The sequence below is a fragment of the Arthrobacter sp. Bi26 genome, from assembly GCF_918697925.1.
GTDB lineage: Bacteria > Actinomycetota > Actinomycetes > Actinomycetales > Micrococcaceae > Arthrobacter.
The window spans coordinates 1-57,671 of the sequence record NZ_CAKKMF010000013.1 but is presented as its reverse complement, the minus strand read 5'-3'; the positions used below and the strand labels follow the sequence as shown (position 1 = coordinate 57,671).

Sequence of the window (57,671 nt, the reverse complement as noted above, 5' to 3'; positions counted from 1 at the left end):
TTGGTTTCTCTTTTCGTTGGTAATGGGTGTGATGCGGGTGCGTCAGAGCTTTTCGCCCTTGGGGGCGGCGACGAAGAGGCTGACGAGGAAGGCAGCCGTCGTGATGGCCACCGAAATCCAGAGGGCGGTGGTGTAGCCGGCGGACGTGGCCTGGGCGGCGAACGGTGCCACGAGCACGACGCCGAGGCTCGCGCCGATGCCGAAGGAGGCGCCGTTGATGCCGGGCAGGGCGGCGGGTGCTTCCTTGGGCGAGAGCAGGACGGAGAGTCCGTTGATGGCGGTGAGGAAGAAGCCGTTGTAGAAGATGCCGAGGGCTGCGATGGCGATCAGGACGGCGATCTGGTTGTCGGAGAAGGCGGCCGCGGCGATGGCGCAGGCCAGGCTGAGCCCGGTTCCGGCACGGAGGGTCTTGATCCAGCCGCGGCGGTCGGCGAGCCAGCCGGCGAGGGGTGCGGCGAAGACACCGATCAGCGCGGCGGGGGTCAGGAACAGCAGCGCCGACAGGGAGGCGCTGAGTCCGAAGCCGTGGTGGGTGTCCTGGCTGAGCAGCACCACTGTGAAGTTGATGATGGCGAAGATGCCGGCGAGGGTCAGGACGGTGGTGGCGATGACGGGCCAGACCTGGCGGGAGCGCAGGTGGTGGACGGCGATGAGCGGGTGGTTCCGCTTTTTCTCGATCATCCAGAAGGCAGTGAAGGACGCGATGGTGCCGGCGAGCAGGGCCAGGGTGCTGGGCGCGGTCCAGCCGGCGGCTGAGCCGCCGGAGACGAAGTAGGTGATGAAGACCAGGAACACGGACAGCGAGCCGGCGCCCCACCAGTCCATGGCTCCGCGTACGCCCTGGGGGCGTCCGCTCGGGACGGTTTTGATGATGCAGGCGGCGGCGATGACTGTCAGGACGAGGACGACGACGAAGATGGACCGGAAGCCGAGGGTCTCGGCCATGAGGCCGCCGACGTAGCCGTCCGCGCCGCCGACGCCGCCGTTGATGGCGGCGATGATGCCCACGGAGGTGCCGAAGACGCGGGCCTGCAGGTTTTCGCTGAGGACGATGTAGGCGAGGGCGAAGACCGCGCTGGAAACGCCCTGGAGGAACCTGCCGGCGATGAGGAGCGGCAGGGTGGGTGCGGCGATGCAGAGGATGGTTCCCGCGCCCATGATCCCGAGGACCAGGAGCAAGGCGGCGCGGCGTCCGATGAAGTCGCTCCAGCGTCCGATGACGGGCCCGGCGATGGCGCCGGCGAGGAAGAACATGGACTGGACGGGGGCTGCGCTCTCAGGTCCTTGGCCGAAGGAGGCAGCGATCTGCGGCAGCGCCGGGGTGACCATGCTGGCGTTGAGCTGGAAGGACAGCACGCCGAGCAGCAGAGTGGAGATCAGGAGGGCGGCGCGGCGGCCGGCGACTTTTGGCTGCTCCTCAGCGGTATCTCGTGGCGCTGTGGTCACTGGGGTTGGGGTGTTCACATCAAACTCCTTTGTTCTGCAGGTGGGCCCTGCCTTTAGGATGTGAGTTGTTATACAACCATGTATGACACGCAAGTACAACCATCCCGTACACTATTTCCTAATCCAGCCCCTTGGACCGATAGGACTCCCCCATGAGCACTCGCCTTCCTGCCGTCACCGTCGTCGGCAGCATCAACCTCGACATCATTGCCACCACGGACCGGCTTCCCACCGCCGGCGAGACCATCGGCAGTGGTGTCCTTCAGCAGCAGCCAGGCGGCAAGGGCGCCAACCAGGCCGTTGCCGCCGCCCGGTTGGGTGGGAGCACCCGGATGGTCGGTGCCGTGGGCAGCGACGCCCAGGGCCGCCTGATGGTCGACTCCCTTTCCGGTGCGGGAGTGGACACCACTGATGTGGCAGTGCTCGACGGCGGCGCGACGGGCACGGCGCTCATCGTGGTGGACCACGACGGCGAGAACCAGATCGTGGTGTGCCCGGGCGCGATTTCTGGGTTCTCGCTCGAGGGTGTGGAGTTCTCGGCCGAGGAAACAGTGCTGTGCCAGCTGGAGGTGGGCCTGCCCGTGGTGCTGGAGGCGGCCCGGCGCTCGGTTGGTTTCTTTGTTCTGAATGCTGCACCGGCGATGGACCTGCCGGCGGAGCTGCTGGAGCGGTGCGACCTGGTGATCGTCAATGAGAGCGAGTACCGGCTGATTCCGGCCCTGGCTGACGCGAAGCTGGTTGCGGTGACGTACGGAAAGGAAGGATCGGCAATGTTGGCGCACGGGCGGAAGGTGGCAGAGGCTCCAGCCTCCTCGGTAACCGTGGCGAACACCATCGGTGCCGGCGACGCGTTTTGCGCGGCCCTGGTCCTGGCGATCCGGGCGGGGCTTGACTACGCTACGGCGCTGGCGGTGGCGAATGCTGTCGGCGCGGATGCAGTGGGTGATCCCTCGTCCCAGCCCGCGCTGGCTCCGCTGGAGGAGTACGTTGCCCGGGTCACTGGAGTCGGGATTGCATACCAGTGAAGCTGGATTTCAGGCGCGCAAGGCGTGCCGACTATTCAGCGATCCGGAGAATCACCCGGGACGCGTACCTCCGCGCCGGTCATTTCACCGCCGGGCACCCGTACATGAGCGTCCTTGAGAATGTTGAGCACCGGGCGGAGCATGCCGAGGCGTGGGTGGCAGAGGCCTCGGGCGCGGTGGTCGCGGCGGTGACACTGACGTTCGCAGGGCAGCCGTACAGCGAGATTGCTCGCGACAATGAGCTGGAGTTCCGGATGCTCGCTGTCGATCCAGCCGTCCAAGGCAATGGGGTGGGACGCGCCGTTGTCCGCCGGGTCATTGATCACGCGCAGTCCCTGCCGGCTATCAGAGCGATCAGCATCACGAGTGCGACGTTTATGGAACGGGCACATGGTCTCTACGAATCGCTGGGCTTCCAGAGGGTTCCGGACCGCGACTGGTACGTGCCCGGCGAGGACGTACTGCTCTGGGTGTTCCGGCTGGAAGTGTAGGGAAGGCTCCCCGGGAAGCTCCTGTACGCAGCGGCGCTGCGGGCATATCCTGCCAACAAATCCATCCCTGTCCCTTCGCTACGGGAGGAGAACCATGGAGACCGACGCGTCTGCCCACGTCGCAAGCGCACCCTTGAAGACGCCCAGGGCCACGGCCGCCAGGAAGTAGCCATGCCGTCTCCCGAAGCAGCCGCCCGACATGCGGCTCCGCAAAGCGTCGACACCCTGATCATCGGGGCCGGGCAGGCTGGCCTGGCCACGAGCTACTGGCTGAGCAGAGCCGGCGTCGGACATCAGTTGCTGGAACGGCGCGAAACGCTTGGCGGGGCGTGGCAGGACCGGTGGGACGCGTTTTGCCTGAACACGCCGAACTTCTCGCTCGCGCTGCCCGGCATGCCGTATGACGGTCCCGCCCCGGAAGCATTCATGCTGCGGGATGACCTGATCGGCCATTTCCGGCACTATGCGGAGAGCATCGACGCTCCTGTCCGGACGGGTGCGGAAGTCACGCGTATCGCGCCTGCGGAGGGCGGCGGCTTCACCGTGGCCACAACCCAGGGCAGCTGGCGGGCACGGAACGTGGTGCTCGCTACCGGCGGCTACCAGGAGCCGAAAATCCCCGCACTGTCGGCGCAACTGCCCAGCCACATCCTGCAACTTCACACCGACAGCTACCGCAACCCGGGCCAACTGCCCGACGGTGCGGTGCTCATCGTTGGCACCGGCCAGTCCGGCGGCCAGATCGCCGAGCAACTGCTCGCCGTCGGCCGCGAAATCCACCTGGCGGTGTCCACGTGCCCGGAAGCACCGCGCCGGTACCGCGGCCAGGACCTCCTCTATTGGATGATGCAGCTGGCACAATTCGGCCCCGACTACGGACTGAACGGCCTCACCGTGGGGCAGTTGCCCTCCCCCGCGGCGAGGTTCGCCTGCAACCCGCTGGTGTCCGGCGCCGACGGCGGCCACGACATCCACTTGCGGGACCTCGGCCGGTGCGGCGTCCGGCTGCACGGCCATTTGGAAGCAGCCGACGACGGCAACCTCGTCTTCAGTGATGACCTTCCGGAACGCCTGGGCGTGGTGGAGTCGGCGTTCTACGAGCGGATGAAGCCGATGTTCGACAGCTATATTGCCGCCACCGGCATGTCGGCACCGGAGCCGGAGCCGCCGCGCAAGGACGACTGGCTTCCTTCGGAGCCAGCGCGGCTGAACCTCGAAGCCGCCAACATCACGTCAGTCCTCTGGGCCACGGGCTACCGGCTGGACTTCAGCATCCTGGACATTCCGGTGCTGGACAAATGGAACTACCCCCGGCACCACCGCGGCGTCACCGAACACCCGGGCTTGTACGCCGTCGGGCTGCCGTGGCTGACCGGGCACGGCTCGTCCATCGTGGCGGGCGTGGGCCGCGATGCCGAATACATTGCGCAGCACATCGCCGGGAACATCGCCGCCCGGTGAAGGCGACGTTCCAGAGGAGTGGCTACCCCGCGCAAGGCCCGTCGAAGTCCACGGGTGCGGCGAGGCCGGCCGAGCTGAACCATTCCCTGGCCCAGGCCTGGACCGAGGGTATCGCGAGTTGCTCGGCAACAAGCTCCGGCGGCCCGTCGAACACGGACTTCCCCTCCTCCAGAAGGTCCCCGGTGCCGCTGCCGGCGAGGAGCCCGAAGAGGGCAGGCTGGTCGAGGAAGGGAAACGTCCCGCCGTTGCCATCGGTCAGCACGCCCCAGCGCGAGGTGAACAGCGAAAACTCCTCCGGACGGTCCCCGCGGTCCACCACGAGCGGGCAGGCTTCGCCGTCGAGCTGGATCCGCCGGTAGTTGGGCTCCGTTTCGTCGAGGGCCATCAGCTGAACATCGTCCAGCCACGAAAGCCAGACCGCTGTGCACTCTCCCAGCAGCGGATACGGGGCGGCGGCGACGTAGCCGGCCTTGCTCACGTGGGCGGAGTGGCCAACGGCGATGTTGTGGAGCTGCCCCCGGACCAGCGGCAGGACCGTGCTGACAGGCCGGTGGTAGTTGGCGAATTTCCGCCGCATCACGACGGCTGCCCTGACGCGGCTGACCGAAGAGGAGTCGGTGCTGTACCAGGCTTTGGGGAATGGCACCTTTGGCCCGGCTGTCCGGCTGGAGCAGGAGCTGATCCGGTGGGACTGGGCGGAGCAGAGACTTGCGGTTGGAGCGAGCGGGTGGTGGAGGCATGGCAGCGAGCCGCGCGAGCGGTTGGGGTGCCAAAGGGACCGGCCCCAGGCACCGGAGATTGAGGACGTCTCCATGTACGAGCGGGACGACTACGCCGCGTCGCGCCGACGCGTCACGCAGGGCTAGGTGGACGCCAACGTCCGCAACGCCGTGGTCCTCCTTTCGGGTTTAGGAGACCCTATTCGAGTTGCAGTTGAGGTTGGCGTGCACCACTGCCTTGGCTCTCTTCTGCATCCAGTGGGCCCTCTGCAGGATCTTCGATCAGATCCGGCTCAAGGCCATTGTCGGACAAATACTTCATCGCCCTTTCGATGGTCTCAAGTTTCTTCTTCAGCTCCTTCAGGCCTTGGGCTGACTCGTCGGAGAACTCATCCAGTCGTTCGTATTCCCGGCGGAACGTAATCTCGTTCGCAACCAGGATGCTCCACAATGTGTAGTCGGGTTCAATTTTCTGCCGCTGCCGCAAAATGGCCGCGGCCAAGAGCCGCTGTACTACTGCTTCGACGGTTTCGGCCGAAGTACCAGGGCTGGCAAGGCTGAAGGCGATGCCACCGCCGCCTGCCCCAACGAGTGCGCCGGCAGTCAACAGTCCACCGATCATTCCGCCCGGGCCGAATCCGGCCAGGGCGCTTGTGATGACTGCTGCTCCGACCAATCCGGGTGCCGCAGCCAAGGCAAGGCCGCCGGTGGCCACTACCAGTGCAACGGCGCCGGCGCCCAACGCTCCCCATTTCTTCCAATTGACCACAAGCGCACCACTGAGAACGTCTTGGGCCTTTTTTGCAGCCTCAAAGACGTGGGTACCGTATTGGAATCCAAGTCCCATTTCCGCGGTGAGCTCCTGCATGGCGCCGAGCCATTTGTCGCGGTCCACGTTAATTTCAAATGGCCGGATGACGTTTTCGGAGGCAAGAACGGTGAGCAGCGTTACCGCATCTTCTTTGGTCAGATGGCGGCTGGGCAGCGGCTCAGGTACTTGGGCCTCCGGGTCCGATAGGTCGAAAGTCAATCTGGCAACTTGCGATGGCAGCGGCCTTCCCACTTCCCTATTCCGTTGGCGGATTTCATCTACCGCGGAAGCTTGCACCTGCCGCAAGGCTCCGGCGAACCGGACTCCTTGTTCGCCATCGAGCCGCGACCTCAGCAAGTAGGCGTAGCGCAGTGCCACCAAGGCTGTGAGCTCAGACGCGTCCAATTGGATGTCCACGCCACGGTCCACGCTGACGATTTCGGTGGACCTCGATCCGAACAACGCGAAACCAACGGCTTCGGCGACGGCGTCGTGGGAGAGGTAGGCCTCCGCGTCATGTACGTGGTGGTTGAATCCAGTTCCGATGCGGAAGTCAAGCATCCAGTTGAATACCGACGACAGTCCCCTGTGCGCAGCCACCGGATCCAGCACGTTCCAGAAGTTGGCCCACCAGGCCAAGTTGGTGGGAGGCTCCTGCATGCTCCCGCGCAGCTTATCGACGTCGAACCGTCCGCTGGCGAGTGGACTGCCGATGGTAACCATGCCAACCACCTCGAGCTCTGCTGGCATCCGCTGGAGGAGGTCCGCGGCGATCACGGACCCCAGGCTGTGCCCGATAATCACGATCGGGCCGGATGCGGGCAGTTTTTTCAGGATTAGATGCAGAACTTGCGCCCTGACATCCGCGTTGCCGAGGTACTTACGAACTTGCCCGAAGCCGGGGAGGCTGGCAGACCCGTTGACAATTAACTCAGCGCCGCCCCAGCCTCTCCCTTGGTTATGCCTTCCCAGCCGGAATTCGAGTGCCGCCGTGCGTCGCTCAAAGTCCCGCCGATTCTGGCGGACTTTGTCCCTAGCTGGCTGCTTGACGGTTATTCGTGGAAGCGAAAGTGATTCGTCACTGTCTCTCAGTGCATGCGCGTACCTTGGTGCAATTACGCGATCGGGGTCCACATCTGGATATCCCAAGCGGGACAACGCTCCCCTGAGGCCGCTCAGCCACGCGCCGTCCTTGTTTCCGTCGCCGACGCCGTGCAGAAAGAGAAGCGTTGGTTCTTGGGACATGGGAGCTCCGATCGAAAGAGAACTTAGAAATGGTGAGGTGTGCCATGGTTTGCAGCATCCAGCAGTGCAGTTAGCCGTTGTGTGACGACGCAGGCACTACGCATCCTGAAATTAGTTGGCGCTGGCATCCAGGAAAGTGACCTGCATCCCGAGGGAGTTGAACAGTCCTGTAAGCGTGGAGCGTGCATTCTTGGATGCACGCTCACGGAGCTCGGACTTTTCAGCCACAGCAGATATTTCCGTCTCAGCCCGGAGGTAAATCGCCGACTGGTCAGGGGACGCGAAGACGTCAGCGACGATGTCAAGCACTCCACGGTCACTGCGATATTCCTGAAAAGCCTTATGGTCCAGCCTGGGTTTTTCCAGTTGGGTCTCAGGTAACCGAAGCGTGGCTGATTTTCCGTCGGGGGACACCTCCAGGTCGCCCCCGTTGATTCCCGAGAGATCGACGTGAGCGTCTACCGTACCCACAGCCAGGACAACTGTTCGCCGCCCGGAAATGACGTCCGGTAGTGCTGCATTGTCGTCGCCGGTGTCGACAATCAGTTCGAAGGTCCCGATGGCGCTCTGCAGCTGTGAAACATTTTTGATGGACTGCAGGATCACTGTTCGATCAATGGATTTCTGGCTCCAGGGATACTCGTTGAACCCAAGCAGGCTGGCTCCGCCGAATATCCCCAGCACAGCGCCGGCCAAAATAGCGACGCCCTTCAATGCCTTCAAGACTGCATTCCCCCCAGTTATGTGAGACGGCGGCGCCGCCTCCCGCAAATGAGACTTCGTCCAAGACATATCTCGCCCGAAGAACTCCAGAGTTAGTGTAACCGGGCCCACCGAGGGGGTCGGGCGAATTGCCGGAGAGGTGGTCACTCTTGCCAGCCGGGCTTTTGCGTGCGCCTAAGAACAAATCGGAGGGTCGGATTCCCTTCAGGGGCTGGCGCCGCGCAGACGCTTGCGACAGACGACGGCGCCGTCCCGGGTCAGGCGCGGAGGTTCCGGGACGCGGGGCTTAGGTCGAGGCGGCGGCGGTGGCCACAACGGAGGCAGTCGATCAAGCGGCCTGCGTCAATGGACGGTACCGCCACAAATTAGCCGCCTCTGTCCTCGCCACAGGCGACGCCGTCGTGGCTACAGGAAGTCCCCGGTGCGTTCGCGGGCGATTTCCAGCAGCATGGAATGGAAGGCGACCTCGGCCGGGGCGTAGACCTTGTCCTGGCGCTGGGCCAGGAGCACGCGCCGCAGGGGAGCGGCGGAGCCGAGGCTGAGCATCCGGACGTCCGGGTGCTGCAGCCCTAGGGCCGTGTTCGGCACCATGGCAGAGCAGGTCATGTCGGCAAACCGCACAGAGGGCACGCGGTCCTCACCACTTTTACTGCGGGCAGGAGCACCATCAGGCCAGCGATAGCTGCTCTCTATCGATCGGAAAACCGGCGCTGCTGGTCCGTCGGTGACCTGTCGACCGATAAGATCGTGTCCCATGAACTTCGTGCAATCGGACCCACCTCCTTCTCACGCTCAAATGGTGGATCTCTTCGCCGGTCCTGGTGGATTGGATGTAGCCGCACACTGGCTGGGATTGTCCGTAGCCGGTATCGAGTGGGACGAGAATGCCTGTGCAACCAGGCGTGCCGCCGGCCTGGAAACCGTGCAAGGTGACGTTCGGGAGCATGGTCCGTCCGAGTTCCCCCGCGCGACGGTCCTCACCGGAGGACCTCCGTGTCAGACGTACACCGTGGCCGGGGCAGGCGCGGGCCGCAAGGCCCTGAACCAAGTCCTGTCCTTTATTGCGCGCATGGTCGACGGGGACGACATCACCGCTGAGCTAGCCGCTTTAGAAGATGAACGAACCGGGCTGGTGCTGCAGCCGCTGCGGTGGGCGCTGGAGGCCCATCGGGCGGGGAACCCCTACGAAGTGATCGTCTTAGAGCAGGTGCCAGCGGTCCTGCCGGTATGGGAGGCCATGGCGACGGTCCTGGAGACACTCGGTTACAAGACTGTGACCGGGGTACTGCGCGCGGAGGAGTACGGAGTCCCGCAAACCCGCCGCCGCGCGATCCTTATCGCGAACCAATTCCTCACACCTGCCCTCCCCGTCCCTACGCACCAGCGGTTCAGGAGAACGCAGGTCCAAGCATCCGCCGAGCAATCTGCCTTGCTACCATGCCAGAGCATCGGCCAGACCCTTGACCGACTCGAGCCTTTCGAGCTGGTCTCCAATTATGGAACCGGGGGTGATCCGAAAGCCCGTGGTCGGCGTACTTCGAAGGAACCAGCTTTCACCGTTACCGGGAAAGTCTCTCGAAATCGCTTGTTCTCAAACGCGGGTGAACTTGATCGACTCAACGTTTCAGAAGCTGGCCTTCTCCAGACGTTCCCCGCTAACTACCCATGGTCAGGCAAGGATGTGTCCCAGCAGATCGGCAACGCCATTCCACCGCGTCTCGCCGCACACGTCCTGGCAGCAGCCCTCGGCCAAGAACTCGAACCGGGTTTCTTCGACACTATGACGAGAACCCACTGGACCGCAATCGACAGCGAGACCAGAAAGGCAGCGGCCTCCAAGGCTGTCCACGGCTTCCCGGCGCCCGGGGAGGAAAGGGACTTCGATTCGGCCCTAGATCGGAGCCCCAGTGCGAGGGATAAGCGGGGACTTGATGGGGGTCGCAACGAACATCTCCCGGTGCCTCTTGCCTCCACATCTTCCGGCGTCCTTTGAGGCTGAGCCTCCCTCGACGGACTGTAGTCAGACCTCGCGAATAATGGACTTCGGGGGCCGAGGACGAGTGCTGCCGACCCGTCGTGGGTCGGGTCAAAAACGGCCATCGCCAAGCAAATCGGCAACGCGGTTCCGACGGCTCTGGGAAGAGCCATAGCAGCCCAACTGGTGAAACATTTGTAGAACACTTCGTTTCGCAGACCGAGCTTCACAGAAATGTCGCCTCTCAATGGTAAATATTGTCGTGAAGACTTCGGCGGGGGCCGAGAGCACTAATCTCGATTTGGGGGACGGAACCGATGATGGTTCAGAAATCATGGGCGGGGACGGCTTCGCCGCTGAGCCAGTTCGTTGCAGCAGAAACTGAGAGTGCACTCAACGCGTATCGGGCCCGCCCGGACCTCATTCGCGAACACAGCAACATCGAGGCTGCCATCTCGCAGGGTGGGTACGGTCGCAAACAGCTGAACGAGCTGATTCAGAACGCGGCCGACGCTATCAACGAGCCAGGGGGCCGAATCCGAGCCGTCCTGACGAAGGACGCGCTGTACTGCGCGAATGAAGGCGAGCCCTTCACCGAGGCTGGGTTCCGCACCCTAATGCTCTCCCACTCCTCGGAGAAAAGGGATGAAGAGATCGGCCGCTTCGGGTTGGGATTCAAGTCAGTTATCCAGGTAACTGACAGCCCCCAGATCTTCAGCAAGAGCGGATCCGTCTCATGGAGTCAGGAAAATAGCCGCGAAGCGCTCCAGAATCTTTACCCTGGGCTGGAGACCTACCCCATACTGCGCCTGGCGAGACCCGTCGACCCCTATGTGGAGGCGGCAAGCGACGACGTCCTCCAGGAGCTTTTTCAATGGGCCTCAACTGTCGTCAAGCTTCCACTGATGGGTAGCGTCAGCTGGCTGTCAGATGAAATGAAGAAATTCCCTGAAGAGTTCCTCCTCTTCTCCGACAAAATTGGCTCGTTGGAATTCGAGGATAGGGTCCAAAACCACTCAGTCACCTGGACAGCCAACCGGGATGAAAACCGTGTCAGCCTCGACAACGGTGTCTCAAACAGCGACTGGCTCATTTTCCGACACAAGCACGAAGTCAGCACACAGGCTGCAGTCGAGGCCGGAAGTATCGTTGCACGCCAGCATGTTGATGTAACTTGGGCTGTTCCGTTGACAGGCAACCAACGGCGCAAGATGGGCCGATTCTGGAACTACTTCCCGACTCAGCACGAGACTTCGCTTCGCGGCATCGTGAACGCGGCCTTCAAAATGAACGAAGACCGCCACAGCATGCTGGAGACCCTCTATAACCGGGAGATTCTCACGCGGACGCTTCCTCGTATGGTGGCAAGCGCCCTGAAAGACCTCAGGACACCCGAAGATCCGGCGCTGTTTCTGGATATCCTGCCGTCCCGTGACAAGGAGTCAAGTTCGTGGGCCGACTCCGTGATCAACAGACCCATCTTTGAGATCTTGCCGTTCGCACCGTGCCTGCCGGACAGAGCGGGCGTACTCAGGCTGCCCAGCGAGATCAAAGTGCAACCTGCACTGGAAGAAGCCACACGACTCATCGCTCTGTGGGAGTCATGGGTGCCAGTGGACCGGCACTGGCTACACCCGTCAGCCTTGCGACGGGAATCCCAGGTCGTACGCATTCTGAAGGAAGCGAACCTGAAACGCGCCTCCATAGAGGAATGGCTGGAAGAAGTTGTCGCAGGAGGAGAACTTCAGGATTACGAGAATGCTCTGCAGCTCGCCGCCATGATCGACAAGTCCTACACCGATTACCAGCCCGCAATGCGACGAAGCCGAATCGTGCTGATGTCGGACGGCAGCGTCGAACCGCCAATTACTTCAAGGGTTTTCCTCCCCATGAAGGCCGACGACGAGTCGGCCAACGTTGTGTCCTACGACCTGATGCATCATGGGAATGCGAACACTTATCTTCGAGCCCTCGACCTACAAGCACAGGACGGCCGGGGAATCGTCAGCCGCGTGGCCAGCGACGTCGCTCGCGACTGCTCGGACCAAGAGCTGGCGCAATCGCTCTGGAAGCTCACTCGCTCGCTCGCTGTTCCGGAAAGTCTCTCCATAATCAATGAGCGGACGGAGCCCGCCAAAATATTGGTTCGATGCCGGGATCGAAAATGGCGCCAGCTGGGTAATGTGTGGCTGGCTGGCACTTTGATTCCCCAGACGAATATCGGGGACGAGCATCTTCTTGTGGATGATCAGTTTCATGCCCATGACGTCGCCTTGCTGAGAAACCTCGGCGCTAGGACGACTCTCGCGGATGCCCAGATGACCCGTGGTGGTGAAACCTATGACATATGGAAGGCCCACCAAACCAACCGCATCTCCGGGTCAGTTGGGTTGTCAGGTGGGGGAATTCGATTCAATCAGGCATTAGCCACAGAGGGGCTCCATCTCTTGACGGAAGCTTCAGCGCCGACGCGGGCCAGGGTCACTCGGATGCTGCTTAGCCGGACCCATTATCCGACAAAGATCGATTTCACCAGTGGATTCCGTGCCTCGGAGAGCATCGAGGGGCCCGACTTGTGGTGGGTTAGGAACTATGGCGCCTTCGAAACTTCGCTTGGGCTAGTGGATACCAAACACTGCGTGGGAAAAATCGACGGGATACCGACCGACTATTTGCCGTTTCCTGGAGAGGAAGCCGCGGAATCCTTGGGTTTGGCCACGGACGCCCAGAAGACTGAATGGAGTCTTACTCTTTCGCTTGCTGAGCAGCGCCTGCCGATGCTGCAGCTCCATGAACTATACGGGGCGCTTGCTGCCCAAGGCGTGCGGGCACCCAGAGAGCTCTTGACCCCGCTTAGTGGAGGACGAAACTCACGGTATCGAACCAGCGATTTGATACTCGCAGGCGACATCAAGTCCCGAGACTATCTCGTTGATACGGCAGACGTGCCCGTCATATACACCGGTCATCCAGATCTCGATGAGGCCTTGACCGAGAATTGGGGACTTAAACCCGTTACCGTCGAGTTCTTCACCTCAGCCCGCGCCGTACCAGTGGAAGGCGAAGCCCCCGAAAGTATCAAATCGCGCTTTCCGTTCCTCAAGCGCGCAGCTAGTGAAGTCACGGTTCAGATCTTGTGTGTTCCTTGCGCCTCCGTAGATGAAGTCCGCACGAATAGCTTCGACTCACGTTCCGAAGCCACGCCAAAGGCGTCTTATCTCCAAGACGGGGTGCTGTATTACCGTGCGCCCCAGGGCGAACAGGCATTGCTGACAACCATTCTCGGCGCCTTTGGAAGCAAGAAGGCCGCCTCGCAAGTCATGCAGACGATGCGCCAGCTTAAGAAGGATGATGCGGCAAACACACGCATCATCAATGCAAACAAGCAAAAGACAGACGCAGGTAAGATCGCTGAATTGGTCGGTCGCGACACCCTTCGGACGCTAATTCCGGACGCAGTTATGAAGATGTTGGACGCACGAGACCTGGAGCTGACAGACGAGCGTATGTTCGAAATCGTCAGTAGATTGCACGGCAGTAGCCTTCTCAAGGTCCTTAAGCCTGCGCTTTCCGAGGCAGGCATCGAAGCACCCGACCAGTTCCGTGGCGGCCGTACAGCCCAGGAGTTCGTGAAGGAGCTCGGGTTCTCCCCGGCCATGGCTGGCGAATCAATCAAGAAGAAGCCGGAACGCGAGGAGTTTGTTGGACCAGTGGGTTTGAACCCACTTCATAAATATCAGGAGACAACCAGCAAGAAGATCGGCGACCTCCTCGCGGGGCATACCAAGCACAGCCGCGGCTTGGTGCAGTTGCCCACAGGCGCCGGCAAGACACGCGTAGCCGTGGAATCCGTGATCCGAGATATCAAAGCCACGCCGAAGGATGACCACCGCCTGGTCATCTGGATCGCCCAATCTGAAGAACTCTGCGAGCAGGCCATCGAAACTTGGACGTACGTCTGGCAGGCGGCGGGAGCACCCGGCGAACGAATGGCGGTGAGCCGGCTTTGGGGTGGGAACAGCGCCATCCGAGAAGAAACCAAACTCCACCTCGTCGTCGCAACCATTCAGACGCTGGCCAGCATCCAACAGAACCGTCGCTCGATGTACGAATGGATGTCTGATCCCGACCTGGTCATCATCGATGAAGCCCACGGGGCGACCGCCACTTCATATACCCCGGTTCTTTCCTGGTTCGGCCGCTCATTCACCGAAAAATCTCGGTCACTGCTTGGTCTTTCGGCCACTCCGTACCGGGGTACAAACGAGAAGGAGACTGAGCGACTGGTTGCCAGATTCGGACGCAATCTCATCGAGCCAGATGAGTTCAGCGCGGAGAACGCCCACGAGTACCTCCAAGGCATGGGCGTTCTAGCCAAGGTGAACCACGAAGAGCTGAAAGGTATCGAGCTCAAGCTGAAAGACATGCGCTCGGCCACGGACGAGGATTCCCAAAGCGCCATGCTTGAGGCCCGGATCGACCTGCAGCAGGTAGCGGACAGCACCCAACGAAACGAAGCCATTCTGGACCACATCAAGGCGTCGGAAACGAAGGGGCCGACTCTGGTCTTCGCCGCTTCGGTTGAGCATGCCGAGGCTCTCGCAGCTGTCCTGTCAGTTGAAGGCATTCCAGCAGCCGCCATCTCCGGCAAGACCGATCTGGGCCACCGGCGTTCAATCATCGAGGACTTCCGCAACGGAAAGATCCGCGTGCTGACCAACTTCGATGTGCTTACCCAAGGCTTCGACGCACCCAAGGTCGACGCCGTGTACGTTTGCCGCCCGACGTTTTCTCCCAACAAATACATCCAGATGATCGGTCGAGGTCTCCGCGGACCACTTAACGGAGGAAGCGAAGAAGTCCTGATCGTCAACGTTAAGGACAATTTGGATCAGTACGGTCAGAAGCTGGCGTTTACCCAGTTGGACTACTTGTGGAAGAACGAGGCGATAAGTGTTCGCTGAGATTCAACTAGACGAAAGTCAGCGAGCGGTCGCGGAAGCGGAGCCTGATGCGCGGATGTTCGTCACCGCTGCAGCCGGCCAAGGCAAGACCGAGGTCCTGCTGGCTCGGGTAAAGACATTGGTGGAAGACGGCCTCAACCCCGCCGACGAAATTTTGGTGCTGAGCTTTTCCCGGGCCGCCGTCGAGGCTGTCAGGAAGCGGGCACGAATCCATGATCTTGACGGGCTTCAAATCCGAACCTTCGACTCCTTTGCCGCGCAGATTCTGATCGACATGGAGGAAGAGACTCTGGGCGACAGCTTCGAGGCCCGGATCCGAAAAGCCACCAGATACATCGCCGGTGACGAGACGCCCGATAGGCTCACATACCTGAAGCACATCCTGGTCGACGAAGCTCAGGACCTCGTAGGAGACCGCGCGGAGCTCGTTTTGGCGTTGTTCTCCGCTCTCGGCGACGACCTTGGATTCACCGTGCTCGGCGACCCCTTGCAGGGCATTTACGACTTCCAGCTGGAAGAATCCGAGTCCAAACGCACCGCGGCGGAGCTCATCGATACTCTCGTCGAGGAATTTGACGCTGATCAACAGACGCTGGCAAAGCACTACAGGGCGGTGACCGACCGCACGAGGGAGCTCATCTCCGTCGGCAACGAGATCCGCAACCTGGGAGCACTCGACGACCCAGCCTGCGAGGCCGCACACAGCCTGCTCGACGATTTCCGCAGGGAAGTTTCCAGCACCTCCGTACTCAATGAGTCCGGGGCGCTCAGCCCGAATGACGGCGACACAACAGCCCTACTTTGTTCGACCAACTACGAAGTCCTCATCGCGAGTGAACTCTTGTGGGAGAACGGATATCCGCACCTGATCCGGCGGAAGGCTCAGGACATGAGTGTGGCGCCGTGGGTTCATCAGGTCTTCAAGGATCTGGAGGACAGGACGTACGACGCCGACGAGATCAAGTCCCGCCTGCACAAGCTCTTCGGCGAGGCAGCAGCCGACCGCTGGCTCGCGTTAAAAACAGCCGAGGGCAACTTCTCCGCGTATGACTCCCTGAATGTCCCCCAGCTCAGCCAACGACTGCGCAGCAGGTCGGTCCCTCTGACGCTCACCGTGGCCGACGTCGCTCCGCTGATCGTTTCGACGGTGCATCGGGCCAAGGGGCTCGAGTTCACCAATGTCCTCTATCTGCAGCCGGAGTTTGGATCTCCCGCCGCAGAGCAGAACGCAGCCACATTGAAGCAGAAATACGTAGCCCTTAGCCGCGCTCGAGAAGAGGTCGTCTCGACCAAGCTGCCGAAGAAGATCCTCAAGCACGCCGACGGGTCCAGGGGACGATGGCTGGAGAAGGCTTTCGGGAAGTACGGGCAGTACACGGCGCGGATGGAGTTCTTGAACTCGGACATCGACGACGTTTCGCCCTATTACCCCGCAGATGGAGACGCTCACGCCGTTCAGGACGGCCTTGTTCTCGATGACCTTCTGGGTGAAGTCGTGTCCGGCCGCATTGAGTCCCAGCCGGAGCCCGGTGAAATTCCCCGCTACGAGCTGACCACGAGCGACGGCCGCCGACTCGGCCGAACCAGCCACTCTTTTTCGTTCGCGCTAAAGAAGAATCTCGGCTTCAAGGGAAACCGCGGCGGCCAAGAGTGGCCTATGGCTTTTACCGGCGCCAGGGTCACATCCATCGAGTGCGCCACCGGCCATCCGGAGGAAACGAGACTCGCCGGGCTCGGTTCCTCTGGTATGTGGCTGGTACCGCGGCTTACCGGACTGATCAGCCGGATCAAGGATTAGGAGAATGACAGTGTCGACCCTAGACAGCAAATACGCCTTCCGCCGCGAAATGGTGGACCGCCTTGTCACGGACCTCTACGGGCCTGGCGCTTCCGACGAGCTCATCACCGAGCGCCCTCTTGAGCGCTATGTCACGGGAGTACTCTGGCCGGCGGCGGACGAGACCTATTCAGAGGCGCCCGATGAGCCTGAGTCCGTGGCGGCCGCTTCTGGCGAGGCCTCCGTGGACAGCCCGGTGGCCAACGCCCGGCTGACTTATCCCAGCAGTGTGGGCGTGACCGTTTCCGTTGACACAGCACTTTCTACAGTTCTGCTCGTCTCGCCCACTGCCGCCAGGTATGCCCCGGTGCCTACCGTCCGGGACAGCGGCAGCAAACGCCGCGATGCATATGACTGGCAGCGTACGCCAGCGGAACTACCCGAGATCGTGATCGACCTGGCTTCAGCTGGGCCCCAGCGGCATTTGCTGGAGGGCGGAGCCCTGGAGCTGTACGCCTTGGTACGCACTCCTGAAGAGGCCGTCGTCACCGTGACCGTGGTGCTGCGGAACACCCAGCCCAAACCTGACCCGACATCAGATAAAGACGTCGCGTGCTGGTTCCAGGCCGGACTCTCCGTTCACACCCCGAATCCCGCTCTTGTGGATCGTTCGAAGCTGCGTACCAACGTTCCTTCGGACCCCGACCTGGCGTCGTCCGAGCTCCTCTACCGAAACCACATGATCTTCGGTGCCGGGCACGGCTGCGCGGTCGAGGTGGAGGTGTCCGACGTTGACGGCCGGCTTTGTCAGCGTGTTACAACGACGTTCGTCCCCCGCCAGGATGTCCACCGGTCCATGGCTGGCGTCAGCGGCGCTAACCTATCGCTGTCGTTCATGGGTTCCGCGACGCGCGACGAAGTCGTCGCTCAGCTAAACCTGCTCGGGCAGGACTACTCATCATGGATCACGGCATCCAGTGACTCGATGACAGCAGACGGTCACTCCCATGTCCCGCAGCACTTGCGGGGTGTCGCGGCCGAGCATATGAAGCAAGCGGGGACGGCCCACGGCCGAATCAAGGCGGGCATCCAGCTGCTTCTCAACGACGAGAAAGCTTTTGAGGCGTTTCAGCTGGCGAATCAGGCCATGCACATGCAGCGTTCGCGTCAGGACTGGGTGCGAATGGGAGGCAAGGGCGAGTTCGTACTCGGCGCCCAGGCGTGGCGCCCCTTCCAAATTGCATTCATCCTCATCAACCTGCCGTCAGTGACCGACGATCAGCACCCGGAGCGCGACATTGCTGATCTCCTCTGGTTCCCCACGGGTGGAGGAAAGACAGAAGCCTACCTGGGGCTTGTCGCCTACCTCCTGCTGCTCCGACGGCTGCGGAACACAAGTGTCCGGGGCGTTGCCGTGATCATGCGCTATACTCTCCGGCTTCTGACAATCCAACAATTTGAGCGTGCTGCCATGCTCATTTGCTCCCTGGAATCTGTTCGACTGGCGAATGAGGACCGGGTCGGCGGTGCACCGTTCGGCATCGGACTCTGGGTGGGCGGAGGCGCAACGCCGAACGACATCGCAACTGCACGAACGAACCTGGGAAAGCTTCGGAACAACCAGGAAGTCGTCGAAGGAAACCCCAAGCAGATCGAAGCCTGCCCTTGGTGCGGCACTCGGCTCACGGTCGACGACTATCGGATCGTCAAAGTGCCCTCCGACCGGATGCTCGTCAGCTGCTCCAACAAGGCGTGCGAGTTTGCGGACGGCCTACCCGTACACATCATCGACACAGACGTCTATCGGGAACGTCCAGAACTCGTGATCGGGACCGTGGACAAGTTCGCCGGTATGTCATGGCGGGGAGAGATCGCAACCCTTTTCGGACGTCTCGCTTCCGCCGACCTCGGCCCGGACCTCATCATCCAGGACGAACTGCACCTCATTTCAGGTCCACTCGGTTCAACCGTTGGCCTCTTTGAAACAGCGGTCGACTTGGCGGCCAGCGGCATCGGACGTGAAGATGGCTCCGCTAGTCGAAAGCCTAAAATCATTGCCTCAACGGCAACGATCCGACGAGCCAAGGATCAGATCCGTTCCGTCTTCAACCGCGACTCCAGTCTGTTCCCGCCGCCGGGGCTTGACCCCGACGATTCCTTCTTCGCGAACAAGGCGCCGTCCGAACAGTTCGGAACGCGGCAATATGTCGGCGTTCTCGCATCAGGTACGAGCCACGCCACGCTCATGGTTCGCACCTACGCATCCTTACTTCACTCATCCAATGTCATCGAAGGGGCCGCAACCGAGGACCGCGACCCCTACTGGACGCTGGTCGGCTACTTCAACAGTCTGCGCGTGCTTGGCTCGGCATACCTTCAGGTATACGACGACGTCCGTGCCCGGCTTAACCTCCTAGCCAAACGGGAGGGCCGGCTGGGGGCGCGCGGCATCCAGTTGAGTGAGCTCACGAGCCGCGTAGAAAACCATAAGATCCCCGAAGCGCTAAAGTCCCTGGAGAAGAGCCTGATGAGCGGCCGCACGCCTGAGGACGTGGTGCTGGCCACCAACATGATCTCAGTCGGTCTGGATGTGGATCGTCTAGGACTGATGGCCGTCATGGGTCAGCCGCAGTCGAGCGCTGAGTACATCCAGGCGACCAGCCGGGTCGGGCGCCAGCACCCGGGTCTGGTCGTCACGATCTTCAATGCAGCGAGAACACGGGACCGGTCGCACTATGAATCGTTCAACGACTTCCACGGTGCGCTTTACCGTGCCGTGGAAGCCACGAGTGCCACTCCGTTCGCGGCTCGGTCCCGAGACCGCGGACTGCACGCCACGCTTGTCTCGGCGCTGCGGATGCTCGTCCCCGAATTGCGGGGCACTGCTGGCCATGTCAGGGACGAGTCCCCGGCAGTGGACGAAGTAATGTCCTGGATCGGCAACCGTGTAGCTGCAGTGGACCGGGAAGAGGCTCCCGCAACCCGCGAGGAGCTCGAGCGGCTACTGAACCTCTGGCGAAAGGCTGCGCTGGCGGACGCCGACCTGCCGTACGAAGGAAGGAAGAATTCGCCTCGCTCCCTTCTTATCGATTCCAGCAAAGCCCTCGAAGATCCCGACTTCGTCTACAGCACGAGCAGCATTCCCTGGCCGACACCTCGAAGCATGCGCGACGTTGATGCAGAGACCGCCCTTCGGCCGGCCCCTATGAGGAAGGACGCCTCCCTTGGCTAGAAAGACCTACGCTGCCCGACGCAGCCAGTTGATCTCCACGTTCGGGGTAGGGAGCCTCTTCCCAGCCGAAAACAACAGTTTCATGATCACCAGCATCGATCAGTGGGACACGAAACATCTGAAGCCGGTCAGTGAGCCACGCCTGGCCCGTAGTTTGAGGGTGGCCGAGCTTCTCCTGCCGCCGGCGGGCGCGCGCGGGAAGATTCCGGTTGTCCGTTTTCCGCAAATGCTCGTGTGCCCCAGTTGCAACCGACTAGGACGTATTCAGCAGCTGCAGGCCTCCTACGAAGACCCTAAGTGTGGCTTGTGCAAGTCCCTGGCACCGCTCACGCCGTCCCGCTTTGTCGTGGCATGCGAGGACGGACATATCGATGACTTCCCGTATTCCTACTGGGTGCACGGTTTCACGCCAAGCGGCGACTCTGACCATCTGCTATCGCTCGCTTCCGAGGGCCGCACTTCGTCGCTCGCCGACATGGTGGTTCGGTGCTCGTGCGGGAAATCTCGGACTATGGCAGACGCGTTCAACTCCGTCGCGCTAAAGGAAATGAAGTGCCAGGGAAACCGACCGTGGCTCGGTTATGGCTACCGGGAACGCGACTGCGGCAAAGCGCCCAAGACGGTTCAGCGTGGCGCCTCGAATGTTTGGTTCCCCGTGGTTCGGTCCGCGATTTCCATTCCGCCCTACTCCGAGTTTCTCGCCAAGGTGGTGACGTCAAAAGCCTCCCAGCTTAGTCAACCGCAGGCTCTGGAGCCCGGCTCCACCTGGGTTCTTGAGGGCGTGGTGCAGGAATTTGACGGCCGCTTCTCAGCTGACGAACTTCGCGCAGAAATTAAGCGCCAATTCCACGGCAATGAGGAAACTGAGCTCTCTGAAGAACAGCTCAGGGAGCAAGAATTCCTAGCGCTGATGAACGGGCGCCGGGACAGCCCGGACACCGACTTCGTCGCCGAGAAAGTGGCAGTGCCTGAGGCCCACCAGCACTGGATCAAGGCCGCGCGAAAGGTCACCCGGCTCAGGGAGGTCCGCGCACTGTACGGCTTTAGCCGGTTGCATCCAAGGAGTGAAGACAAGCCTGACGCCAAGCTGTCGCCGCTTTCACCTGACGACAACCGCCAGAACTGGCTGCCCGCAATTGAGACGCTGGGTGAGGGACTCTTTGTGGCTCTGGACCGATCACAGGTTGAGGCTTGGGCTGAAACGGACTTCGCAGCCGGCAGGGAGAAAACCCTCCGCCTAAACGCGAAACGTGCGGCTGAGCAGCGCGGTCAGGACCCGGTTCCCGTCAGCATCGTGGAGACCCTGATTCACACGTTGTCCCACATCATCATCGACCAGCTTTCGCTGGACGCCGGCTACCCTGCGTCATCGATTCGCGAACGGCTCTATGTGGGTCCGGATCAAGTCGGAGTGCTCTTGTATACGGCATCGTCCGACTCTGCAGGCAGCCTGGGCGGCATCGCTGCACAGGCGAGCCCCAGGCGCCTCGGGCCTGCTTTGGACGAAGGACTGTTCCGCACGTCGTGGTGTTCAGCGGATCCTGTCTGCATCGAATCCCGCGGTTCTGGTACCGATGCACGTAACCTGGCCGCCTGCCACTGCTGCGTCCTTGTGCCGGAAACAAGCTGTGAGCTGTTCAATTCCAATCTCGACCGGGGGTCACTTTTTGGCGTCCATGGTCAGATCGGGCTTGGTTTCAAGGATTGGGCAGCGCTCAACCCCATCGCCGTGGCTGGCGTTGAGAAACCGGGCGTTTCGGACGTACCCCTCAACGACAACATCCCTCTCAGCATTCGTCAGAGCCCGTGGCTGACGGTCTTCTCCGAATCCGGTCCCGAGCTCCAGGAACTCATTCCCGAGCTCGTGGAAGTCGATGTAGAGCTCGGGGATTGGGGTGCCGACATCGGCCCCGACAACCAGTGGCAAGTGGATCTCTCGTGGGCGACTGCGCGCGTGGCAGTGCTTGTCGAGCGGGATGACGAACGTGATGACTGGCTCGCGGAGCAGGGGTGGACTACCTACCACACGAACGATTTTGCACCTGCGGACCTCGCAGACAAGCTTGCCGACAAGGTTTACTGACATCTTGTTTGGGGGGTCGGACCTCCGACCCCCCAAACAGGTTGAGCTCCAGTCCATGTCGCCTTAAATCGGTTGCTTAGTCCAGGAAGTACTCGTAGCTCAGCGGCTTCAGGTTCTCTGGCGATGGCCGCCAATCGGGGTAGACGCTCATCGTCCCGTTATCGGTGGCGATAGAACCGTCGAGGTGGCGCTCCCACTGGATGTCCGCCACCACAACAAGATCCGTCGGGCCATAGTCATTGGCGTGCGTCACCTCATTGCGTGTCAGGATGACCTTCTGGACGTAACCCTGAGAGCCCTTGACTTCGATGTGACGCTCCTCGCCTCCGCGCTTGGCGAGCAAATCGTAGGAACGGTAGGCGCCGACGTCGTCGACGCTGTACCCGGCCGCCTCGTAATGAGCAGTCGCCTGCCGGACTGCCTGCATCTCAATGGCCTTCTTCAATATCGGGTCAGCACAGAAACCCGCGTAGCGCTGCTTGACGCCGTTCTGTCCCCCAACTGGCGGCGCAACGAGCGGAATATCGAATCCACCCCAGTCACTATCAGGCAGCAACCCGTAGACCGTTTTGATTACTTCCGCGGGTAGTTTGAAGAGATAGCCCTGATTTGGTTTGAGTCCGCTGGTCGGATGCTTCTGGAACGGAAAGTAGATCGTGAGGCCGGCCGTGTCCGTAAAGTCTCGTTCAAGTTCGCTTTTGACGCCAAGAATGTCTTCCTGGTGGTCCGCCCGAAGGTCTGTCAGCAGGTATGGCCGGGAAAGCGCGGTGTACTTGGTGAGGGGAATCGTGTTGGCCGGCTTGCCGAACCAGTCCCCCGCCCGGGGCTGCAACTCGCCCGCCACAATTGAGGCGCCGTACATCCCCGATTTGAATCCCATGGGATTATTTTTCCCCACCCAGTGAAGAACCACATCGCCAATTCGCACATCGTGCATCAGGTCATATCGGGATGTATCCGGAGCAATGAGCTCGCTCCCCCAGGTGTCCACGTTGACCAGTTCCATCCAGTAACGCTGCGAGGCGTCGCCGTCCCACCATCGTGCTTTTTTCCCAACCGCACTAACCGTCATTGCTCCCCCAAATGGTTGTCACTGATCTTCACAAGTATTGTGACTACTTTGTACCAAGCAGCTCCGACGGTTTGCCGCTCCACGACACGACCAAGCCGTCGCGTGCGCGTGTTGCCGCGACGTACAGCAGCGACCGTTCACGGAGAATGGCGTCGGTCTGCTCCGCCGGCGCCAAGTCCTTCACCTGGTAGGAAGCGGGCAGGGTTTGGTCCGAAATCCCAAAAAGAACCACCCGGGTGAACTCCATACCCTTCGACCGGTGCATTGTCATCACGGACGGCACACCAAGCACCGTCGCTGCACCAGCCGTCCTGGCTTCAAGATCGCGTTCGTTCAGCCCGTTGATGACTTTGCCGACCTGGAAATTCGAGCGGACCAGGATTCCGACGGTCTCCAGCGGCACCCCTTCGTCTTTCCACTTCCGCAGGTAGCCAGCAAGGTTGTCCAGTTCCTCGGCGATCGAAGCGGAGGCTATTTCTTCCGGCCGTGGCCCTACCCGCGAGGAGGTATAGCCATTAATTGACTCCTGCTCGCCTTCAATATCTGTCACCGGAGCTCCGCTAAGAAGCCCGACGGCGTAGGCCAGGTTCTGCTGGGTGGTGCGGTAATTGAGCGTCAATCTGCGTGAACGGCCGACGATGCCAATCCCGAAACGGGACAAAGGGACCTTCTGGCCGTAGATGCGCTGGTGCGAGTCCTCTGCGATGAAAAGGTCATCCGGTCCCTGCTGGACCAGCTCCCGGAGGAACAGCCAGTGGCCGGCGTGCAAGTCCTGCGCTTCATCGATCAGTACATGATCAACAAGACGGGCTTCGCTGGCCTCTGCACGCCGGCGAAGCACCAGGGCAGCGAGGTGCGCCAGCTCCACGAACGAGGCATGCATCTCGATGCGGTTGTAGTACCGGTAGGCTTCCACGACTTTCCAGACTGCAAGCCGTTTCGCCCGGTTCAAGGCCGTGCCGCGGCCGGCGCGGGGAACCTTTAGGTACTCGTCCTTGCCGCTGATGAAGTTGGGCAGGATCACGGTTTCGTATTCCTGCTGGAGGAACGTCGGGTTGGCGAGCTCGAGTTCCAGCTGATGATCGACGTCGGCCAGGGCTGACTCCCATTGCTGGCGGGCACTATCCGCGTCCACAATCTTCCCCGGCGCAGAGACCTCGAGCCCGAAGAGATCCTTCATGGCGCGGCGCTGCTCGGTTTCCTGGGCACCGCGAAACACCTTGCTGACGAGTGAATCCACACCGGAAATGTAGATGCCGGGTGCTCCTGGCTTTGCCGCCCGCGGAAGATCCGCATCCAGCTTCGACAATCCGTTTTCCAGCGAATCTGCCAGGGTTGTCGTGTAGGTCGTCAGAACAATCCGCGAGGCCGGTTCAGTGGCGGCCAGCATCCGGGCGCGGTGGAGAAGGACCACGGTTTTGCCTGTTCCGGCACCACCGGAGAGGCGGAAGGAGCCGTTGTAGCGGCGTTCCGAGTAGACACGCTGTTCCGGATGAAGGAACGTCCGCCAGGAATCGAAGTCCCCACCTTCGATGACCTTTTTGAGCTCGTCCGAGTTGTCGCCCACAAATGTGAATTGCATCTTCGTGGCGGGATGCTCCAGGGACTTCCGGATCTTCTCCTCTTCAGTCGCCTGCGGGTCGTCCACGTAGCGGCTCAGCGCCAGCTTGTCCTGGACTTCTTGCACGGAAGTGCCGGCAGCCAGCTCAAGGAGTGCAGTCGCCTGCCACTCCGGCGCCTCGTCCAAGACGTCCAGGAGTTCTTCGTCCGAGGACGCGGCGAAGGCCCGGCCCACAAGATCCGCGGCGAGGCCAAGTTCTGAAACCAATCCAGCTGGATCCATGCCGCACCCAAGAAGCGGGTTCGTCCAGGGCTCGGCCGTCTCGCCGTGCGGCGACTGCGGCACTTCTGGCTCGGTGTCAGGCTCCGGCGTCGGACCATCAGGAACAACTGGCGTAACAGAAGGAACCGGCGGGACAGAAGCCGCATCGCCGTCGGGCGTGGAGGCCCGGATGACCTCCAGGACACCGTTGACGGAGTTCACCTGAAGCACGCTGGAGCGGGCGATGTCGATTGCCTCGTCGTGCGGCCAGGCGCCGTAATAGAAGTAGTGCGGGATGGTGTCGAAGGCGACTTTGAAGAGTACGGCCCGGTAGTTGAGGTCTATCCGGCCTGTCCGGACGCGGGGGTCCGCGGGCGTATGCATGGGTTCGATGTGGAGCCCCGGCGCGGTGTCGTCCTTCTGGAGCTTCTCAAAGAAGGAGTACACCTTGTTTTTCATGGTGCCGTCGATCTTGTCCTTCTGCTTGATCCATGTCACCAGCGCCATATCAAGCTCCCTTCGTCTTCAGCAGTTCCCGAATATTGTCAACGTCTGTTCCCACGGTGGCCCAGCCGGCGGCCTGAAGTTCAGAGCGCCCGCCGTCGCCGTCCAGCACGACGGCGATCCGGTACTCCGGCCACGCGATCGAGACCGGCAGGCCGTCGACCTCGAACCCGAGTTCCGGCAAAGCACTGATATCCGCATTGGCAATCGCCAGCAGCAGAGTCTTCTCGAACTCGGTGGCCTGCTCCAGCAGCTCGTTCCAGGCAGGGCTGAGCCCGTCTGACATCTCCAGCCGCGCGGCCTCTTCCTCGACCGATCCGCCAGCGCTGACCGTAGACATCACCGATCCGATCGTCAGCCCGATTGGCTTGAACGCCAGGAGGTTGGAGAGCCGCAACCACTCGCGCCAGGACGCCTCGTGCGCGGGCGAACCGACCGCTTCTGCCCTGTCGTCCAGGCACAGTCCGACGGCGATCGTGGACAGACTCTTGGGCGACCCGGCCGCCGCGAACCCCAGGCTCCCCGAACTGTACGTCCAGGCCGTGACTGTGCCAGCAGGCAGAGCCGGCGTCGCGCCTTGCGAGAGCGCCGCCGCGTGCGCATACATCGCTTCCGCGTCGCCGGGCTCGGGCCGCTGCGCCATCAGCATGAGCGGCACAAGTTCCGAGAAGTTCGCCCAGGCCTCGGGATCCGGCCGGTTGACCCATTCCCAGAGCATCGTCATCGCGTCCCTGCCCAGCAGGTCCATGATCGCGGCATTCACGGGATAGTTGGCCATGAGCTGCGCGTTGAGCTTGGCATTGGCCCAGGAAGGCAGCACCACCGGCGCCGAAGGACCGGCTTCGAACGCTTCCACGTCCTGCCACGTCACCGCCCACGGCACCGCGGCCCCGGAGAGCTCAGAGCTGTGCCGGAGCTTGTCGCGCTTGGTAGCGTCGTCCGCGATTCTGTTGTGTTCCGGGGAAGCATGGAAGGTGAAGCCGTCCGTGTAGATCGCCAGCACGGGGAAGTTCGGGTCCGGCGGTCCCTTGAGCAGGAAGTCGGGGCGGGTTCCTGCAACATCCACCTGCGGGATGAGCTGCCATTGGAACTGCTGCCCTGGGATCCGGAAGGTGATGGTGTCCGCCAGCGCACCGGGCGTCACCTTCGTGTGTGCGCCCACCGCCTTGAGCCGGTCCATCCAGGCCTTCCGGAACCGCTTTTCCAGCAGCGATTCGATCGAGGTCTCGGCGTCGGGCGCCTCTTCCGTGACAGTCCAGTCGGTGAACGACGGCGGGACGACGGCGCCGTCGCTGGCGGCCTCACCGGAGCGCAGCAGCAGGCCGAGCAGACGTTCCGCACTGGCACGCGCCACCTTGTCCACCGTCCACGGATCGGCGAAGGGAAGCAGGCAGTGATGGCAGGCCAGCCGCTCCTCGAAGCGGCAGCTGCAGTCGCGCACGGTCTGCCACGCAGCGTGCAGCAGTTCCCACACACGCTCGGCATTCGCGAACTCGGCCAGGTAGCCCGTGCCGCCGGGGACTTTGTCGTGCAGCATGAGGGCAATCCGGCTTCCGCCATGCGCCGGATCGTTGATCCGAAGTACTCCGAGGTGGTCCGGGGCCCCGCCCAGAACCTTCTGAAGACCCAACAGCAGGGCTGCCTGGAGGCTGGGCACCGAGAAATCGTCGCCATAGGTCACGTCCAGGGGCAGGTGCAGGACCACGCCCTGGGTGTTGAGTTCCCGGGCCAGCACCACTTCCCTGACGCTTTCCTGGGCTGCCTTGCGGTATTTGCACCAGAACCGGTGCTCGGTGGGCAGATTCTCCTTGGCGGATTGGTCCAGCTGGCCGCAGTAGGAGCATAGCCGGAACATGGGCGTCCTGACGTCGTCGCCGGCGATGGTCCGCACACCGCCGTTGGAGGCGGTCCGGCCTGTGTTGAGCCACCGGATGTCCACCCGGTTGAAGTATTCAACGCCGAAGTCGTAGCCTTCCACGAACCAGCGTTTCTGCAGGTGCTGCGGGTCGATGTCCGCCGCGGCAACAATCGTGAAGCGTTCCCGGACGCGGTTGTCGCGGCGGTCATTGATCGCGGCCTCGTCCCGGCGGACCTCGGCAGAGACTTTCTTCATGACCACGACGTCCAGGACCTGGCCCATGTCCGCGATCGCCGAGGTGCCGCAGCGCAGACAGTTCTGCACGGCCGCGGCGGCGCCGAGATCGGTCTTGATCCAGCCGCATTGCGGGCAGACCTGCCATTTTTGGATATGGCTTTGCTGGGGGCCCAGGTCCACGGCGTCAATCAGGATTTCCATACCCTGCGCGTAAAACGTGGCGCCGGGGGCGTATTCGCTCAGCGCTACCGAGGCGCCACGGTTGTACGTCCTAGTCTCCGTAACGAATTCCTGGGTGTCCGCGTCTTTCCAGGACAGCCCCACATCCAGGCTGACCGAGTCGTCCAGGAGAGTGTAGTTCGGGAGCATGCCGTAGGCCTCCAGGACCGAAATCCAGTACTGGCCGCGGAGCTGTTTGAGCTGGTCCCGGATCATTTTTAGGGTGGCTCTGGCGGTCCGGACGGCCTGATGCGCGTCTGAGGTTTTGTCGTCCAGACGGTCCGCGAGGGCGGCGACCTCCTCCAGCTCAGGCAGGGCGTTGCCAATTTCCTTGCGGCGGGTGTCCAGTTCGTCGACGTCGGCCTTCCACTCCCCCGCCGCCCGGACCAGGTGACGGGCGAGGCCGCTGGGCTCGCCGTCGTCGTGCCGTGACGCCCACGCTGTCAGACGGGCGGCACTGTCTGCGGAAATCCTTGCGCCGAACTGGTCCAGGAACTCGGTGAGATACTGGGTAGCGTTCGCCGTGGCGTCCTCGATCAGGTCCCCGATGAACGATCCCGGTGCGACGCTCCCGAGGGCTTGGATTGCGTCAACCGGGTGCGGCCGGCCCGCCGCCCGGGCAAAGCGGTCCGCGACGTGGGCCACGTACTGGCGCCCCAGAATTTCTTCCGCATCCAAGTACGTGGCAGGCGGCCGGACCTCGCCGTTGATGACGGAGAGCGGTTCGTGGAGTTTAGGCAGGTGCTCGCCGCGGCCACGCACGAAGGCGAGGACAAGTGAGTTGCCCGTCAGGCGGCCGGCCCGGCCAATCCGTTGCAGGTAGGAGGCCACGGATGTCGGCAGCGAGGCCAGCATGACGCAGGAGAGGTCTCCGATGTCGATGCCCATCTCCAGCGTGGGGGTGGCGACCAGGACGTTGGGCGCCTGCGGATTGTCGGTGCCGGACTTGAACTGCGTTTCGTAGAGGATCCTCGTGGGGGCGTCGAGGAGAGAAGAGTGTTCCCGAGCCACCACTCGCTTGCTCTCGCGTGAGGAGTACAGGTCCCGGTAGAAGTTGCGGGCGTCGGCGGCGTGTCGCTGCAGGGTCCCGCTGCAGCGGACCAGGGTGCAGGGGCCCCCGACCAGCTGGTCGATGACAGTGAGGCTTCCGGGGGTGATGGCCTGGCAGACCTTGCACTGGACGGTGTGACGTCCTGCGGCCAAATCCTCGGCCTCGGGGACGGAGAGCACGATCTTCTCCGGGTCGAGCCAGTAGACGTCGGCTCCGGAGTTCGATTTCGAGCTGCCGAAGGTTCCGTCGTCGGCGAGTGCGGTGATGAGTGCTTTGGCCAGGTAGCCGCTGTCGGCGGGGGCGACGCCGAGGCAGCGGGCCGTCCATCGTGCGTACCAGGACGCCGAGGATGTGACGCCGTCCAGGTTGTCGGTGGCTGCGGCGGCGGATCCGATCCGGGGGAAGGCCGGCGCGGGCCGGCCGGAGGGGAACGCTGGCATGCCTTCGCCCTTGGGCCGCCCGCCCCAGATTTGCCAGCGTTTGCCGTCGGTCGCGATGTAGCCTTTGAGCCATTCGTGGTGGACGCCGCCCTGGAGGCGGACCCTTTCCACGGTGCCGCGGATCCACTGCAGGAGCTGCTGCTGCGTGGGCGTGGTCTCCCCGACCATGGTCTGGTGGAGGGCCGAGTCGTAGGCCTTCCGGGCCACGGAGAGCATGCGGGTGGGGTTGCCAGCGTCGGTTTCGACGGCCAGGGACCCGGTGAGTTCCAGTGTCCGGCCGGTCCGGGACTGGAGGCCGAGCTCCAGGAGGGCGTCGAACTGCAGCCGGCGTTTGGCGAAGCGCCGTGCCCGGACGCGTTCCGCCGGGGAGGCCTTCGGGTCCCAGAACGGCCGGAAGCTTTGCCGGTCCACGAATTCGGGGGCGATCAGCTGGTACCGCGTCCCCGGGGTGTCCGCGCGGCCAATCGCGGCGTCCACGAGTTCCGAGAGCGTGGCCGGTTGCTCACCGAGGGCGCGCCGCAGGGCGGTGCGGAGCGTCATGGTGTGGGAGCGGGACTGGACGTATCCGGCCCGGTGCGCGGCGTCCTGGACGCTGTCGGTGAAGACGAGGGCCTTCTTTTCCTCGTCGTTCAGGCCCTCGGCGCCGAACAGGTTGGAGATACTTACGGAGAGCATGGTGGCGATGGCGCTGCCCATGAAGGCGATGCCGTCCTTGGCCAGGCAGGACGGGCAGACGTCCTTCTTGGACTGGTCGTCCGCGTCCTGCCCTGTGAGCATCAGGACGGGAATGATCCGCCCCTCAGCGAGATCGGCACTGTCCGCTTTCGGCGGCATGGAGGAGAGGCCACGGTTGACGGTGTGGAGCCAGTGCAGGCCCTGCACCTGCTCCGAGCCGTCCTGGTGGAATTCAATGATGTCCGCCTCGGCCGCGGCCGAGATAAGGGTCCGGAAGCGCGGGTTGTTCGTTACGCGTGCCTCCCGGATCTTCGAATCGTCCAGCTCCAGGTCCATACCCGTGGGGGCCAGGACGGCACCCCATCCTGAGCGGCCACAGTGCCGGCAATAGAGCGCTGGCAGGAACATGTCGTGGGACTGGTCCACACCGTCGTCCGCCCAGCGGAAGCGCGGTGAGGTGTCCACGGCGGCGTCCACGCGGGACATCTCGCGGATCCACAGGTGCGTTTCCACGGTCAGGGCGCCCCTGCCGTGGCGGGCGCGAATGTGGCTGAGCAATGCGATGACATGGGAGATGAATTCTTCCGCGGCGTCCGGCCTCACCTCTGCAGACAGTGAATGGGACGGGAAGATGGCGTTGGTCAGGTCCGAGAGCGCGACGGCGGTGCTCGCATGCGTCAGCAGGGCGGCCGTCAGCGGGTGCGTGCGGATCGCGTCCAGAAGGTCAGCGGGGGGTTCGTCGAAGAGCGTCTTCAGGATGGGCCCTACGACGGCTTCCGGGCCGCCGCCGGCCTCGCGCAGTTCCGCGACGGCGCTATTGGTAGTGGTGATGTCCGCGGCGATGGCGTGCAGGTCCCGGCCCTGGACGGTTCTGTTGCCGAGCCCTGTCCATGCCTCCTCCGTGAGGCGGGATTCGGTAATGACGGACTCGGGTGGGAACACTTCGCCGAAGACAGTCTCGGCGAAGCGGAGCATGGCGTCCGGGTCGCCTTTGCTGCCCAGGGTTGCGGACGTGGCGACGGGTGTCGCCCGGCCGAGCGGCCGGGCCCGGTCTTCCTCGCCCAGACCGTGGGGACGGCCCGTCAGGTCGTCCGGCCAGTAGCTCTTGAGGGTCAGCCCGAGCCGGCGCAGCAGCATGGCGACGTCCGTGCCCTGTGCGCCGTCGTAGGTGTGGAATTCGTCCAGCACCACGTATTGCAGGCTGGTCGCGGATTTCTGCCAAAGTGGCGCGTCGGTGTGGCGGAGCAGGAGCATGTCCAGCATCTTGTAGTTCGTCAGCAGGATGTCTGGCGGGTCCTGGTGGAAGACATCGCGGTCATTGATGAGCCCGTCCGGCGCGACTCTAGTGCGGTTGGTGTCCTTTTGGCCGGTGTAGAGACCGGCGGTAACGCCGGACAGCTCAGCGTGGGTGGTCAGCAGCTCGGCCAGGCGCTTGGCCTGGTCGTTGGCAAGGGCGTTCATCGGGTAAAGGATGAGCGCCTTGATGCCGGTGATGCCGTCCCGCTTGGCGCGCAGCACGTGGTCCAGGATCGGGTAGAGGAACGCCTCCGTCTTACCGGAGCCAGTACCGGTGGTTACCAAGGTGGGTTCCGGGCGACGGGGTGCACCAGCCGAGCCTTTGCTGCTGAGCCGTTGGAAGGCCTTGGCCTGGTGGCCGTAGGGTCCGAAGCCCTCGTACCAGTCCAGGCAGTCGCGCCAGCCAGGTTCCGCCGTTTCGAAGGGAAGCCGCAACCGGACGTAGGCGCCCTTGAAAAGCCCCTGCTCCGGATCCGCCAGGAAGTCCTTGATAGCGGTCTGCGCGTTCCCGTCCGTCAGCGCGAACGTAGTGGCGAGGTAGTCGGAAAGTCCGCGGCGCAGTTCCCCGGCCTGGGTGGTGGGCAGAAGCTCTGACATCAGGACTTCGCCTCCAGCATGCTCGAGAAGTGAGCGTAGGCCTTCCGCATGTCTTCCTCGCGGTCAAAAGTCTGGAACGGGAACTCGAACACGTACTCGACGCCGCTCTGCGGGTGCGTCCAGGTGCGTTCTTCGAGCGTGAGACTCTGCCCGACTTTTGCATACTTAGCTTTTACGCTGCTACTGACTTTACGCCCGTTGGCATCGTATAGATTTGCTTTCTCATATTTCTGAGTCACCCCGAAGAATGTACGATATATCGTGACTAATTCTTCTTCTGATATACCAAACTCAATAGCAGATAGTGCATCTATTTCGACTAGTAACTGACGACGCTCAGCTGAGCTGAGGCATGGTTCCACCTCGCTCCAAGCGCCCAAATCGACCGCCTCAAAGAACGAATCATAGGCGGGAGAGAGGCCATTAAGCCGAACTGCGCGTTGTGCGAGTTCTCTCTTTATCCATCCGTCCCTGACGCGGGGAAGATTTGATGTCACCGCTTGCTGCATATGCTCGTATCCCGCGAACTTGACTAGAAAGTCAAGCGTAATCGATGACCATAAACCACAGAGCGACGCAAGCTCGTATTCGGATACTTGAGGTCCTCCATAGCTACACACCGTATACGTGTGAGTCGGGCCAGGCGGAAGCAACGCAGCCTGAAGAGTCCTTTCATTTGTCGGTTTGACCCACTCCCGCCAAGCCAAACGCGCAAATTGATCCTCACGCCGTCCTTCACCCCAATCGCGCAAGGAGCGGACATACTCACTCCGCGGCTTTGCCCGCTGAAATTGGGTCCGAGGAATATAATCCTGAGTCAGGGACTCCAAGTCAATTTCGTCCCAGTCACTGTTGCTATGAATGGTCTCCCGCGGCTGCTTAAAGAATGGATTTCCGACTGTCAGATGTGGACCCTGCAAAATTACGTCATCCCAAGTGTCGGGTTTGGCCGATCCGACCTCAAAATAGCCTTTGCGTCGGTCACTTGTCTCGTGCCATCCAGAAGAATATCGAAGCGGAAGTTCGCGTACTCGGGGGGCCGAGCTCAGTTTCTCTAGCACCCGGGAGGTGGCCCGATTCACGGGATAAACCATACGTGCGTGCAACGCGGGCGTACCCGGCTCGTCGAGCATGTCTGCCCAGACAGCAAGTAGAGCCTCATCTACGTCGATGAGCCGTTCGTTGTGAGGCCGCTGGTCCCAATTGCCATGCGAATCCTTCAGGCCGGGAACATCTCCGTCCCCGTTATGACCCAAAGAGCGAACCAGGGTGTCGGGATGATACAGGGAAGCCGCCATACGAAATGCCGGCGCTTCTCGACGCGCCCCATATACATGGACTCCGTAAGTAATCTTGGAGTCAATCTCGAATAGCGTTAGGGCGTTACTGAACTGCCAGTGCCGACGGAGACGTCTGTAGGCCTCTGCACGCAGGATCGCGGCCTTCTTTTCAGTGAAATGCGACTCCGGGTGCAATAAGGCAACTACCCCGTTCTCAGCCGACGACCTCCATGTGCGTTCCATGAAAACCCTGTAGAGATCGGGTTGGAGGCCCGATAGCAGGGAGTACATGGCACCTGAGCCTATGCACTCAGTTATCACAGGATTCGTGACGGCATTCTCTACAAAGAAATCGACCATACCTTCATACGAGAGCGTCTGTACTCGTTTGGCCTTAATTTCTATCTGCGTAGGTTTGTCATTTAGCTGCCACCATGCATCGCCCTCGGCCAAGAGTGCGTCTTCATCAGAACGAGGTCGAACCCAGGGGGGATTGCCGACCTGCAAGTCGAACCCTCCACGTCCGAACACTGAAGCGAAGTCGAGTTCCCAGTGGAAAAAGCCTTGGTCGGCGGCGATTCTTTCGCAAACTTGCAGCCAGCTATGTTGCTGCTTAACAGATTCCACATCGGAAGCCAGAGCAAACTCAAGATCAGTCCGTTCGGCGTCGTTCAACTCTTCCCACGTCAACGACGAGCTGACCGTCTGCTGCCCCACCATCTTCGAGTCCTTGCCCTGGAGGCCAAGGATCATTTCCAGAGCCGCCAGCCATTGTTCCAGCGAAGGGGGCTTTGCCCCGCCCGTCGCTCGCTCGGTCAGAGGCCAGAACCAGAGCGCGTTCCAGCTATCCATCACACGGCGAAGCCTCTGGTAGGCGCCGTTCGGGTCGTTGAGCGTCTGCTCGATTTGTTCGCGCGTGATCGCCTGGGCCTGAGTGTCAATACCGGCACTAGTCTCGACAGAATCGACCACCGAAGGGGTCCTACCGAAGAAATCGATGTCCCGTTTGGCCTCCGACTCAGCTACCTGGAGCCTGCGTAGGGAAAACCTCCATAATGATTCGACGCGGCGTCCGAGGTTGACGAGGCGTTCGACCTGCATCTTGCTCGGCTTCGACTTGAAACTATCGCGCCATACTTTTAGGTTCCTTTGCGCTTCGACCGCCAAGTCCTTGACCTCGTCGACGTCGACGGCGGCGCCCCAACCGGCGGCAGGAAGAAGGAAATGGTGGATTCGACCAACGACGTTAGGATCATCGCTATAGGCAGTCATGGCCTCGACGAGCCCGGTTAGGGGCGCGTCCTGCGGGGCGCTCTTGAGCCAAGACTTGTCATTCACTGACTGCCGGGAATAAGTTGCCCGGCGGGCGCCGATCAGCGAGTTGCCTGGGCGCAGCCGCAGCCCGAACCACGGCGCCTGCAGGTCCTTCACCATGGTGTCCAGCCAGAGCGAGACTTCGGCGAGTTCAACGGCGGTCGAGTTCAGGTCGACGCCGTGGACCTGGTGTAGCGCGATCTGGGCCTTGACCTTCTGGAGCTCCTGCGGGTATTCATCGGACGGAATCCGAACGTCCAACTCATCCTGTTTGCGCTTCAGGTACTCGTCGGCGAGCTGGCGGACAGCTTCCAGGGCGAACGCGCCGGAGCCCAGGGCAGGCTCGCAGACCGTCAGGTTCAGGATGTCGTCGGCTGCGGTCGTCTGGTCGTTTTGGTCCAGCAGCTCTTCGAGCGCCTGGGACACGACGAACTTGGTCAGCACCTCAGGCGTGTAATAGGAGGCGGACTGCTGTCGTTCGCGGCCGGCGAGCCGGAAGACGAACGAGCCTGCAGGGTGAAGCACCGGGCGGCGCTCCCCTGTCCGTTCGTCTTCTTCCACCACGAAGTGCTTGGCGTCAATGGACTCGGAACGGTCAACCGGGACAACCCAGGAACCTTTTACCGGGTTTCCGTCTTTGGCCACCTCGAATAGGGGCTCAGGGGCGATGAATCCCGTGTAGGACATCAGGCCCTCGTAGACAGCTCCGAGCTGGTTGATGCCAAGCTCCGCGTAGGAAATGAAGCCGCGGTCCTTGCCCGCGGCCTCCTTGCTCAGCAACAGGTGTTGAAGGACACGTTGCAGCTCGGCGTTGCTGAGCTTGGTGTCATTGATGAGGGACGTTGCGGCATCGTGGAAGAGGTCTGCCTTGAGCGGCTGGAAGACCAGGCCTTCGTTCTCGCCGGAGGCATCCGCAGAGGGGTTATTCCCGGCCGGAGCGTGACCGCTGTCCACCAGGTGGAACAGTTGCGCAAGGGATTCGTAGATGTGGGTGCCACGCCGGGACTCCCGGGACTGGATGTTGACCAGGGTCAGCTCCCGGAGCCGGTCCAGGCCGTACCCCTCGTTGTATTCGCCGGCTCCGACCGGGAGGACGCCCATCTCCGGGGAGGCCTCCGCGTAGAGTAGGAAGAGGATCCGGTAGAGGAACCGCAGCGACTGGCGGGCCAGGACCTCACCGTCCACGTCCTGGACGCCCAGACCTGCTGCGCGTCGGCGGTCCAGGACGTCGTTGGCGATGATTTCGATAGAGCGGCGGATGCCTTCGCGCAGGTCCTGGGAGACGCCCACGGTGTGTTTGACGGAGGCCTCGAGGACGCCGTCCCACCAGATGGAGCCGTCTGGTGTCGGCATGAGCGAGTCCCGGCCGAAGATGGCCAGGAACCGGTCCGTCTCTGCGTTCTTCTTGGTGTCGTTGCGGTCCGCGACCAAGAGCGCGTCTGCGGCGAGATAGCGGCCCTCGGCCCAGCGTTCCTGTTCGGTCAGCACCAGCCAGCGGCCGGCCATGATCACGACAAATTTCGGAGTCTTGTCCGAAAGGTAGGCCTCGGACACGGTCTTCGCCACCGTCAGCGCCGGGGACGGCTCTTTGCCGTCCACCAGAACCCCCCCGAGCGGAAGCACCGTGGCCAGCACGTCTTCCAGCGCGTCCGCCGGGGCGGCCTCGACGAACAGGACCTCGGAGTTCTCCGTGGCCCACACGCCGGGAACGAGCGTCTCAGTGCCGCCGCGTTTGAAGGTGACGGCCGCCGTCGTGCCCCGAAAACCAAGGGCACCTCGCAGCAGCGCGTAGGCCTCGGACGCACCCGCTGGGTCTTCCGAGAGCCCGGCGAGCAGGATCTGAAGGCGTCCGCGGACCTCGGCGAAGCGGGTCGGGGTTGTGGCGTGGCCTTGCTGGCCTTCCCCGTCCCAGTTCTTGCGGAGTTTGACGACCTCGGCCTGGAAGGATTCCTTGGTGGAGTCCGTGGTGAAGAAGTGTTCGCTAGTCCAGTCTTCGCCCACAACGATTGAATCAAAGGACGGCATTACTGGTCAGCACCTTCCGGGACAGCGATAGGGGTTGCGCGTGGAACGACGATCAGGAGGGGGCGGACCAGGCGTTGGGCCGGGGCGAGCGACTCCGCGATGCGCTGCTCCTCGCTGACACGCTCGCGTTGCTTTTTCACTTCCGCCCGCTGAGCGAAGTCGAAGGACAGCTGGGTCCAGCCCGTGGCCCGGTCCTTCCAGGCTTGCAGGCGCTGGTTGGCAGAGTTGGCGGCTGCTTCAAAAGTCAGCTGCATGGTCTGCCGGGCGCTCTCCACCGCCTGCGGCAGCAGGGCCTGCAGCCCGTTTACCGTGGCCGGTCCGGGGTTGGTCGCCTTGGCGTCGACGCCGATGCTGCTTAGGTGCTCGCCCAGATCCTCGAGGGGTTCGGAGAGACAGAACGCTGGATTGGCGGAGTCGGGGAAGTCCACCGCGATGAAGGCTTTCGAGACCACCTGCCCGCGGCGGTTCATCAACGTTCCCATGAGCAGGACCTGGGCGACGTCCACGTCGCCGCGGACCACGAGGACTTCGCTGCGGGACATTGAGGACAGGGCCCGGTCGCTGGCCCAGTCCAGAACGGGGTGGAGCGGGCCGAGGTAGTGGGCCTCGGGCCAGCTCATATCATCGGATTCGCGGGCGCGGTTCAGTTCCCGGGTGCCGGCGTCCACCGTGGTAGCGAGTTTGAGTCGTTCGGTGACGCGCCTCTCGGACAGGTAGTCCTGCGGGAGGTAGCCCAGGCGGTGCTGGAGGTCAGCGGGCGGGTTGAGCTCGACGAGGCCGTGGCCGGCGTGGACGGTCCAGCCGAGGACCTTGTGCGGATCGCCGAAGGCCTCGTTGAGGGCTTCGTCGAGAAAGTCCAGGTCCGTGGAGTAGAGCCCGAGCGGTTTCTCGACCGGGATGGTCGCGGTTTCCTCACTGTCCTTCAGGGCCTCGAAGTCAAGGAAGTCCCAGAGATCGCCTGAGTCCGGATCGGCATCCGGCTCGCTGACAACGTCCTCGAAGTCCTTCTTGCCGAGCAGGACGTCGCGGATGGCGTCTTCCTCCTGCTTGACGCTGTACTGCCCCATCAGGGAGGCGACGTCGTTGAGGACCGTGTGCGCCTCGTACTCACGTTCCATAAGACGCGTCAGGACCTTGATGTCGCCGGAAAACCGGGTGTTGTGCGGGTTCAGGAGCAGCGTGGTGATCTGCGGCTTCTGGCGCTGGCCGAACCGGTCGATGCGGCCGTTTCGCTGTTCGATCCGGATCAGGCTCCAGGGGATGTCGAAGTGGATCAGATGATGGCATTCGGCATGCAGGTTCACGCCTTCGGACGCGACGTCGCCGGTGACCAGGACACGCAGGGGGCTGTTGCCTCGCTTGAACTGGTCCACGATGCTTTGCTGCTCGACGTCGGTGAGTCCGCCGTGCAGGAGGCCGACGTTTTCCGGCTTGAGGCCGAGGGCATTGGGCAGCGTCTCCTGCAGCCATTTGAGCGTGGCGACTCGCTCGGCGAAAACCACTGCCCGCATCGCGGATCCCTTGCCGACGCCGATTTTCTTCAGGTAGCTGACGAGCTCAGTGTACTTGGCCGAGTCGCCGGTGTTGGCCGCCTCGGCGAAGTTGCTGAGCCGCTTTAGCGCTTCGGTTTCATTGGCCTCGGAAGGGGAATCGGCGTCGAGCTTTCTGAGTCGCTCGGTGACCGTTTCGAGAAGCGCGGCAGGGCTGGAGAGGAACGCCTTGGCCAGGAGCCAGGAGAACAGCGCGCCGTTCTGGCCCGAATACGGTGCCGGCTTGCCGTCGGGGTAGAGCCAGACGTCTGAGAGCTCTTCGGCAATAGCGTTCTCCGCCGCGGAGGCGGACACGAGCCGGTTGTCCGGTTCTTCCCGTTCGGCCCAGTCGGCGCCGACTTCCTGGGCGACCTCGGGGCTGTGCCGGTGCCGGCGGATGATGAGGTTTTCCACGTGCTTGGGGTCGAAGGTGCCGTCCGGGCGGACGGCGGTGGGGTCCAGCAGCCGCAGGATTTCCGCAAACGACTCGTTGCGTCCGTTGTGGGGGGTGGCCGAGGCCAGGATGAGCGCCTCAGTGTTCGGCGCGAGCACCCGCGCGAGCTCGTTGTTCATGGCCTGGGTGTTGGTGACGTTGTGGGCCTCGTCGATGACCACCGCGTCCCAGTGCAGCTTGCCGAGCTGGGCCCGGTAGCGGGGGCTTTTGAGCGTATCCATCGAGATGATGGCGCGCTTGTAGTAGGTGAAGGGGTTACGCGTGGCCGGGAGTTTCTGCCGGATCTTCTGGATGCCGGCGGAGTCGAGCCGAACGAACGGCAGAGCGAAGCGGCACCAGAGCTCGTGCTGCATCTGCTCCAGCACGTGGCGCGGGGTGACGATGAGGATGCGTTCGCCGCGGCCGCGCTTGACGAGTTCGCTGAGGATCATGCCGATCTCGAGGGTCTTGCCGAGTCCCACGGCGTCTGCGATTAGGATGCGCGGGCGGATGTTCTTGGTATCCAGCGCCTTCGCGACGGCGATCTGCTGGTACTTGAGGTTCCGCGACAGCATCCGGGTGGAGACAGTCAGGTATTCCGCCGACTGGGGTGTCGGCGTCTTGCGGAGGGTGGTCTCCAGGAACAGGCGCGCGCGGCGGTAGTTTGGCGTGTCATCGGCCACGACCTTGGACTTGGCGGGGTCGACAACTTCGATGGTGTCTAGCGCGGAGTAGAAGGCTGCTGTGGTGTCCCTTACAAGCTCGCTGAGGCCCTGGACCCTTACGAGGGTGCCGTCTACCGATTTCTCCACGCTGGTGACGAGCCAGTCCTCGTCCCGGACACGGACCACCGAACCGGGTGCGACGTTGAGTTCCCGGTGTGTGGCTGTAGCTGTCAAGACCTGCTCCTGTACTTCGTGGTTCCCCAGCGGGAGCCCGTGTGCACCATGCGGCAACGAGCTCCCAAGCCATTATCGCCTCCAACTGAAGGCAGTGCTGACACCACGGGGGCCTTTATCCCGTCTACGAACAGCTAGTGGAGTGCCACAACTTCGTGAAAACAGGAAAACCCGAGCTAAGGGGCGTCCACGAGTTCGCCTCCAACCGCCAGGGACTCAACAAACTCCTGCCGTACGTCGCTCATGGACTTGTCGCCCTCGGCATCGACGAGCCAGAACCACCAGCCAGCCTCTGACTGGGCTCCTGTGATAGCTTTCGCCGCTGCGCTCAGCGTGTCGTAACGGCGGTCGCCCACGTAGAGGGATCCATCTTCGCTGACCTGGCATGGTTTTCCCCTGTGGGCCTGCACACGGGCAAAAAGCGATTGACCTGGCCGAATCAGACCTGCGCTGACCAAGTCCGCGACTTCCACTCGTGGAGTGGCGCGCTCAATGGACGCGGCCACCTTGCCGCTGTGGCCGGCAGGCACGGGCCAGATTTCCAGGATGTCATCGATCATCCGTTCGGTCCGCTCGGCGATAAAGTCCTCGGTCCAGCCGTGTGCACCCAGTTCGACGACTTCGCGAGTCAGGAGAAGTGACGTATTTTTGCGAAGCTCTTCGTACTTTCCCTTGTCGCCCTGCCACGGTCCATTCGAGATTCGGCTGTTTAGTGATTGGGTCAACAGCGTTAGGTTGCCGAGCGTCTGAACCAACGCGTCGCGCTGGTCGGAGTGATCCCCGCCGCCGTCGGCTGGCCAGTTAAGTGACCATTCCTGTGGCATTACATGCTCGATGGTTGTTGTGCCTCGAATTACGGGTTGCTCATGCATCGACCGCCCGGACGTCCAGCCTCGCCGGTGGTCCTCTATGGACTCAAGCAACATCCGCAAACGCCCTCGCCTGAAGCGCTTGTAAATCGGCATGTCCGTAAGCTCACGACGAACTTCGGCATCTCCAGGCCAGTAGTCATTGGGACCATCCTGTTTGAGAAAATACTTCTCAGTACTTTCACCGACGCATTCACGAGGTTGCTGGCCCAAGAAGTTTAGGAGGTCAACCAAAATTCGGTTATATGCTTTCGTGCTGGCACGTACACATGTCCTGCGGATAAGCCAACTCTCAACCGTTGCAAGGCATTTGTCTCGCTGTTCCGGTGGTATTGGCGAACGATCGGGGTCCTCGAGCCATAGGACAAGCGGCTTGACTACCTCAGAATCCAGCATCGACGTCCGATAAATGAACAACTCGAGGCGACTGAGTATGTTGGTCGAGCTCCAAGCACGCTCCGTAAACGAGCGGTAAATATCGGCGTTTCTTCGGATCTTAGGCAGGAGCGCATCAATCGGCTCGTTGCTATCCGTGACATGACGCTTGAACTGGGAAAATACTTCTTTCGCCGTTACGTCCTTTAGTGATTGCGCAATGAGCCACTGATTGAGAAACAGCGAGCTGCGGCTGTAAGTCACACGGCCGGAGGCAACTTCTGTTTCCCAAAAGGGAGTTTCAAAGGCCTCCCAATGCTCGTGGTAAGCCTTTTCGGCTTGGGAAGGCACAGCATCAAGCCGCTGGAACACGAAGTTCTTTATTAGGTCAGCTGGTGTGAGCGGAGTACCGCGGGCGTTGAGGGTCTCAAAGATTTCCTGCGCATCCTCATCAGCCTGAAGCTCGATCACGACGATTTGGAGCTGGTTACTGACCGTCTCGACGAGGGCATGCGCTCGGCGCTCAGTATCACCACCGCCGAGCCACTCGCCCGCTGACTTCGAAAAGAACGCGTGCGCAGAAACCATCCGCGAGTTGGCATTCTTCAATTTTCCGTGATTGAAGGGCGCTATGGCCGCCATCACCTCGTTGAAGGCCGGCCGATCACGATTCGTCGGCCAGACCTTGAACCTATCTTCCGGGTGAGCGGTGAAGTGCTCGGGATTCTCCACCAAGTCTTGAACCTGTCGTGCAATGCTCTCAAAGCCTGCTAGGCGCACTTGCTCATAAACAGCGCTAAGCATGAGCTGTAGCGTCGTGAGTCGCTGCTGCCCGTCGATAACGGTGCGGACCGGAAGAGTACCAATTTCTCCCATCTGCTGTTGAACGACCACGGCACCCAAGAAGTGAGGCGCGTGGACCTCAAAGTTCACTCGGCGCCCGGCCAGCCGCTGAACGTCTTCCCACAGAGGCGCCCATTGGCCGTCTTCGCCCCAGACGTATGGTCGCTGAAAAAGCGGAACCATGAGCCGCTGAGGTTGGTAGAAAACTTCACGGGGCGTCTTTACTTGAGTGATCACGCCGAGGCCTTTCAGAGACTGGAGTCGTCGTTGCGCTGTCCGAAGTCGAGTCTAGAGTCCGCTGTCCCAATGCAGCGTCACCAAGGGCATCGGCGATCCGGTGTCGCCAAGCGTGATGAGTAGCAGCGCCCGGTGGCTGAACGGACACCCACACTTCGCGGACCATTTTGTCCCGGGTCTCATCTAGCATTTGTCACATATCTCATCGCGAGAATGCTGGGCATGCTGGAGGAGAAACCCGAGTGGACGTACTGGTTTGGCTGTTAGTCGGCCTCTTCGTGTACTTCTTACTTCGAAATTCGGCCCGCACGCGTCACGAAGAGGAGGCGCGACCTCCCAAGCCGCCGGTGGACATGAAGCGTTCGGGCGGCAGCGCGACCACCTCGAGCCAAACTGGTTCGCTCCCTTTGCCCCCGACGTCCGTCGTCGGCCAGGAACGGGAGAGGCCCCGGCTCTCGCCGATTCAGCCACCCATGAATACGCCCCCCGTTCCCGGAGAGGGGGGCATCTTCCACGTCACGTATCTGACCGATGGCGCGGGTCGCCCCGTTGGATCCGAAGATAGGGATGCGTGGCTTCGTGCACGCCGCCATGGGGTGACCGCCACCGACCTGAAGAAGATAGTCAAGCTGAACGGCGATCCGAGCAAGCAGCGGCCTGCACTTTTGCAGCAGAAGCTTACCGGCGAAGAGGGGCCGCGCTTTGCCTCGTTCCAGCACGGTATTGAACGCGAGCCAGTCATCGCCGCATGGGTGGCCGAAGAGTTTGGCATTTTTCCTAACTCCTTTATTTGTGTGGGATCGAATGCGCGTCACCTTGCAACCCCGGACGGCATTGGGTCGGATGTCGTGGCCGAAATCAAGACATCTGTGAAGCCATTGGTTGCCACGCTGAGCATGTACCGAGATCAGCTTCAGTGGCAGCTACACGTTACAAGATCTGAGCGTGCGCTCTTCGTCGTGGAAAATCGGCACTCCTTCGAGCGCGAACACCGCTGGGTATATCGAGACGAGGCCCGCATTGGCGTTCTGCGGGACCATGCCGACCGCTTCATCGAGGAGCTCGATCGCGTCAGGGATTCTTTCCGGGGAACGGAGGTACCGGTCAACACCTCAGCATTTCTTGGGTGTGAGCTGGCGGATTCATCCGCGTCCGCTGTCGGGAGTTGGCAGGTAGAGGAGCACCTGGGGTTGCCAGCGACGTCCGTAATGTTGGAGGCTGTTGGTTCCGGGGCCCCGAAGGCTGTCCGCGACGAGGACGAGGACCGCCATTGGACAACCAGCGAAACCTCACGTCTCCTCTTCCTCTACGGGGAAGGCGTCCCACTATATGAATTAGGAGACATCGTTGGTGCGACGGACCGGGCGGTTGTCTTCGAACTGACCCGCCAATTGCTCAATTCAGAGGCACCTCTTGTAGACCCGTTGGCGGAACACTATGGCAATTATTGGTCGTCGGATGACATCTCGAATCTAACGGACGCTTACTACGACGGCGTTTGGTTACCATCGATCGCTCGCGGACTCGGGAGGGATCAGCTCGGAGTCGCATTTCGGTTGTTCGAATGTCGACTTCCGGGCGTCACTAACTTCGCCCACGATCTCGCTTGGCTCGACGTGCCCATCGCCACCCTCCAGAGGTTTCCGATCCGCACCATTGAGCCAAACCAGCCGGCTGTCTCTCCAGTGGCTAGCCAGCCGCTAGCGGCATCAATTGATCGGCCACAGGCAACGATTTCCGTGCAGTCTGCCAGCTCTACGGCCGCTGAAACCATCGGCGACGAGGACGAGGAGCACCGGTGGACTTCCAGTGAGACCTCCCGACTCCTCGTTCTCTACGACGAAGGGGTCGCATTGGATGACTTGGCCAGCGATTGCGGCGCCACGCGCCTAGCCGTCGTGTTCGAGTTGGCGCGACGCATTCTCAACACCGAAGGACCCCTCAAAGATCCGGCGGTGGAACATTCTGGGCGTCCCTGGTCTGAAGACGACCTTCGGTATTTGGCGTCCGCTTACTATGACGGCGTTTGGCTACCGTCGATGGCACGCCAGCTCGGAAGGGATCAACTCGAGGTCGCCGTCATGTTGCTTGAATGCCAGCTTCCGTCGGCCCAAATCTCATGGCACGACCGGTGATGGTTCGGAGAGCAGGACGCCGACTGAAAGGTCTGCGCACCTCTTAGTTGGCAATTCTGACCTACCGCCCCAGCCTCATGCCCAACGCAATACGGCATCCGCCGCGCGGCTGGCGTCCTGGGAGCACCTAAGAATTCGCGCGTTAGAGGCCGAAGACGCACGTGAAGGGCGGCGGCCCGTTCGGGTTCACGCTGGCGGAGTCGCCTGAGGACATGCGAATGTCCGCCCGATCGCCCAAGCTTTGGAACAAAGGCACGGGGAAGGTAGCCAAGCAGCAGTTCCGCCATCAACGGCCGCAGACTTGGTTACTTACATAGGCATGTCCTAATGCCTAATATGCGAACGCCATGCCACCTGTGATTGAATAGCCAAAGATTTCATAGACCCCCTGGGGCTGGGAGTCGCCGTTGCGGTCGCGACTGGGCTTTTCGTAGTCTCCGCCGGAATCTCAATTTATTTTGGTAAACGATTCCGTGACGAAGATAGAGGAATGCTTATGGACGCTGTTTTTTGGATTGGCACTATGTCAGGAAATATCACGGCATCGATGATCGCAACGGCGCTCTGCGGGAAGAATGCTCTCCGCACCCCAACCGCTGCCTATCGACACGGTTCTTTCTGAAACAGTGCTTAGCGGCTCGACAGATTTCTCCGCGATAGTTGCGACACACTGTCGACCAACAAGCCATTACCGCCGCCCAGGTGTCGGAACGGAAACTCCCTGGGCCTGGGCATGACCACCCTGGGGCCTGGACACCGCCTGACCGAGGACGGAAAGGTGGGGGTCTGGCACGACGACACCATCTAGGCCGCCAAGTGCGTGGACACCGCCGCAGCCACCGCTAACGATCCCGGCTCTTCACGGTTCGTGGTGGATATTCTGCCGTGATGAATGTTCATGCCGCTGTTCTGGCGGCACTGCGCAACAGGATAGGCGTTTTGTAGTTGCGTGCGTTGGTGAATCCCAGGCCCGTCCTTTTTATGTGCTTGATCGCGGTGTTGTTGGCTTCCGCTTTCGCCGTAGTCGCGCCGGTGACAACGAGGACTTCGATCTCTTTCCACCACCGGCAGACCGTGCGCCAGAGCCGGTTGGTTTCCGGCTGAGCGGCTTGTTCTACCAAGGCCTGCATGCGGTCTCTCGCGGCCGCCGTGTCGGCGAGGGATTCTGTGGTGAGCAGTGCCCGGAGCTGCTCTTTGACCAGCCAGGCTGCCTGCAATTTTCCGGTGGCATCATCGGTGGCGAACACGGTGTTGAGCCTGTCCCGGGCACGGTCCGAGAGTGTGTCCCCGGCCCGCAGTAGCAGGCGCCGGTTGGCCCAGACCGGGTTATGGACCGTCCCCGCCGGCCATGAACCTGCTGGGTGAGCCGTTGCCGGACTTCGGGATTTTCGAAACAGCGGAAACGTCGACGTCTCTAGGGTCCTGCCTCATTGCCAGCTATGAGGCAGGACAGGGCTGGTCAGACGCCTCGTGAGTGGCCAGGGCCCGCCATACGGAGGGCGCGCCCGGCCAGACCGGACGCGCCCTCCGCGTGCACCGAACCCACGAAAGGGTTCGCAGCGCTCATTTCAGTCGATGAGCACCGGGGCCTTGGCACGCTCTGAGGATTCGAAAACGGGCAAAACGTTCCCCGAGCGGTGGTGGAGCCAGTTCGCCAGGGCCAGAAGCGCCACGAGTGCGAACGTGCTCAGGAGCTGGGGGCGTGAATCCTCACCGATGAAGCCCACCGTGAAGATCGCCGCGAGGATGAGGAGGCCGATGCCGGTGAGCCACGGGAAGCCGGGCATCCGAAGGGGAAGTTCCGTTCCCTCGCGGTCGGCGCGGAGGCGCAACGCGAGCTGGGCGAGGAGCGCGGACGTCCACACCAACAGGCACGTCGAACCCACGATGTTCAGCAGGACGGGAAGGACCTTCTCCGGGAAAGCCAACTCCAGCACAACCGTGACAACGCCGAAAGCGACGCTGGCCAGGACTGCGACAACAGGTACCTGCGCTTTGGACACGGAAGCTAGCAGGCGCGGAGCCTCACCCCGCTCGGCGAGGGAGAACGCCATCCGTGAGGCGCCGTAGAGGTTGGCATTGAGGGCGGAGAGCAGCGCTGCGACGGCTACCAGCGTGATGGCGGTGGCTGCGCCGGGCATGCCGGCTGCGTCCAGCACGGCGGCGAACGGACTCTTCAGTCCCGCCGAACCCACGGGAACCACTGCCGCGATCACGAAGATCGCACCGATGTAGAAGACCAGGATGCGCCACAGCACCGTGCGGACTGCCTTCTTCACACTGCGGGCCGGCTCCGCGGTTTCAGCTGCCGCCACGGAGACGATCTCGGTGCCGCCGAACGCGAATGCCACCACAAACAGGGCTGTGGCAATCCCGGCAAAACCGCTGGGTGCGAAGCCGGCACCCGTGAAGTTGGACAGGCCCGGTGACTGGACGCCCGGCAGCCAGCCGAAGAGCAGGGCAGCGCCCACCAGGAGGAACCCGACGATTGCCGCCACCTTGAGCAGGGCGAACCAAAACTCGAACTCGCCGAAGTTCTTCACACTGGTGAGGTTCACGGCGGTGAGCACCACGATGAACACGAAGGCCATCAGCCACACCGGCAGTGCCGGGAAAATGGTGGACAGCAGTCCTGCCGCACCCAGTGCTTCGGCCGCGATGACCACCACGAGCTGCAGCCACCAGAGCCAGCCCACCGTGGCACCGGCCACCGGCCCGTAGGCCTTGGCCGTATAGACGGAGAAGGCACCGCTGTCCGGATTGGCGGCGGCCATCTCGCCGAGGGCCCACATCACCAGGATGATGAGGGTGCCGGCCACGAGGTAGGAGATCAGCACGGCCGGGCCCGCGGCCTGGATGCCGGCGCCGGAGCCGATAAAGAGGCCCGCGCCGATGGCGCTACCGAGCCCCATCATGGTGAGCTGGCGGGGTTTGAGTGCGGCGCCCAGTGGGCGGCCAGACGTCATTGTCTGTTGTTCCATGAGGAGTCCTCTGGTTTGTTGGTGGAACGGATGGGGTTTCAGGTCAGTCGGTTTCTCAGGCTGCGTGGGCTTCCAAAACCCGGAGCACGCGATCGTTGGAGGCGGGGCCGGCAACGGTGATCCGCACACCGTCCCCCTGGTAAGCCCGGACCATGATGCCCGCGCGGTCAAACGCCTCCACCAGCCTCGCCTGGAGCAGCTCATCCGCACGGATCCACAGGAAGTTGCCCTGGCTCGGCTGCAGTTTCCAGCCCTGGGCTTCCAGCTGCGCGGCCATCCGGGCACGTTCCTGCCTGACGGCGGCGACGCGCGCTTCCATCTCCTCCCCCGCGTCCAGCGATGCGATGGCCGCCTTCTGGGCCAGTGCGCTCACCGAGAAGGGAAGGGCGGTCCGGCGCAGTCCCTCGGCGATCTCCGGCGCCGCCACGGCGTATCCCACGCGCAGGCCGGCGAGCCCGTACGCCTTCGAGAAGGTGCGCAGGATGCAGACGTTCGGGTACTGGCGGTAGAGCGCCAGGGAATCGGGGCCGCTGCCCGCTTCGGCGTATTCCACGTAGGCCTCGTCAATCACCACGAGGATGTCGGAGCGGACGGACTGCAGGAAGGCCTCAACGCGCTCATGGCTGATCGGTACGCCGGTGGGATTGTTGGGGGTGCAAAGCAGGATCACCTTCGTGCGGGCGGTGACGGCCGCGGACATGGCATCGAGGTCGTGGCCCTCAGCTCCGTCCAGCGGGATGCGGACCGGCTGGGCGCCTGCCAGCTCAACCAGGATGGGGTAGGCCTCGAAGGAGCGCCAGGCGAAGATCACTTCATCCCCGGCGTCGCACAGTCCGGTGATGATCTGCTGGAGGACGCCGACGCTGCCGGGTCCCACGGCGACCTCTCCGGCCGTGACGCCGAGGTGGCGGGCAATCCGTTCACGGAGTTCGACGGCGGCACTGTCAGGGTAGCGGTTCATCGTACCGGCCGCTGCGGCCACCGCAGCGGCGGCAGCGGGCAGTGGCTCGTAGTGGCTTTCGTTGCTGGCGAGGGCCGCAACGTCCGTGCCGGCGCTGCGCCGGCCCGGGACGTAGGGCGGAAGTCCGGCCACAGCGCCACGAAGGGCGGGATGCGCGGTGTCCGGTGCGGTTAGGAGCTGATCACGGGTCATGAGCAACGATCATGATTGTGACCAGGCACACAATGCAAGATACGCTCATCCCATTGGGACTTCTGCTCAACTTCTAGTGTCTATGGTGAAAATATGACCATCCCGAACCCTCGCACCCTGGATTCCCTCGACGGCAGGATCATCCTGGCCCTCGACAAGGACCCGGAAGCCAGCGCCCTGGCACTCTCGCGGACGCTCGGCGTCGCACGGAACACTGTCCACGCCCGGCTTTCACGGCTCGAGCGCAGCGGCGCCCTCCGCTCCTTCAGCCGGAGGCTGGATCCCGCCGCACTTGGCTATGACCTGATGGCCTTCCTCTCGCTGTCCATCAGCCAGACGCGGACAGGTGCAGTGGAAGACGGGCTCGCCGCGATTCCCGAGGTCATCGAGGTGCACGCCACCACCGGGGACGCGGACCTCATGGCCAAAGTTGTGGCACGCAGCACGGCCGATCTCTACCGGATCACGAACGAGATCCTGGAAATCGACGGGATCCAACGGACCAGCACCGCCATTTCCGTACTGGAACTCATGCCGCCCCGCTACGACGGCCTCCTGAGCCGGCTCTCCGAGCAGGAATCCCGCCCTTCGCACTAAGCGCGGGTGACGCACGCCACAAGTGGGCAGATTTTCAGTTAACTCTCCCACTTCCTGCCAATAATCCCAAGCAAATCCGCCTCTCTTGCCCATCTGTGAACCAGCCCACATGATTCCTGCATGACTTCACTTACCGTCTCCGGCCGCGTGGCGCAGGTTCTCAGCAGCTACCTCAGCGATGTCTTCGGCGTCATGGGCAACGGAAACGTCTACTTCCTGGACGCCGCGGAAAAGCTGGGCCTCCGCTTCTCCGCCGTCCGCCATGAAGGCGCCGCCATCGCCGCGGCCGACGCCTACTACCGGACGTCAGGACGCCTCGCAGCGGGCACCACCACCTACGGCCCCGGCTACACCAACGCACTCACCGCCCTCGCCGAGGCCGTCCAGGCACAAATCCCCGTCGTGCTGGTCACCGGCGACGCCCCGAGCAGCGGCGCCCGCCCCTGGGACGTGGACCAGGCCGCCATCGCCGCAGGCCTCGGCGCCGCGACCTTCACCGTCACCCGCGACGCCGCGGGCTCCATCACGCAGCAGGCGGTGGAGTACGCGCTCACCAAGCGCACCGCCGTCGTGATTGCCATTCCCTACGACCTCGCGGCACTCGAGGCGGCCGACGAAGAGCTTCCCGAGCCGCTGGCAGCGGCGGTGATGGACGACGTCGACGGCGGCCTGGGGCAGGTGGCCCGCCTGCTCGCCGGGGCGAAGCGGCCGCTGATCCTCGCCGGCCGCGGCGCACATCTCGCCGGCGCCGGCCCGGAGCTCCGGGAGCTCGCCGACCGCCTCGGCGCGCTGACCGCCGGAACCGCCCTGGCGCTCAACCTGCTCCAGGGCGACGGGTATCTCGGCGTCGCGGGCGGCTTCGGCACGGACACCGCGGCCGGGCTCATGGGTGAGGCCGATGTGGTCCTCGTGGCCGGGGCAAGCCTGAGCCCCTTCACCATGCGGTTCGGGCACCTGCTCGGCCCGGACAGCACGGTCATCCAGATCGACGCCGCCCTGCAGCCGACGCACCCCCGGGTGGACACGTTCGTCAGCGCGGACGTGAAGTCCGCTGCGGGACGCATCCTGACGATGCTGGATGGCCCGGCCTCGCCGGACGCCAGCCCCGCAGAAGCCTGGCGCGCGGAAGCCCGCAAACGCCTGGCCGAGGGACCGGCCCACCAGGCAGGCACAGCGGAGACCCCGGACGGGCGGCTGGACCCGCGCTCCCTTGCCACGGCACTGGATGCGGTGCTGCCGGAGCGCCGCACGGTGGTCCAGGACGGAGGGCACTTCGTCGGCTGGGCACCCATGTACTGGCGCATCCCGAGGCCCCAGGACCTGGTCATGGTGGGGACCGCCTACCAGGCCATTGGGCTGGGCCTTGCCAGCGCCGTCGGGGCAGCCCGCGCCGTGGAGGACGGCCGCACCCTGGTGCTGGCCTCCGGCGACGGCGGTTTCCTGATGGGCCTGTCCGACCTCGAATCGCTGATTGGCGCGGCCAGCAGCGCCGTCATCGTGATCTACAACGATGCCGCCTATGGAGCCGAAATCCACCAGTACGGCTCCCAGGGCCTGACCGAAAAGCCCATGCTGATCCCCGAGGTGGACTTCAGCGGCATCGCCCGCGCGCTCGGTGCCGAATCCGCGATCATCCGCTCGCTGGCGGACCTTTCCGCGCTCCAGGACTGGATCGACGCCGGCGCCAGGGGAACCTTCGTGGCCGACTGCCGGATCACGTCGAGCGTGCGGGCCCCGTGGCTGAGCGAGTGGATGGCGGCCAAACAGGAGGCAAAGGCGGCGGTGGCGGGGTAGCTGTACTGCCCAGGGGCACGCGGCTGCAGCTGCTCCGGAGGCTGCGCCCTATCGCACCGGACTATCGGCGAACAAGCCGCCACAGCGACGTGACCTCGGCCGTGCGCGCCTCGAACAGGGGATCGTCGCGGTCCGATGCCTTCGGATGCGTTGGCTTGGTGTCTAGCCGTTCCACCACCTTCAGCCCAGCCGCCGTGATGGCGGTCAGCAGATCGTCACGCGTCCGCAGGCCAAGGTGCTCGGCCAGGTCGGAGAGGACAAGCCAGGCCTCACCGCCCGGTTCCAGATGGTCGGAGAGTCCGTTCAGGAAGCGGAACAGCATCCTGCTCCCGGGGTCGTAGACGGCGTTGTCCAGGGAGGAATGAGGCGTGGCCGGAATCCAGGGAGGGTTGCACACGATGAGGGGTGCCCGCCCGGGCGGGAACATGTCGGTGAGGACGGCCTCAGCACGGTCCTGGACGCCGAGGTTCCGGAAATTCTCAGCGGCGCAGGCGATTGCACGCGGTTCATTGTCCGTCGCCACCACGCGGTGGACGCCACGGCGCGCGAGGACGGCAGCGAGCACCCCCGTGCCGGTTCCGACGTCGAACGCCAGCGTGTCAGAGGGAAGCGCAGCGGCCGCCACGAGATCCACATACTCGCTCCGGGTGGGGAAGAACGTGCCATAGTGCGGGTGGATGCGGCCCTGCAGGGCATCGACGTGGACGCCATTCCGTCGCCACTCGTGGGCGCCAATGGCCCCGACAAGCTCATGCAGGGACACAATGGAAGATTCGCCGATATCACCGTACGCTTCAGCGGCGGCCTGCCGGATGTCCGGTGCGCGGCGCAGCGGCACCACCGGGCCCGGATCAAGAGGAACCAGCAGCAGGCCGAGAACGCGTGCACGATGCGAGCGGGACTGGCGGTGCCGATAGAACTTATCGGCCGGGGTAGCTGCGGCCTCTTTCTTTCCGGCGCCCATCCGCCGGTCCATGGCGTTGAGGATCTGCCGTGCGTTGTGGAAGTCACCGTGCCAGAGCATCGCGATCCCCTGTGACGCCATCCGGTTCGCATCATCGGCCGTGAGAGAGTCGGAGACCGCTTCGACGCGCGTCGGCGCCGGTCTGCCGTTCGCCGAACGCCATCGCGCGGTCATGCTCTGACCAGCCTCGACCCAGGTCACGACGGCGGGATCATCCACCGCAACTCCGCGTGAGGGCTTGAGGACCGACGTCGGGATTCCCACGGGAGCTGGCGTGTCGGTAGTGATAAAGATCCATTCCAAGAGTCCGGGGGCCGATCGCAGACTGACGATTGCGGCGGTGATTCGACAACGTGGATGGCTACGGCCCAGGATTCCGGACCGTCATCCGGCCGCGAACCGAGCTTGGTTGATGGCCGCTGGAACCATTCAACCTGCATTGTCAGGATACAGGTGTGCCGTGGCCGCCGTCCCGCCGCCTTACTGGGAGTACCCGAAGGTCACCGCCGCGCAAAGCCAGCGGCCGCCGTCGTACTTCACGCCATGTCTAACCGCCGGGCCCGCGCGAGTCCTAGATCCCACCCAGTCCCTTGCGGGAATTCACAGGTCCAGCGCCTACCATGATCCGCATGAAGTCTGCCCGGGACGCCCGCTCTGCCGCCGTAGTGATCAACGCCGGATCACGCCGCGGGGCGGCACACGAACTTGGGCTGGACACGATGCGAAAGGCTGGCGTGCCGATCTCCTCCGTGCACCACGTGCTGTCGGGGGCAGACCTGGCCGCGACGCTTGACCGGGTGGTGGCGGACGGGCACGACCTGGTGGTTGTCGGTGGTGGCGACGGGACAATGACCTGCGCCGCGGGTCGGGTTGCCGGCACCAACGTTATGCTCGGCGTTCTTCCATTGGGCACTGCCAACGACTTCGCCCGCACGCTGGAGATACCCAACAATCTGGCCGAGGCCTGCGCTACCGTCGCAGACGGGAAGGTGGTGGACATCGACCTCGGCCGGGCTAACGGTGAGCCATTCCTCAACGTGGCGTCCGCGGGCCTGTCGGTGGCTGTGACGGAGGCTCTGAGCCCCCGCTTGAAGCGGTACATCGGGCCATTGGCGTACAGCATCGCCACGCTTCGGGCTTATGCCCGGCACAAACCGTTCCGGGCCCGCCTCGAGTTCCCAGAGGGCGACCACGAGCCGCTGGAACTGGAAAACCTGCTTCAGGTAGCGGTCGGCAACGGCCGGCATTACGGCGGCGGCAACACGGTCTCTCCCACTGCAGGAATCGACGATCACACCCTGGACATCTACGCCATCCTGGCCGGCCCGCTCCGGGAGCACGTGAGTATTGCACGGCTGCTCAAGGACGGCAGCTTCATCGAACACGACCGGGTGTACCACCTGACCAGCCGACACGTCCGGGTGGTCACTGAGCCGCCGCTGCCGGTGAACCTCGACGGCGAGATCGCGACCACCACGCCCACCGACTTCACCGTCCAGCGCAACGCCGTTCACGTCGTGGTACCTCAGAGCAGCAACAGCGCGTTGTTCGACGGACCGGGCGCCGCGGGCGGGCCGCCGTCGTGATTCCCGACGGCGGAAGGTTGTGACTATCGGGGAACAAGCCGCCACAGGGACGTGACCTCGGCCGCGCGCGCCTCGAACAGAGGATTGTCCCGGTCCGATGCCTTCGGATGCGTTGGCTTGGTGTCCAGCCGTTCCACCACCTTCAGCCCTGCCGCCGTGATGGCGGCCAGCAGATCGTCACGCGACCGCAGGCCAAGGTGTTCGGCCAGGTCGGAGAGGACCAGCCAGCCCTCACCGCCCGGTTCCAGATGGTCGGAGAGTCCGTTCAGGAAGCGGAACAGCATCCTGCTCCCGGGGTCGTAGACGGCGCTGTCCAGGCTGGAATGCGGCGTGGCCGGAATCCATGGAGGGTTGCACACGATCAGCGGTGCCCGCCCGGGCGGGAACATGTCGGTCAGGACGGCCTCGGCACGGTCCTGGACGCCGAGGTTCCGGAAATTCTCAGCGGCGCAGGCGATTGCACGCGGTTCGTTGTCCGTCGCCACCACGCGGCGGACGCCACGGCGCGCGAGGACGGCAGCGAGCACCCCAGTGCCGGTTCCGACGTCGAACGCCAACGTGTCAGAGCGAAGCGCAGCGGCGGCCACGAGATCCACATACTCGCTCCGGGTGGGGAAGAACGTGCCATAGTGCGGGTGGATGCGGCCCTGCAGGGCACCGACGTAGACACCATTACGTCGCCACTCGTGGGCGCCAATGGCCCCGACAAGCTCATGCAGGGACACAACGGAAGGTTCGCCTATATCACCGTACGCTTCAGCGGCGGCCTGCCGAATGTCCGGTGCGCGGCGCAGCGGCACCACCAGGCCCGGATCAAGAGGTATCAGCAGCAGGCCGAGAACGCGTGCGCGATGCGAGCGGGACTGGCGGTGCCGATAGAACTTATCGGCCGGAATTGCTGCGGTCTCTTTCTTTCCGGCGCCTATCCGCCGGTCCAGGGCGTTGAGGATCTGCCGTGCGTTGTGGAAGTCACCATGCCAGAGCATCGCGATCCCCTTTGACGCCATCCGGTTCGCATCATCGGCCGTAAGAGAGTCGGAGACCACTTCGATGCGCGTCGGCGCCGGTCTGCCGTTCGCCGAACGCCATCGCGCCGTCATGCTCTCACCAGCCTCGGCCCAGGTCACGACGGCGGGATCATCCACCGCAACTCCGCGTGAGGGCTTGAGGACCGACGTCGGGATTCCCACGGGAGCTGGCGTGTCCGTAGTGATAAAGATCCATTCCAAGCGTCAGAGGAGCCGATCGGCGACTGACGATTGCGGCGGTGATTCCACGACGTGGATGGCTGCGGCCCAGGATTCCGGACCGTCATCCGGCCGCGAACCGAGCGTGGTTGATGGCCGCTGTAGCCATTCAACCTGCCTTGTCAGGATACAGGTGTGCCGTGGCCGCCGTCCCGCCGCCTTACTGGGAGTACCCGAAGGTCACCGCCGCGCAAAGCCAGCGGCCGCCGTCGTACTTCACGCCATGTCTAACCGCCGGGCCCGCGCGAGTCCTAGATCCCACCCAGTCCCTTGCGGGAATTCACAGGTCCACCGCCTACCATGATCCGCATGAAGTCTGCCCGGGACGCCCGCTCTGCCGCCGTCGTGATCAACGCCGGATCACGACGAGGGGCGGCACCCGATCTTGCCGTGGACACGATGCGCAAGGCAGGCGTACCCATCTCCTCCGTGCACCACGTGCTGTCCGGGGCAGACCTGGCCGGGACGCTTGACCGGGTGCTTGCGGACGGGCACGACCTGGTGGTTGTCGGCGGCGGCGACGGGACGGTGTCCTACGCCGCCGGCCGGGTTGCCGGCACCAACGTGGTGCTCGGCGTTCTTCCGCTGGGCACCGCCAACGATTTCGCCCGCACGCTGGAGATACCCAACAATCTTGCCGAGGCGTGCGCCACCATCGCCGGAGGGAAGGTGGTGGACATCGACCTGGGCCGGGCCAACGGCGAGCCATTCCTCAACGTCGCGTCCGTGGGCCTGTCGGTGTCTGTCACCGAAGCTCTCAGCCCCCGCCTGAAGCGGTACATCGGGCCATTGGCGTACAGCATCGCCACGCTGACGGCCTATGCCCGGCACAAGGCGTTCCGGGCCCGCCTCGAGTTCCCCGACGGGGACCACGAGCCGATGGAGCTCGACGACCTGCTCCAGGTGGCCGTCGGCAACGGCCGGCATTACGGCGGCGGCAACACTGTCTCCCCCACGGCGGGGATCGACGATCACACCCTTGACATCTACGCCATCCTGGCCGGGCCCGTCCGGGAGCACGTGAGTATCGCGCGGCTGCTCAAAGACGGAAGCTTCATCAAACACGACCGCGTGTACCACCTGACCACCAGGCGTGTCCGGCTGGTCACCGACCAGCCGCTGCCGGTGAACCTCGACGGCGAGATCGCGACCACCACGCCCACCGACTTCACCGTCCAGCGCAACGCCGTCCACGTCGTGGTGCCCCAGAGCAGCACCAGCGCGTTGTTCGACGGACCGGGAGCCTAGGCCCCTCCCGAGGGCGTTGTTTCCTAAACAGTCACGCCTCCGGCACATCTCCCCTTAGTGTTGGTGCAGCAGATCACGAAACCGATTACGTAAACCGTTTGCGTAACACGGTCCGGCCAGCACAAGGGAGGAGGAACAGTGGTCACCATCCGCGATGTCGCCAAGCACGCAGGCGTCTCACCGGCCACCGTCTCCCGGGTTGTCAACGGGCTCGTCGGCTACTCCGACGAGACCCGGGAACGCGTCGAGACCGCGGTCAAGAGCCTCAGCTACGAAACGGACTACCTCGCCCGCGGCCTCAAGACCCGGCAGACGTCCGTGATCGGGCTCCTCGCACCCATGGTCTCCGACGCCCTCGCCTCCCAGGTCATGCAGGGTGTGGAGGAGGAAGCCCAGGAACGCGGCTACGCCGTGATGCTCGGCCGCACCGGCGCCAAGTCCGCCTACATCGCAGGCTACCTGCGGACCCTGCGCACCTACCGGGCCGCCGGCGTCATCCTCATCTCCGCGGTGATCACGCCGGAGACGAGGCAGCTGCTGGGGCCCAACGTTCCCATCATCTCCGTCGCCATCAGTGACAAGTCGGGCTCGCCAAGCGTGGCCATCGACGACGAGCAGGCAGCCTATGACGCGACCCGCCACCTGCTGCGGCTCGGCCACCGGCGCATCGGCCTCCTGACCGGCGACCCGGCGTCGATTTATGTCGCCCAGCCCCGCAAGCGTGGGTACCTCCGCGCCATGACCGAGGCCAACTGCACGCCGGTCACCGCCACCGGCAGTTTCTTCTACGAAAGCGGCGCTCCCGGCGTCGACGAACTTCTGCGGCAGGAACCCGGCCTCACCGCGATCTTCGCGATGAGCGACGAGATGGGCGCCGCCGTCGTCAATGAACTGCAGCGGCGCGGGCTCCGGGTACCGGAGGACGTCTCCGTCCTGGGCTTCGACAACACGTCGACCTCGCTGCACGTGAACCCGCCGCTGAGCACCATGGCCCAGCCGCTCGAGGAGATGGGGCGGATGGCCGTGAAAAAGCTGCTCCGCTCCCGCGACCTGGGGCCGAAGATCATGCCGCACCGGCTGATCGAGCGCGGCTCCACCGCGCCGCCCGGTTCAACACTGGCGACCCCTGTCGCGCCCGGCGAACAAGTCGGCGGACAAGTCCTGGCCAGCTAGCCAAGACCCCCAACACCAGTACCCGCGACGGCGACAGCCGGCACTCCCCTGTGCCACCAGGCAACCCGCCGCGATTCCGCATGCACCAAACCACCCACACCACCCGACTAGCACCACCCCACAAAACAAGGAGCAACACATGAGGCAGCGCCGCCGCACCTGGCAGACTCTTCTCGCCACCACCGCATCCCTGACCGTCGCCGCCGTCGCCCTCACCGGCTGCGGCGGAACGGCCACGGACGCGAAGAGCGCCCCGAAGGCCGCCGCCGCGTCCTTCGAGGGCAAGGGCCCCATCAACTACGTCTCCAACCGCGATGCCTCGGGAGCTGCGAACAAGAGCATCGAGGAATGGAACGCCGCCCACCCGGAGGAGAAGGTCACGTTCATCGAACTGCCCGACTCCGCGGACCAGCAGCGCCAGCAGCTCATCCAGAACGCGCAGATCAAGTCGGACACCTTCAGCGTGCTGAACCTGGACGTGGTCTGGACCTCCGAGTTCGCCGCCAACAAGTGGATCCTGCCGCTGCCCGCGGACGCGATCCCCACTAATAAGATGATCCCCGCCACCGTCAACGCCGCGACCTACCGGGACACCCTGGTGGGCGCCCCGTACTACACCGACGGCGCGCTGTTCTACTTCCGCTCGGACCTGCTCAAGGCCGCCGGCATCGCCGCCCCGCCCAAGACCTGGGACGAGATGAAGACCGCCTGCAAGGCCATCCTGGCCCTCCCGGAAGCTGCCGGCATGTCCTGCTACGCCGGCCAGTTCGACAAGAACGAGGCCCTCACGGTCAACTTCTCCGAGGCCGTGGCCTCCGCCGGCGGCACCGTGGTGGACGCCGAGGGCAAGCCCACCGTCAACACCCCCGAGGCCAAGAAGGGCCTGAACCTGCTGGTGGACGGCTTCAAGGACGGGCTCTTCCCCTCCGACGCCATCACCTACCTCGAAGAGCAGGGCCGCCGCGCGTTCCAGGACGGCAAGCTGATCTTCCTGCGCAACTGGCCCTTCCTGCACGCCTCCCTGAGCGCCACGGACGGCTCCAGCAAGGTGGCCGGCAAGTTCGGCATCACCTCCATCCCGGGCACCGACGGCCCCGGCGTCTCCACCCTCGGCGGCCGCAACCTCGCCGTCTCCCCGTTCACAGCCAACAAGGCCACGGCGCTGGAGTTCATCAAGTTCTTCACCAGCGAGGAGCAGGCCCAGAAGCGCCTAGCCCTGTCCTCCCGTGCCCCGGCGTACGCGTCTCTCTACGCGGACCCCGCCGT

At 63.2% G+C, this 57,671-nt stretch carries 31 protein-coding genes and 2 pseudogenes; 17 read left to right on the top strand and 16 right to left on the bottom strand.

All coding sequences use genetic code 11. The annotated features are described in order from the left end of the window. Nucleotides 1-42: 42 nt before the first annotated feature. Nucleotides 43-1,464 carry an MFS transporter gene (locus LQV16_RS05290; protein ID WP_229992853.1) on the bottom strand — a complete coding sequence of 474 codons (1,422 nt, stop codon included), beginning with the start codon at nt 1,462-1,464 and terminating at the stop codon, nt 43-45. A gap of 134 nt (nt 1,465-1,598) precedes the next feature. On the opposite strand from LQV16_RS05290, the gene LQV16_RS05285 reads away from it, so the two are divergent. The 3 genes from LQV16_RS05285 (at nt 1,599) to LQV16_RS05275 (ending at nt 4,423) form a co-directional block, all read left to right on the top strand. Continuing rightward, nucleotides 1,599-2,471 (top strand): ribokinase, encoded by an 873-nt coding sequence (locus LQV16_RS05285; RefSeq protein ID WP_229992852.1) that lies wholly within the window; start codon nt 1,599-1,601, stop codon nt 2,469-2,471. After that, complete coding sequence (locus LQV16_RS05280; protein ID WP_229992851.1) at nt 2,468-2,962, top strand: GNAT family N-acetyltransferase; 495 nt, start codon at nt 2,468-2,470, stop codon at nt 2,960-2,962. Before LQV16_RS05285 ends, LQV16_RS05280 begins: the two co-directional genes overlap by 4 nt. A gap of 171 nt (nt 2,963-3,133) precedes the next feature. Further along, nucleotides 3,134-4,423 (top strand): NAD(P)/FAD-dependent oxidoreductase, encoded by a 1,290-nt coding sequence (locus LQV16_RS05275; RefSeq protein WP_229992850.1) that lies wholly within the window; start codon nt 3,134-3,136, stop codon nt 4,421-4,423. A gap of 22 nt (nt 4,424-4,445) precedes the next feature. Here the strand turns inward: LQV16_RS05275 and LQV16_RS05270 are convergent, their stop codons facing one another. Continuing rightward, complete coding sequence (locus tag LQV16_RS05270; protein WP_229992874.1) at nt 4,446-5,069, bottom strand: hypothetical protein; 624 nt, start codon at nt 5,067-5,069, stop codon at nt 4,446-4,448. On the opposite strand from LQV16_RS05270, the gene LQV16_RS23680 reads away from it, so the two are divergent. After that, on the top strand, nt 5,041-5,289 hold the full coding sequence (locus tag LQV16_RS23680) for a hypothetical protein (RefSeq protein ID WP_356815691.1): 249 nt from the start codon (nt 5,041-5,043) through the stop codon (nt 5,287-5,289). The two genes, LQV16_RS05270 and LQV16_RS23680, sit on opposite strands and share 29 nt — an antisense overlap. 52 nt (nt 5,290-5,341) lie before the next feature. Here LQV16_RS23680 and LQV16_RS05265 read toward each other — a convergent pair whose 3' ends face one another. The 3 genes and pseudogenes from LQV16_RS05265 to LQV16_RS05255 all read right to left on the bottom strand — a co-directional run. After that, a complete protein-coding gene (locus LQV16_RS05265) occupies nt 5,342-7,198 on the bottom strand; it encodes an alpha/beta hydrolase (protein WP_229992849.1) in 1,857 nt (618 codons plus the stop codon). 111 nt (nt 7,199-7,309) lie between these two features. Next, on the bottom strand, nt 7,310-7,921 hold the full coding sequence (locus LQV16_RS05260) for a DUF4230 domain-containing protein (protein ID WP_229992848.1): 612 nt from the start codon (nt 7,919-7,921) through the stop codon (nt 7,310-7,312). Nucleotides 7,922-8,326: 405 nt separating this feature from the next. Continuing rightward, nucleotides 8,327-8,515: pseudogene (locus tag LQV16_RS05255) on the bottom strand (LysR family transcriptional regulator); the annotation flags it as partial. A gap of 160 nt (nt 8,516-8,675) precedes the next feature. Between LQV16_RS05255 and LQV16_RS23675 the strand changes: the two are divergent. From LQV16_RS23675 to LQV16_RS05230, 6 genes and pseudogenes are all read left to right on the top strand, one after another. After that, nucleotides 8,676-8,957 (top strand): annotated as a pseudogene (locus LQV16_RS23675) (DNA cytosine methyltransferase); the annotation flags it as partial. 33 nt (nt 8,958-8,990) lie between these two features. Then, complete coding sequence (locus LQV16_RS05250) at nt 8,991-9,914, top strand: DNA cytosine methyltransferase (protein ID WP_229992847.1); 924 nt, start codon at nt 8,991-8,993, stop codon at nt 9,912-9,914. A 299-nt stretch (nt 9,915-10,213) separates the two neighbouring features. Then, nucleotides 10,214-14,860, top strand: a complete 4,647-nt coding sequence (locus LQV16_RS05245) for a DEAD/DEAH box helicase (RefSeq protein WP_229992846.1) — start codon at nt 10,214-10,216, stop codon at nt 14,858-14,860. Next, nucleotides 14,850-16,658, top strand: coding sequence for a UvrD-helicase domain-containing protein (locus tag LQV16_RS05240; protein ID WP_229992845.1), 1,809 nt, complete (start codon nt 14,850-14,852; stop codon nt 16,656-16,658). The genes LQV16_RS05245 and LQV16_RS05240 overlap by 11 nt, the downstream gene beginning before the upstream one ends. A gap of 4 nt (nt 16,659-16,662) precedes the next feature. Further along, on the top strand, nt 16,663-19,869 hold the full coding sequence (locus tag LQV16_RS05235) for a helicase-related protein (RefSeq protein WP_229992844.1): 3,207 nt from the start codon (nt 16,663-16,665) through the stop codon (nt 19,867-19,869). Then, nucleotides 19,862-21,952 (top strand): DUF1998 domain-containing protein, encoded by a 2,091-nt coding sequence (locus tag LQV16_RS05230; RefSeq protein ID WP_290369330.1) that lies wholly within the window; start codon nt 19,862-19,864, stop codon nt 21,950-21,952. The genes LQV16_RS05235 and LQV16_RS05230 overlap by 8 nt, the downstream gene beginning before the upstream one ends. A gap of 76 nt (nt 21,953-22,028) precedes the next feature. Here the strand turns inward: LQV16_RS05230 and LQV16_RS05225 are convergent, their stop codons facing one another. The 6 genes from LQV16_RS05225 to LQV16_RS05200 all read right to left on the bottom strand — a co-directional run bounded on the left by LQV16_RS05225 (nt 22,029) and on the right by LQV16_RS05200 (nt 41,527). Then, complete coding sequence (locus LQV16_RS05225) at nt 22,029-22,958, bottom strand: DUF3883 domain-containing protein (protein WP_229992843.1); 930 nt, start codon at nt 22,956-22,958, stop codon at nt 22,029-22,031. 109 nt (nt 22,959-23,067) lie between these two features. Then, nucleotides 23,068-25,353 (bottom strand): 3'-5' exonuclease, encoded by a 2,286-nt coding sequence (locus tag LQV16_RS05220; protein ID WP_229992842.1) that lies wholly within the window; start codon nt 25,351-25,353, stop codon nt 23,068-23,070. 1 nt (nt 25,354) lies between these two features. Further along, nucleotides 25,355-31,723 (bottom strand): DEAD/DEAH box helicase, encoded by a 6,369-nt coding sequence (locus tag LQV16_RS05215; RefSeq protein WP_229992841.1) that lies wholly within the window; start codon nt 31,721-31,723, stop codon nt 25,355-25,357. Further along, complete coding sequence (locus LQV16_RS05210) at nt 31,723-36,342, bottom strand: DNA methyltransferase (protein ID WP_229992840.1); 4,620 nt, start codon at nt 36,340-36,342, stop codon at nt 31,723-31,725. Before LQV16_RS05210 ends, LQV16_RS05215 begins: the two co-directional genes overlap by 1 nt. Beyond that, nucleotides 36,342-39,203, bottom strand: coding sequence for a helicase-related protein (locus LQV16_RS05205; protein ID WP_229992839.1), 2,862 nt, complete (start codon nt 39,201-39,203; stop codon nt 36,342-36,344). Before LQV16_RS05205 ends, LQV16_RS05210 begins: the two co-directional genes overlap by 1 nt. Before the next feature lie 176 nt (nt 39,204-39,379). After that, nucleotides 39,380-41,527, bottom strand: a complete 2,148-nt coding sequence (locus LQV16_RS05200) for a DUF262 domain-containing protein (RefSeq protein ID WP_229992838.1) — start codon at nt 41,525-41,527, stop codon at nt 39,380-39,382. Nucleotides 41,528-42,000: 473 nt separating this feature from the next. Here LQV16_RS05200 and LQV16_RS05195 point away from each other — a divergent pair, with 473 nt between their 5' ends. After that, on the top strand, nt 42,001-43,662 hold the full coding sequence (locus LQV16_RS05195; protein ID WP_229992837.1) for a YqaJ viral recombinase family protein: 1,662 nt from the start codon (nt 42,001-42,003) through the stop codon (nt 43,660-43,662). Between the two features lie 896 nt (nt 43,663-44,558). Here the strand turns inward: LQV16_RS05195 and LQV16_RS05190 are convergent. The 3 genes from LQV16_RS05190 to hisC form a co-directional block, all read right to left on the bottom strand. After that, nucleotides 44,559-44,960 carry a transposase gene (locus LQV16_RS05190; RefSeq protein WP_229992871.1) on the bottom strand — a complete coding sequence of 134 codons (402 nt, stop codon included), beginning with the start codon at nt 44,958-44,960 and terminating at the stop codon, nt 44,559-44,561. Between the two features lie 270 nt (nt 44,961-45,230). Continuing rightward, on the bottom strand, nt 45,231-46,643 hold the full coding sequence (locus LQV16_RS05185; RefSeq protein WP_229992836.1) for an amino acid permease: 1,413 nt from the start codon (nt 46,641-46,643) through the stop codon (nt 45,231-45,233). A 55-nt stretch (nt 46,644-46,698) separates the two neighbouring features. Then, nucleotides 46,699-47,796 carry a histidinol-phosphate transaminase gene (gene hisC, locus LQV16_RS05180; RefSeq protein WP_229992835.1) on the bottom strand — a complete coding sequence of 366 codons (1,098 nt, stop codon included), beginning with the start codon at nt 47,794-47,796 and terminating at the stop codon, nt 46,699-46,701. A 93-nt stretch (nt 47,797-47,889) separates the two neighbouring features. Here hisC and LQV16_RS05175 point away from each other — a divergent pair, with 93 nt between their 5' ends. After that, entirely contained in the window at nt 47,890-48,393 is a 504-nt protein-coding gene (locus LQV16_RS05175) for an Lrp/AsnC family transcriptional regulator (protein WP_229992834.1), read from the top strand. A gap of 120 nt (nt 48,394-48,513) precedes the next feature. Beyond that, nucleotides 48,514-50,187 (top strand): thiamine pyrophosphate-binding protein, encoded by a 1,674-nt coding sequence (locus tag LQV16_RS05170; RefSeq protein ID WP_229992833.1) that lies wholly within the window; start codon nt 48,514-48,516, stop codon nt 50,185-50,187. A gap of 61 nt (nt 50,188-50,248) precedes the next feature. On the opposite strand, the gene LQV16_RS05165 is transcribed toward LQV16_RS05170, so the two are convergent. Beyond that, nucleotides 50,249-51,415, bottom strand: coding sequence for a class I SAM-dependent methyltransferase (locus LQV16_RS05165; RefSeq protein WP_229992832.1), 1,167 nt, complete (start codon nt 51,413-51,415; stop codon nt 50,249-50,251). Nucleotides 51,416-51,780: 365 nt separating this feature from the next. Between LQV16_RS05165 and LQV16_RS05160 the strand changes: the two genes are divergently transcribed. Beyond that, a complete protein-coding gene (locus LQV16_RS05160) occupies nt 51,781-52,737 on the top strand; it encodes a lipid kinase (protein WP_229992831.1) in 957 nt (318 codons plus the stop codon). A 23-nt stretch (nt 52,738-52,760) separates the two neighbouring features. Here the strand turns inward: LQV16_RS05160 and LQV16_RS05155 are convergent, their stop codons facing one another. Continuing rightward, nucleotides 52,761-53,927: a class I SAM-dependent methyltransferase gene (locus tag LQV16_RS05155; protein WP_229992830.1), complete on the bottom strand. Its 1,167-nt coding sequence runs from the start codon at nt 53,925-53,927 to the stop codon at nt 52,761-52,763. Nucleotides 53,928-54,293: 366 nt separating this feature from the next. On the opposite strand from LQV16_RS05155, the gene LQV16_RS05150 reads away from it, so the two are divergent. From LQV16_RS05150 to LQV16_RS05140, 3 genes are all read left to right on the top strand, one after another. Next, a complete protein-coding gene (locus tag LQV16_RS05150; RefSeq protein WP_229992829.1) occupies nt 54,294-55,232 on the top strand; it encodes a lipid kinase in 939 nt (312 codons plus the stop codon). A 138-nt stretch (nt 55,233-55,370) separates the two neighbouring features. Then, nucleotides 55,371-56,405 carry a substrate-binding domain-containing protein gene (locus tag LQV16_RS05145; RefSeq protein ID WP_229992828.1) on the top strand — a complete coding sequence of 345 codons (1,035 nt, stop codon included), beginning with the start codon at nt 55,371-55,373 and terminating at the stop codon, nt 56,403-56,405. 139 nt (nt 56,406-56,544) lie between these two features. Continuing rightward, nucleotides 56,545-57,671: ABC transporter substrate-binding protein (locus LQV16_RS05140; protein ID WP_229992827.1), on the top strand; the 1,127-nt coding region annotated here is incomplete at its 3' end.

What these genes read in the sequence shown, in the direction of transcription:
- LQV16_RS05285 (WP_229992852.1), top strand. Translation starts at nt 1,599, where the DNA reads ATGAGCACTCGCCTTCCTGCCGTCACCGTCGTCGGCAGCATCAACCTC.
- LQV16_RS05275 (WP_229992850.1), top strand. Translation starts at nt 3,134, where the DNA reads ATGCCGTCTCCCGAAGCAGCCGCCCGACATGCGGCTCCGCAAAGCGTC.
- LQV16_RS05265 (WP_229992849.1), bottom strand. Translation starts at nt 7,198, where the DNA reads ATGTCCCAAGAACCAACGCTTCTCTTTCTGCACGGCGTCGGCGACGGA.
- LQV16_RS05250 (WP_229992847.1), top strand. Translation starts at nt 8,991, where the DNA reads ATGGTCGACGGGGACGACATCACCGCTGAGCTAGCCGCTTTAGAAGAT.
- LQV16_RS05245 (WP_229992846.1), top strand. Translation starts at nt 10,214, where the DNA reads ATGATGGTTCAGAAATCATGGGCGGGGACGGCTTCGCCGCTGAGCCAG.
- LQV16_RS05235 (WP_229992844.1), top strand. Translation starts at nt 16,663, where the DNA reads ATGACAGTGTCGACCCTAGACAGCAAATACGCCTTCCGCCGCGAAATG.
- LQV16_RS05225 (WP_229992843.1), bottom strand. Translation starts at nt 22,958, where the DNA reads ATGGAACTGGTCAACGTGGACACCTGGGGGAGCGAGCTCATTGCTCCG.
- LQV16_RS05220 (WP_229992842.1), bottom strand. Translation starts at nt 25,353, where the DNA reads ATGGCGCTGGTGACATGGATCAAGCAGAAGGACAAGATCGACGGCACC.
- LQV16_RS05215 (WP_229992841.1), bottom strand. Translation starts at nt 31,723, where the DNA reads ATGTCAGAGCTTCTGCCCACCACCCAGGCCGGGGAACTGCGCCGCGGA.
- LQV16_RS05210 (WP_229992840.1), bottom strand. Translation starts at nt 36,342, where the DNA reads ATGCCGTCCTTTGATTCAATCGTTGTGGGCGAAGACTGGACTAGCGAA.
- LQV16_RS05195 (WP_229992837.1), top strand. Translation starts at nt 42,001, where the DNA reads ATGAATACGCCCCCCGTTCCCGGAGAGGGGGGCATCTTCCACGTCACG.
- LQV16_RS05185 (WP_229992836.1), bottom strand. Translation starts at nt 46,643, where the DNA reads ATGGAACAACAGACAATGACGTCTGGCCGCCCACTGGGCGCCGCACTC.
- hisC (WP_229992835.1), bottom strand. Translation starts at nt 47,796, where the DNA reads ATGACCCGTGATCAGCTCCTAACCGCACCGGACACCGCGCATCCCGCC.
- LQV16_RS05175 (WP_229992834.1), top strand. Translation starts at nt 47,890, where the DNA reads ATGACCATCCCGAACCCTCGCACCCTGGATTCCCTCGACGGCAGGATC.
- LQV16_RS05170 (WP_229992833.1), top strand. Translation starts at nt 48,514, where the DNA reads ATGACTTCACTTACCGTCTCCGGCCGCGTGGCGCAGGTTCTCAGCAGC.
- LQV16_RS05160 (WP_229992831.1), top strand. Translation starts at nt 51,781, where the DNA reads ATGAAGTCTGCCCGGGACGCCCGCTCTGCCGCCGTAGTGATCAACGCC.
- LQV16_RS05150 (WP_229992829.1), top strand. Translation starts at nt 54,294, where the DNA reads ATGAAGTCTGCCCGGGACGCCCGCTCTGCCGCCGTCGTGATCAACGCC.